Genomic DNA, 57671 nt, shown 5'->3' on the forward strand with positions numbered 1-57671 from the left:
ACACCGTGACGCTGCGGGCGAGCGCGGTCACGCCGGCGAAGGGCGCCCGGGTCTGGCTGGTCCTGCTGCCGGAGACCGGGCCGGTCGTGCGCGTGATGCTCGGCGAGCTCACCGACGGCGTGCACGACTACACCGCGAGGACGCCGGCCTGCGCGACCGGCTGCACGGTCGGCTCGATCGAGATGGACACGCCGGTCACCACCGGGTACCGCGTCGACGTCACGCTCCTGTCGATCACGGACGGATCCGGGCCGGTCGAGGCCGGCCTGACCGCGCAGGGCCGGTGGCGCACGGTCCAGGGCTCGCTGCTCGGCGTGCCCGGCCTGACCGCCACCGCCACCGGCCTTCAGCTGCTCTACAACGACCGAACCCGCCCCGACCTGCGCCTCGTCCCTGTCTCCACCGCGATCCCGCTGCCGGTCGTGTCCCGCGGCGAGCCCAAGGCGCTGCCGTCCGCCACCGGGATGACGCCGGTCGCGCGCGTCGCCACCATCCCGGTCGGACCGGGCGGGAACAGCACCCTCGTCGACCTGGAGTACGCGGACCTCGCCGCCTACGACGCCGCGCTCGCGGCGGAGCCGCAGGTGTGGCTGACCGCGGACGCGCCCGCCTCGGTGATCGACGCGCTCACCGCCAACGGGCTGACCGTGCTGCGCGAGTCCACGATCGCGGGCCGGCATCAGGTGCTGGCCGGGCAGGGGCCCGCGCTCGCGATCCGGTTCCACCTGCTCACCGCCGCCGGCGCGGTGCTGCTCGGCGTGGGCGCGCTGTTCGTGCTCGGCGCGGACCGGCCCCGGCGCGTGCGGCAGTTGCGCGCGCTGCGGGTGCAGGGACTGCGCGCCGGTCCGGCCTGGCGGAGTCAGCTGGCCGCGCAGCTCGCGGTCATCCTGGCCGGCGCCGTGCTCGGCGTGGGCGCGGGCGCGCTGGCCTGGTGGACCGCCCGCGGCGCGATCACGTACTACGTGGACGGCTGGGACCTGCTGGCGCCACCGGCGTGGCCCGGGGTGGCGGCCGTGCTCGGGCCGCTGGCCGCGCTGGTGCTGTTGTCGCTGGTCGCGGCCGGTTCGGCGGTGTCCCTGCGGCGCACGGTGGAGGAGCGATGACCAACCTTCGCGGGTACGGGTGTGCGGCATCGCCGAAGGGCCGGTTCCGGGCCGGTGCGGCCTTCGCCGGCGGGAGACCGGCGGCTCGGCGATGCCCGGGAGCGCCGGATCCGGCGGAGCGGAGCGTCGGTCACGGAGCGGGCGGTCCGTGCCGCCGGGACGTACCCACTGATGATGGTGATCGTGACGGGGTGAGCGTGTGAACGGGATCGCGGTCGTGTGCCGGCGGGTGGTGCACATCTACCGGGTCGAGGGGAACGACGTGGTCGCGCTCTCCGGCGTCGATCTGGACATCGCGCCCGGCAGCACGGTCGCGCTGGTAGGGCCGTCCGGATCCGGCAAGTCCACGTTGATCGCGCTGCTCGCCGGCCTGATGCGGCCGTCCGCCGGGCGCGTGCAGGTCGGCCTGGTCGACCTCGGCAAGGCGGCCGACACGGAGCTGGCCCGGCTGCGCGGCACCGACATCGGCGTGGTGCTGCAGGGCGCCGCCCGGAACCTGCTGCCGCACGCCACGCTGGTCGCGAACATGTGGCTGGCCCAGCGCCGCGCCGCCAAGGTCCGGCCGGCCGACACCGAGCCGGCCGAGCGGATCCTCGGCCTGGTCGGGCTGGGCGGGTTCGGCGAGGCCCGGGTCGGTGAACTGCCACCGGGCGCCCAGCAGCGGGCCGCGCTCGCGGTCGGCATGGCCGCGTCCCCCGGACTGCTGCTGGTGGACGAGCCCACGTCCCGCCTGGACCGGTCCGCGCGCGACGAGGTGCTGGACGCGCTGGAGACCGTCAACCGCGAGCGCGGCACCACGATCGTCGTGGTCACGCACGATCCCGAGGTCGGCGCGCGGCTCGGGCGCGCGATCACCATCCGGGACGGGCGGGTCGGCGCGGAGGGACGCGACGGCCAGGAGTTCGCCGTGGTCGCCGGCGACGGGACCGTGCAGCTGCCGCCCGCGATGCTGGAGAACTATCCGCCCGGCACGCTGCTCGCGGTCGAGAACGTGGACGGGCAGGTCGTGATGGTCTCCGCCACCCACGAACCTGTCGGGGACGGCACACCGTGAAGGGTGCGCTGTCCGGGCAGCCGTGCACGTTCGCGTGCGAGACTAGACAACCATGAGCGACCCACGGATCACCTCGTCGATCTTCACCCGCGGCGCGGTCGACCTCGGCGCGCTGCGGGGCACCCCGCAGCCGTCCGCCGCGCCTGCGCCCGCGGCGCGCCCCGCAGCGCCGGCGGCCCCCGCCACCTCGTCCTCCGCCACCTCGTTCTCCGTCATTGACGTGACCGACGCGAGCTTCCGCGCCGACGTGCTCGAGCGGTCCATGACCACGCCGGTCATCCTCGACTTCTGGGCCGAGTGGTGCCAGCCCTGCAAGCAGCTCTCCCCGGTGCTCGAGCGGCTCGCCGAGGAGGGCGGCGGCAGCTGGATCCTCGGCAAGGTCGACGTGGACGCCAACCCCGGGCTCGCCCAGGCGTTCCAGATCCAGAGCATCCCGATGGTCGCGGCCGTGGTCGGCGGCCAGCCCGTGCAGGGCTTCGCCGGCGCGCTCCCCGAGGCCCAGGTCCGGCAGTACATCGACGCGGTCCTCAAGGCCGCCGGCGTCGAGGCGCCGCAGCACGAGGACCCGCGCCTCGCCGACGCGGACGACGCGCTGATGGACGGCGACCTGGACGCGGCCGAGGCCGCGTACAAGAAGATCCTCGGTGAGTCCCCGGCCGACCAGGCCGCCGAGTCCGGGCTGGCCCAGGTCGCGCTGTTCCGCCGGGTCGACGGCATCGACGCCGGCGCCACGCTCTCGGTCGCGGCCGGCGCACCCGACGACCTGCCGGCCCAGCTGCTCGCCGCGGACGTCGAGGTGCTCAGCGGCAACGCCACCGAGGCGTACAACCGACTGATCAAACTGATCCGCCGCGTGTTCGGCGACGACCGGGAAAAGGTGCGCCGCCACCTGCTCTCGCTCTTCGCGATCGCCGGCCCGGACGACCCGGCCGTCGCAGGCGCCCGCCGCGCCCTCGCGAACGCGCTCTTCTGAGCGGACGCCGCCATGCGCCGGATCGCCGTCCTCGACGCACCCTCCAATCTCGGTCTGCGCCCGCCGACCGAGACCTCGGTGCCGGGCTGTGCGAAGGCGCCGGGCGCGCTGCGGGACGCGGGGCTGCTCCGCCGGCTCCGCGCCCGCGACGCCGGCTGCCTCACCCCGCCGCGGTACGACCCCGGTGACTGGCGGCCCGGCGACGGCGTCTGCCACGCGCCCGAGATCGCGTCGTACTCGGTACGGCTCGCGGACCGGATCGGCGCGATCATCGACAAGGGCGAGTTCCCGATCGTGCTCGGCGGCGACTGCTCCGTCTCGATCGGCTCCGCGCTCGCCATGCGGCGGCTCGGCGAATCCGTCGGCGGCCACGTCGGCCTGGTCTTCGTGGACGGCCACTCCGACTTCCGGCACCCCGGCAACGCGTCCTACGTCGGCGCGGCCGCCGGTGAGGGCCTCGCGCTGATCACCGGGCGCGGGCAGTCGGACCTGACCGCGCTGGAGGGCCGCCGGCCCTACTACCGGGACATCGACGTGGTCGTCGTCGGCATCCGCGCCAACGACGAATATCGCCTGGACCTGCAGGCCGCGGGCATCGTCACCCGGCCGGTGCCGGCGCTGCGCGCGGAGGGCGCGCCACGCTCGGCACAGTGGGCGCTGGACCAGATCTCCGACTGCGCCGGCTTCTGGGTGCACATCGACGTGGACGTGCTCGACCCGGCCGTGATGCCGGCCGTGGACGCGCCGGAGCCGGGCGGGATCGCGTTCACGGAGCTGGAGGCGCTGCTCGAACACCTGGTGGGCACGCCCCACTGCCTGGGCATGGAGATCACGGTCTTCGACCCGGACTACGACGCGGACGGGTCGTACGCGGCGGAGATAGTAGCCATGATCGGCGAGGGGATCGAGGCGGCCGAGCGGCTGCTGGCGACGCCGCGGGCGGCCGAGTCCTCTGTGGAGGACGAGCCGGAGGCGGAGCCCGCGCCGGTGGCGGCGCCGATCTCGACGTACGAGGCACTGGTGGCGCGGGCGTCGGGGATACCGGTCGGTTCCGGGCCGGCGGCCGTGCCGGTCGATGCCGTGCCGGTCGATGCTGAGCCGGTCGACGGGGAGACGGCGTCGGTGGCGGGGGAGGGCGTCGCGGAGGTGGCGTCGTCCGACGAGGGCGAGGCTTCGGCGCCTTCTGCGCAGGGCGCTGTTCCTTTCGCGCGGGGCGGGTCTGCGCTGTCGGCGTGGGGCGAGTCTGTTCGTGCTGATGGCGGGTTCGTGTCCGGGCGTGGCGATGGATCCGCGTCCTCCGGGCGTGGCGGTGGAGTTGCCTCTTCCGGGCGTGGCGGTGGAGCTGCCGCCTCCGGGCGTGGCGGTGCCGTGCCGGTGCAGGGTGGCGGTCCGGCGCGGGCGGACGGCGGAGGCGTGCCGGTGCCGTCGCAGGCGGATGGCGGGCGGCAGGACGAGCCGCAGCAGCCCGTGGTGTCGAACACGACAAGAGAAGCGCCGGCCCGGCGCGAGGCGCAGTCGCGCAGGCCGACGCCGACGTCCATCGCCGAGGCTGCGGCCGCCGCGAAGGCCCGGTTCGCGGCCGCGGCGACGGCGGCCAACGTCCCCGCGCCGGCCCCGAAGCCCGGCGACGAGGATCCTGACCTGCCGCACCCGGTCAGCGGCCCGGCGGGCGGCGTGATCCCGTCCCCGCTCACGATCGGCGGCCAGCATGTCGACGCGACGCGCCGGTCCGCCACCCGGGCCGGTGGGAACAAAACCGATAAATCACCATCAGGTCGTACGGATCCGCCCGCCCGACGTAGCGGCTGGGACCTCGACGACCTGACCAGCCGCTCCGGCCTGCTCTCCCCGCGCCGCCCGGCCGCCGGAGACACACCCGACTCGCCTCGTCCCGGCGGGCTGCGTCGTCGGTCTGCGGACGACGACCCGCCGCCCGCCGAGCCCGCTTCCAGTGCCAGCCTGACCAGCCCCGACGTGGTACGCCCCGGCGGCCTCCGCCGCCGCCCCCCGAAACAGGCCGGCCCGCAGCGCCGCGCTTCCTCAGGCGGCGCGGCCACCTCCGGCCCTTCGGCACCCGGCTCCTCGGCAGCGGAGTTCTCGGCGCCGGACTTCCCGGCAGCAGGCTCCTCGGCGCCCGATGTCCCGGCCCCCGACGCCGAGGACCCGGCTCCGGCCTCGCCCGCAACGCCGTTGACCGCTGTGTCCGATGCGGGCGACATATCGGATTTGCAGGCCGCAAACGGATCGGCTGCTGCTGCGGCGCCCGAGGCGGGTGATGGTCCCGTGCCTGACGCCCCCGCGCTCGCGGCCCCCGCGCTCGACGCTGCCACCTCCGACGAAGAGCTCGCCCAGAGCGACGATCGGCCTTCCAGTGCCGAGTCGATTGCCGTGGACGAGCCGACTGCGGCGGAGGAGCCGACAGCTTCAGGGAGGCCGTCCGTCGCGCACGAGCCGACCACGTCGGAGAAGCAGATTGCCGCAGAGGTGCCGATTGTCGCGGAGGCGTTGGCTGTTGCAGGGGACCTGGCTGCTGTGGACGGGCCGGATGCTTCGGTGGAGCTGACTGCGGCGGACGGGCCGGTCGTCGCAGGGGCGTTGGCTGCCGCAAGGGAACCGACTGATGCGGATGAGCCGGATGCTTCGGTGGAGCTGACTGCGGCGGACGGGCCGGTCGTCGCAGGGGCGTTGGCTGCCGCAGAGGAGCCGGCTGCTGTGGATGGGCCGGATGCGGTGGAGGAATTGACTGCCGCGGACGAGCCGGTCGTCGCGGGGGCGTTGGCTGTTGCAGGGGACTCGGCTGCTGTGGACGGGCCGGATGCTTCGGTGGAGCTGACTGCGGCGGACGAGCCGGTCGCTGCAGGGGCGTTGGCTGCCGCAGAGGAGCCGGCTGCTGTGGATGGGCCGGATGCTTCGGGGGAACTGACTGCCGCGGACGATCCGGTGGTCGCGGAGGAGTCTGCGGCAACTGAGGAACCGGCTGCTGCGGACGAGCCGGTTGCCGCAGAGGAACCGGCCGTGGAGGAACCGATCGCTGCGGGGGAGCCGGCTGCCGGCGTCGAGACCGCGGACGAGCTTGTGGTCGAGGACCAGCAGGCGGCCGGAGAAGCGCACGTCTCGGAGGGCGCTGCTCACGACGCTGCCGCTGTTCCCGCGGAGGCCGATCCATCAGGTCTTGCCGGAAGCGCGTCCGCTGTGGACTCTGTGGAGGCCGGGACACCGGAACAGGGCGGCGACCCGGACGAGAGCGAAGCCGCCCCGGCCGAGCCTGACGATCAGACCGCCACCGCCGATGATCAGGTCAGCGAATCCGTCGCGGACGACGCCGATGACGCTCCGGTCGTGGATGAGCCACCCATCGAGAGCCCGGATTCCAGCGCACCCGTCACGGACGGCGAACCGGCGAAGCCGACGGAGACCGATCGCGACGGCAGCGACCTTGTGCCCGATGTCGAGGTGACGCCCGCGGCAGAAGTAGATCATGATGCCGGCCAGGCAGAACCGGCCGCGATCGACGAAAACTCCGCGGAGGAGAGGAACACCGCCGCACACGAGGCCGAGAGCCACACGATCCTTGAGAACCACGCGATCGTCGATGGCCACGCGATTGGCGAGGCCGGCGAAGAGGCGGTGCACGCGGGCGGCGAGACCAAGGAGAGCGGCGATGCAGCCGATCTTCGGGATGACGCCGCAGCGGGCGTTCTCACGGATGCCGACCTTGAAGAGGACGCCGACCTCGAAGAGGACGCCGACGTTGAAGAGAACGCCGACGTTGAAGCGGAGCCCGACCCTGAAGAGGGGGCCGACGTTGACGAGCGTGCCGATGCCGGCCGGTCCGAACCTGACGTGAGCGACGACGCCGCGCCGGGCTCCGAGAGCGGACCCGACGGCGCGTTCCTGCTGCCCGGCGAGTCCTCGATCGATGACGAGGCGACCGGCGAGCCGGTGCCGCCCACGGTCCTGGGGCGTCTGCGGCGGCTGATCGGGTCCTATCCGGCGCCGGTCGGACAACCTCCGCCCGGAGGCCCCGGAGCCCCCGGCCGCCTCCGGCGCGCCACTCCCGACAGCGGCGACGCCAGCTGACCCTCGGGTGTGCCGCAGCGAGCCCGCAGCCACCAGGCGGCGACCGCCTCCGCGACCATATGCCCCGGCACCCCGGCACCCCGGCACCCCGGCACCCCGGCACCCCGGCAGTCAAGCGGCCCGGCAACCAAAGCGCCCCGGCCCGGCAGGAACAGATCTCCCGCCGGGCCGGGGCGGTGCTCCGGAACTACAGCGCCGTGAAGAAGGACTTCACGACCGGGACCGCGGCACCCACGCCCGCCCCGCCGTCCTCGACGAACGCGGCCACCGCGATGTCGCCGCGCCAGCCGATGAACCAGCCGTGGGTCTTGTCCAGGTTGGCGTCGTCGTACTCGGCGGTGCCGGTCTTGCCGTAGACCGGGTCGCCGGGGACGGACTTCAGGTCGGCGGCGGTACCGGCCGTGACGACCTCGCGCATCAGGGACTTCAGCGCGGCCACGGACGTGTCCTTGAGCGGTGCCACCGGCGCGGGGGATCCGGTCGGGGCCGGGTCGAGGATGAGCTTCGGGCCGACGAACGAGCCGCGGGCGACCGCGGCGGTGGCGGCGGCCATGGCGAGCGGGCTGACCACGGTCTGGCCCTGGCCGAACGCGGCCGCGGCGAGCTCGGCGCCGGGCGCGCCGGGCGAGGTCTTGCCGGTGAACGCCTCGGCGCCGACGTCCCAGGCACCGCCGATGCCGAGCTGCGCGCCGGCCGAGGCGAGGCCGGCGGCGCCGAGCTTGACGGACAGCGCCGCGAACGCGGTGTTGCAGGAGCGGGCGAAGTCGGTGTGGAACGGGACCGTGCCGAGCTGCATGTCGTGCGCGTTGTTGAACGTGCGGCCGTCGACCGTGAACGTCTTGGGGCAGTCGACCGGGCTGTCCACGCCCACGATGTTCGCGTCGAGCAGTCCGAGCGCGGTGACCATCTTGTACGTCGACCCCGGCGGCACGTGCGCGTTGAACGCCAGGTTCTCCGCACCGCCGTTCGGGCCGTTGGCCACCGCCACGACGGAGCCGTCCGAGATCTTGATGGCGACCAGCGCGGTGCGCAGCGTCTGCGTACCCACGGCGGCGTCCGCGGCGTTCTGGATCTTCGGGTCGAGCGTGGTCTTGACCGGCGTGCCCGCGGCCGGTTCGGCCCGCCACACCTCGGCCTCGGTGGGCTCGCCGATCGGCTCGGCCTGGGTGATCACGACGGAGGTGCCGGGCGTGCCGCGCAGCTGCTTGTCGTAGCGCTCCTGGAGTCCGCCGTGGCCGGTCTCGTCGCCGATCTCGAAGACGCCCGGGTTGTCGTCCATGTCCTCCTTGGTGACCTCGCCGACCGTGCCGAGCAGCGCGCGGGCGAAGACGCGGGTGGGCGCCAGGAACCGGGTGTCGATGCGGGTCTGCAGGCCGGGGAGGTTCTCCACCTTCGCCCGGATCTTCTCGTAGTCCTCGTCCCGGAGCGTGGCCACGACGACCTCGTTGTCCGGTTCGGCGGCCTCGACCTCGGCCTTGAGGCCGCTCAGGTCCACGCCGAACTGCTTCATCTCGGCGCTGAGCGTGGCGACCGTCTTGTCCAGGTCGGTGGCGAGCTTCGGGTGCAGGCCGATCACGGTCACCTTGCGGTCCGCGAAGATCGGCGTGCCGGTCGCGTCCAGGATGCCCGCGCGCGTACCGCTGAGGCGTTTGACCTGGAGTTCGTCGCCCTCCTTCAGCTGGGGGTGGACTACGGCGGGTTCCCAGACCACGCGCCACGCGTCGTCGCCCTTGGTGAGTTTGACCGGTGTCTGGTACGCCCACACGCCCCCGCCCGGCAGGGTCCAGGAGACCTTGACGTCGGCGGTGGCGAGCGTGTCGTTCTCGGCCGGTTCGGGGGCGGACAGCTCCGGCGGCGTGTCCTTCAGCTCGCCGGAGAGCGCCTGGATGGCGGTGACCACGTCCGCCGCGGGCATGGTCTGTCCGGCCGCGGAGACGACGCCGACGCCCTCCAGGTTGCCGGACCGCCAGCCGGCCAGGAACGCGTTCAGGGTGGTGCCGGGACCGTCGGAGCCGGAACACGCGGTGAGGGACGCGCTCGCGAGGAGCAGCATCGTGACGGCGGTGGCGCGGTGCCTCAGCATGGTTACCTTCCAGCAGGCCGTAATCGATGCCGGAGACGGTAGCGGAGACATGTATACAAACGGGGGACGACCGTACCCCCGAATGGGTTTGAAGGTGTGAGCAGCGGAAATTCGTGAGTGACCTGGGATAAAACGGGTCGATCCTGCCTGTATTGCGGTTCTGTGACATGACGGCGCAGCGGATGAGCCGGTCGGAGGGCCTAGGCTCAGGGCGAGAAAAAACCCACAGCGTGGTGGGGCGAGGGGAGCTGCACCGATGGACCGGCGCCAGGTGACCGGCGGGGACGACAACACCGATGACCAGCGGGCCGTGCGCGCCGCGGGGTCGGAGGCGATCGAGTCGGGGGTGAGCGCCCGCGAGGTGGAGGATTCCGAGCTCGAGGAACCCCTGCCCAATGCGGAACGGCTGGTCGCGCAGGCGGTCGCGCTGGCCGCCGAAGATCATGACACGGCGAGCCTGGTGGACCGCTTCTGGCGGTTCGCGGCCGACGAGGAGCTGGTCGGCTACACGCCGAAGGCGCTGCTCGACGCCGCGCTGAAGCATCGCGAGCTGGCCGCGCAACGCGTGCCCGGCGAGACGAAGCTGCGCATCGAGGAGCTGTCCGAGCAGGGCCGCACCGTGATCCAGGTGATCACGGACGACATGCCGTTCCTGGTCAACTCGGTGACCGCGCTGCTCGAGGGTTACCACCTCGACATACACCTGCTGGCCCACCCGCTGCTCGTGGTACGCCGCGAGCCGCTGGGCGCGTTGACCGAGGTGGCGGCCGAGGTCGAGCCGGACGAGGGCATCGACGGCGACCTGGTCGAGAGCTGGATGCGCATCGACGTCGACCCGGTGCGCGACACGGTCACCCGCGACAAGCTGCACAGCGAGCTGCTGCGCGTGCTGACCGACGTGCGCGACGCGGTGGAGGACTGGCCCCGCATGGTGCAGCGCGCGCTGGATCTCGCGGGCGAGCTGACCGCGGTGCGGGACACGGCCGACCGCCCGCCGTTCCCGGAGAAGGACCTGGACGACTCGATCGAGCTGCTGACCTGGCTGGCGGAGGAGCACTTCACGTTCCTCGGCTACCGGGAGTACGAGCTGGTCGACGGCGACGGCGGCGACAAGATCCTCAAGGCCACGATGGGCAGCGGGCTGGGCATCCTGCGCGCGGACCAGCAGGCGCCGCGCGTGCTGTCCTCGCTGACCCCGGAGGCGTACGCGAAGGTGCTGGAGAAGCGCCTCCTGATCATCACGAAGGCGAATTCGCGGGCCACCGTGCACCGCTCCGCCTACCTGGACTACATCGGCATCAAGACGTTCGACGCGAACGGCGAGGTGATCGGCGAGCGGCGCTTCCTGGGACTGCTGGCCACGGACGCGTACCGGACGACCGTGACCGAGCTGCCCGTGGTCAAGCGCAAGGTGGCGGAGGTGCTGGAGCGTTCCGGCCTGTCCGCGCGCAGCCACTCCGGCAAGGATCTGATGGCGATCCTGGAGCAGTACCCGCGCGACGAGCTGTTCCAGATCAAGGTGGACGACCTCTACCACGCGGTGATCGGCGTGCTGCGCATGGCGGGCCGCCGCCAGCTGCGCCTGTTCCTGCGCCGGGACGGCTACGGCCGGTTCATCTCCTGCCTGATCTACCTGCCGCGGGACCGGTTCACCACGGTCAACCGCCTGCGCATGCAGGAGATCCTGCTCCGCGAGCTGAACGGCGTGGGCGTCGACTACACCACCCGGGTCAGCGAGTCGATGCTGGCCCGCGTGCACATCATGGTGCGCACCGACCCGGCGAACCCGCCCGGCGTCGTCAACGCGGACGCGCTCGCCGAGGATCTGGCCTACGCCACCCGCCTGTGGGACGACGACTTCCGGCTGATGCTGGACCGCAAGCTCGGCGACGGGCAGGCGAAACGCCTCTTCCAGCGGTACGTGGACGCGCTCCCGGAGAGCTACAAGGACGAGTACGACCCGCACGAGTCGGTGCAGGACCTCGCCAAGCTGGAGCTGCTCGAAGAGGCCGGCCAGCTGGAGATGCACCTGTTCCCGAAGGATGACGAGGTCCGCTTCAAGGTCTTCCGGTACGGCGAGCCGATGGTCCTCTCCGACGTGCTCCCGGTGCTGCACTCGCTGGGCGTGCGGGCGATAGACGAGCGCCCGTTCGAGATCGCGCTCGAACCCGCGTCGATCTTCCTCTACGACTTCGGCCTCCAGCTGCCCGCCTCGCACCGGGAGTTGCAGGAGGTCCGGCCGCACGTGGAGAACGCGTTCGCGGCCGCCTGGCGCGGCGAGACCGAGGTGGACGGCCTCAACGAGCTGGTGCTGCGCGCCGGTCTCACCTGGCGGCAGGTCGTGGTGCTCCGGTCGTACGCGAAGTACCTGCGACAGGCCGGCGCGGTCTACTCGCAGGAGTACATGGAGTCCACGTTCGTGCAGTACCCGGCGATCGCCACCGCGCTGGTCCGGCTCTTCGAGACCCGCTTCTCGCCGTGGCTGCAGCTGGGCGAGGCCGAGCGGGCCACGCGCGCGGACGGCCTGGTCACCGAGATCACCGAGCGGCTGGACGAGGTGAGCAGCCTCGACCAGGACCGGATCATGCGGTCCTTCCTGACCATGGTCCAGGCCACGCTGCGCACCAGCTTCTACCAGCGCGGGTCGGACAACCGGCCGAAGTCGTACGTGGCGTTCAAGCTGGACCCGCAGGCCATCCCGGACCTGCCCGCGCCCCGCCCGATGTACGAGATCTTCGTCTACTCGCCGCGGTTCGAGGGTGTGCACCTGCGCTTCGGCGCGGTCGCCCGCGGTGGCCTGCGCTGGTCCGACCGGCGTGAGGACTTCCGTACCGAGATCCTCGGCCTGGTCAAGGCACAGATGGTGAAGAACGCCGTGATCGTGCCGGTCGGCGCGAAGGGCGGCTTCGTCCTCAAGCAGGCGCCCGCCTCGGCCGACCGCGATGCCTTCCTCGCCGAGGGCGTCGCCTGCTACCGGCAGTTCATCTCCGCGCTGCTCGACGTCACGGACAACATCTCCGGCGGCAAGATCGTCCCGCCGCGCGAGGTGGTCCGGCACGACGGCGACGATCCTTATCTCGTGGTCGCCGCGGACAAGGGCACGGCCACGTTCTCCGACATCGCCAACGAGATCTCGGTCGGCGCGGACTTCTGGCTCGGCGACGCGTTCGCGTCCGGCGGCTCGGCCGGTTACGACCACAAGAAGATGGGCATCACCGCGCGCGGCGCCTGGGAGTCGGTCAGGAAGCACTTCCGCGACCTGGGCCTGGACACGCAGACCCAGGACTTCACCGTGGTCGGCGTGGGCGACATGTCCGGCGACGTGTTCGGCAACGGCATGCTGCTCTCCGAGCACATCCGGCTGGTGGCCGCGTTCGACCACCGGCACATCTTCATCGACCCGTCACCGGTCGCGGCCACGTCCTACCTGGAGCGCCGCCGCCTGTTCGACCTGCCGCGCTCCTCGTGGGCCGACTACGACGCGTCGCTGATCTCCACCGGCGGCGGCGTCTACCCGCGCACCGTCAAGTCCATCCCGGTCTCCGCGGAGGCCCGTCGCGCGCTCGGCATCCCGAGCACGATCGACGGCCCGGTCGCGATGAGCCCGCAGGAGCTGATGCGCGCGATCCTGGCCGCGCAGGTCGACCTGTTCTTCAACGGCGGCATCGGCACGTACGTGAAGGCGGCCACCGAGACGCACGGCGACGTCGGCGACAAGGCCAACGACGCCATCCGGCTCAACGGCGGCCAGCTGCGCGTGCGCGTGGTCGGCGAGGGCGGCAACCTGGGCCTGACCCAGCGCGGCCGGATCGAGTTCGCGCTCAAGGGCGGCAAGATCGGCACCGACTTCATCGACAACTCGGCCGGCGTCGACTGCTCCGACCACGAGGTCAACATCAAGATCCTGCTCGGCGGCGTGGTCGCGGACGGGGAACTGACCGTCGCGGACCGGGACACGCTGCTCGCCGAGATGACCGACGAGGTCGCCGCGCTCGTGCTGCGCGACAACTACGAGCAGGCCGGCGCGCTCGGCACCGCCTGCGCGCAGTCCAGGTCGCTGCTGCCCGTGCACCGCCGCATGATCGACGACCTGGTGCAGGCCGGCCACCTCGACCGCGAGCTGGAGGCGCTGCCGAGCGACGCGGAGCTGGACACCCGCGAGCACGGCCTGTCCGCGCCCGAGTTCGCGGTGCTGTTCGCCTACACCAAGATCGTGCTGGAGAAGGAGCTCGAGGACGACCCGATCTCCGACGAGCCCTGGACTGCGGACGTCCTGACCAACTACTTCCCGACCGCGCTGCGCGAGCGCTACGCCGACCGGATGCCGGGCCACCGCCTGCGCCGCGAGATCGTGACGACCGCGCTGGTCAACGAGGTGGTCAACCGCGGCGGCACGTCGTTCGTCTACCGCGCCATGGACGAGTCCGGCGCCTCCGCGGCCGACGTCATCCGCGCCTACACGGTCGTCCGCGACGTCTTCGGACTGCGCGACCTGTGGGCCGCGATCGAGGCCCAGGACAACCGGATCTCCACCCAGGCACAGATCCTCGTCTACCTGGAGGGCCGCCGGCTCATCGACCGTGCGGTCCGCTGGATCGTCGGCAACCGGCGCTCCCCGCTGGACGTACCCGGCGAGACCGCGCGCCTCCGCGCCGGCATCGCCGCCCTGCTCCCGCGCCTGGAACGCCAGCTCCAGGGCTCCGAACGCGCCGCCTTCGAGTCCCACGTCGCCGGCATGGCCGAGGAGGGTGTCCCGCGCGAGCTGGGCATCTGGGCAACGCGCCTGGTCTACAGCTTCGGTCTCCTCGACATCGTCGAGACCGCGTCCGTGACCGGCCGCGACGTCAACGAGGTCGCCGAGGTCTACTTCGTCATCTCCGACCGCCTCCGCGTCGACGCGCTGCTCTCCAAGATCTCCGCCCTCCCGCGCAACGACCGCTGGCAGACCCTCGCCCGCATGGCGCTCCGCTACGACCTCTACGCCGCGCTCGCCGCACTCACCGCCGAGGTCCTGCAAAGCTCCGCCGACTCCGACGCGGCCGCCGAGGACCGGGTCAACGCCTGGGAACAGGACAACGCCTCCGCCCTCACCCGCGCCCGCCGCTCCATGACCGACTTCGACGAGTCCCACGGCGACCTGGCCGCCCTCTCGGTCCTGCTCCGCCAAATCCGTACCCTGGTCAAAACCTCAGCCTCCGGCTGACATCCACACCGCCACGGGGGTACGCGCGTCCCGCGCGCCTGCCCCCGTGGCGGCTCCGCCGATCCGGCGGCCGGACGGCTCAGTGGAGCGGCCACTCCCGCGCCCCCTCACGCCGCGTCCCGCGCCGCCGGTCTCCGCGTCCCGCACCGCCGGGGCGCCGGACGGCCGGCGTGCCGCACGACCCGTCGCGCGCCCGTGGCCCCTGCCGTGTCCACTCAGGTCAGCATGCCGACGATCGTCAGCCCGAGCGTCGCCACGGCGACGAAAGCGACTCCGCCGGCCGCGAGAATCCCCCGTCACCGACGTCCTTCTCAGTGGCGGTGTGAATGGCGTTTCGGTGGGGTCCGGCGCGGCCGAGAATGCGACCGGAGAAGCGCCCGGCACGTCGTGACCGACTGGTTCGGGCCGTCGTCGTCCCGGGCCGGAACCGCCTCGTTCCGGCCGTCCGTCCTCCCCATGGTGCGTGATCACCCGGTGCGGTCGCGGTGATGCGTCGCTCGGACCGGGCGGGACGGGGCCGGCTTCGCACCTCATGATCGGCCCGGGAGCGACGGAGACTATCGTCGCTTTTCTGTGGTCTCCGTCAGCCTCGCTTGCATCGTCCCGGCGGTGCCGGAAAGCTGATTTCCTCCACACTTCCGTCACCTACCCGAGCCTCGGCAAGGAGCGCCACATGCTGGACAAGCGCCTCTATCACCACCTGGTGGCGTGGCTCGGGCAGTGGCCGCCGCGGCAGACGATGGCGGTCGTGGGGTCGGAGCGGCGCACCCTGCCGGGCTGGGACGGCAAGATCCACCCGTTTCTCGGCGTGGGCTCGCCGGGGACCGGCACCGTGCTGTCCGCGGCGCTCCCGCGGGTGCCGGGACTGCGCGCGCTCGCCGACCTTCCCACCGAGGACCTGCTCGCGAAGGTCCCGGCCGCGGTCGGCACGCCGGACCGCCAGGCCTTCCTCGGTGTCTTCCGCTGGACCACGGATCCGGCCCCGCTCCCGGACGCCGGCGAGTGGATCTCGGTCGACGATCCGGTGGTGCCGGGCTGGCTGCGTGTCTTCGCCCCCGAGGTGCTGATCCACCGCGATCCGGAGTCCGGGGCGTACCTGGCCGGCGTCGGCATCAAGCGCCACGACAAGCACGGCAACGAGATCTCCGTGGGTACGGAGCCGGAAGCCCGCGGCAAGGGTCTGGCCCGCCGTCTGGTGGCCCAGGCCGCGCGCCGCATTCTGGACGAGGGCGCCGTCCCCACCTACCTGCACGACGTCACCAACATCGGCTCCTCCAAGGTCGCCGACAGCGCCGGCTTCCCGAACCGTGGCTGGTCCTTCTACGGCCTGGAGGACTGACCGAGGCCGACGATCATCGAGTGCCGCGAAGAAGGCGTGAACGTTGCTGTGCGAGGTCTTCTTCGCGGCACTCAATGATCTTTTTGAGCGGGCGGCCTTGCAGCGGGTAGCTCCAGACCCTTGCTCATCGTGCTTTGTCGTGAATTTCGGTCATGGCGAGAGTGGTGACCGCCGGGCCGTGGCGGCCAGGCAGACAGGCGTGGCGAGAGCCGCGAACGCCGGGCCGAGGGCGGAGCCGGGCGGGCCTGAGGCCGGACGAGCGGTGTCACGAGGTTCGGGTGCGGGGCGAGAATCGCGCTCGGCCGGCGGGTTCAGGTGGCCAGGCACGGAACGCGTCGACCGCGCCCGACCCGCCCTGGCCCAGATGGCCGGCGGATCGGGCGCGGAACGCGTACCCGCGGAGGGTTTCAGGGTTTGAGCAGCTCTGCTGCGGCCTGTGCCAGCGGCTGCGTCGCGCCGTGCGTGCGGATGACGGCCCGCACACCCGCCGGATCCCAGGAGAGCGACGGCCACCCCAGCTCCACGATCACCGTCGGATGGGACGCGGCCAGCGTCTCGGCGAGCGCGCGGCTGGCGGGGGAGCGGTGGATGTGGCGGCCGGCCAGGATGATCGGGCGGCCGGCGGCCTGGTCGCACAGCGACTGGGCGGTGACCTCGGCGGCCGCGACGTGCAGCAGTTCCGCGTCGGGAAGGAACGGGCCGAGACCCCACGGCACCCGGCCCTCGGCCAGGTTGGACGCGGAGCCCAACTGGACCATCAGCGGCGCGCTCAGGTCCAGGCCGGAGAGCGAGCCGGTCAGCGTGACGGCGCGGCGCGCGACCGACAACGGCAGGGAAGGGTCGACCGGGCCGGCGGCGGCGGGCTGGGCGGTCCAGGCGGCGAGCGCGGCGTTCGTGGCGGCGGCCTCGGCGAGGCGGTCGGGGTCGAGCCGGCCGTCGCCGATCGCGGTGACGATCTCGGTGACGACCTCTTCGACCAGGTCCGCGTCGACGTCCGCGCCGATGCAGAGCAGGTCGGCCCCGGCCGCGAGCGCGCGGACCGCGGCGGGGGCTATACCGCCGGCGGCGACGGCGGCGCCCTTCATCTCCAGCGCGTCCGTGATCACGCAGCCGGTGAAGCCGAACTCGCCGCGCAGCAGGTCGCGCAGCACGGCGGCGCTGAACGTGGCCGGGTCGTCGCCGGTCAGGACCGGTACTCGGATGTGCGCGGTCATCACGGTGCGGGCGCCCGCGCCGATCGCGGCCTCGAACGGCGGTAGTTCGCGCGCGCGGAGCACGTCGAGCGGTACGTCCACCGTGGGCAGTTCGGTGTGCGAGTCCGCCACCGTGTCGCCGTGGCCGGGGAAGTGCTTGGCGCAGGCGGCGACGCGCGCCTCCTGCAGGCCGGCGACCGCGGCGGCGGTGTGCGCGGAGACCAGCGCCGGGTCCGCGCCGAACGAGCGGGTGCCGATCACCGGGTTGTCGTCGGCGGAGTTCACGTCGACGCTGGGCGCGAGGTTGACGTTGATGCCGAGCGCGGCCAGGTCCAGCCCGATCGACCGGTAGACGGCGCGGGTCGCCTCGACGTCGCCGGCGGCGCCGAGCGCGGCGGGCCCGGGGTACGGGCTGCCGGTCGCGTGCGCGAGCCGGGTGACGTCGCCGCCCTCCTCGTCGATGGCCAGCAGCACGGACGGGCGGATCTCCCGCAGCGAGGCGGTGAGCGCCGCCAGTTGCGCGGGCGTGTCCACGTTGTAGCCGAACAGCGTGAATCCGGCGAGACCCTCCGCGGTCAGGCTCTTCGCCCACTCCGGCGCGACCGGGCCGCGGAACGCCGCCAGCAGGGTCCCCAGCGCCAGACGTCGCAGACCGGGATCGATGGTGGCCATGATTCTCCCCATTGTCAGCCGGAGATAGCGGCTTCCTGACCGTACGTGGGACCAGGGTGTCAGGGTGTCACAGCTACGCTACGGCTTATCTCAGTCAAGGCTTGACACAGTAATTGGAAAGTTTCCTAAATACTAGGGGGACGCATGGCCGCCACGCCGAGGCCCGGCACTCCGCGCCTGCTCCGGGCCTTGAACGACCGGGCGGCGCTGGAATTGCTGCTCTCCCGCGGCCCGCTCACCCGGGCGCAGCTCGGCGAGATGACCGGCCTCAGCAAGGTCACCGCGTCCCAGTTGGTGGAACGGCTGGAAGAGCGAGGCCTGGTCACCCGCGTCGGCGAACAGGCCGGCGGCCGGGGCCCGAACGCGCAGTTGTACGCGGTCACGCCCGGCAGCGCGCACGTGATCGGCGTCGACTTCGGCCCGGACCGGGTGGTGGCCGCGTGCGCGGACATCACCGGCTCCGTGATCGGCCGCGTCGAACTGTCCACCAAGGACACCGACGACCCGGTCGGCGTGGTGCACGCCGCGGTCGTCCAGGCCGCCTCCAGCGCGCACGCGGAGATGGGCACGGTCCGACGCGTCGTGCTCGGCACGCCCGGCCTGGTCGAGCCGGACACCGGCGACATCCGGTTCGCCTGGGACCTGCCCCGCTGGCGGCACGGACTGCGCGGCACCCTCGGCGAGGATCTGCACCTGCCGATCGCGTTCGCCAACGACGTGAACCTGGCCGCGATCGCGGAGGCCCACCTCGGCGCGGCCCGCGGCGTCGACGATTTCCTGCTGCTGTGGGCCGGTCGCGGCGTCGGCCTCGCGGTGGTGCTCGGCGGCCGGCTGCACCAGGGCAGCGCCGGCGCGGCCGGGGAGATCGGCTACCTGCCGGTACCGGGCGCGCCGATCCCGCGCGACGCCAGCAAACGCAACGTCAAGGGCCCGTTCCAGCAGCTCGCGGGCGCGGAGGCGGTCCGGGTGATCGGCCGCGAGCACGGCTTCCGGGGCGCTTCCGCGGCCGAGGTCGTCCGGGCCGCCGTGGCCGCCGGCACCAAGGGCGGCCCGTTCCTGGACGAGCTGGCCGGCCGCCTCGCGCTCGGCGTGGCCAGCGCCGCGATCGTGCTGGACCCGCCGATGGTGGTGCTGGCCGGCGAGGTCGGCCAGGCCGGCGGCAGCGCACTCGCGGAACGGGTGCAGCACGAGGTCGCCGCCACCACGCTGGTCGCGCCGAAGGTGGTCGTCACCGAGGTCACGGAGGAGCCGGTGCTCCAGGGCGCGCTCCGTACCGCACTGGACGCGGTCCGTGACGAGGTCTTCGGTGGCACGGTCTAGCCGCGATTCGCGAAGATCAAGATCTTGATCTTTCCCGCCGTGGCGAAGCTCCGCTAGGCGAGGTTGCTCGACCGCGGGTACGCGTCGGACGGGTCGGTCAGCACGTTGACCAGGTAGGGCACGCCGGCGGCGAACGCCCGTTCCAGCGCCGGCCCCAGGTCGCCCGCCTTCGCCACGGTCTCGCCCGCGCCGCCGAGCGCGCGCACCACCTCGTCGTACCGCAGCTCTGGCTGCAGGTCGGCCGCCACGTCGTACCCGTACATCGCGCGCATCGGGTGTTTCTCCAGGCCCCAGATGCCGTTGTTGCCGACCACGATCACCACGGGCAGGCGCTGCCGGGCCAGCGACTCCGCGTCCATCAGTGAGAACCCGGCGGCGCCGTCGCCCATCAGCACGCAGATCTGCCGGTCGGGGTAGGTGACGCGCGCGCCCATCGCATAGCCCATGCCGGTGCCGAGACACCCGTACGGTCCCGGGTCCAGCCAGGTGCCGGGCTGCGCCGGTTCGAGGTAGCGGCCCGCGTACGACACGAAGTCCCCGCCGTCGCCGATCGTGATCGCGTCCGGCGCCAGCACCTTCCGCAGCTCGCCGTAGACGCGCGCCGGCTTGATCGGGTCGCTCTCCGCCGCCATCTCGCCCGCGTGCTTCGCGGCCGCCGCGTCCTCCGCCTCGCGCAACGCACCGACCCAGTCGTCGTGTCGTGCGCCCCCGGAGGCGAACCCGGTCAGGATCGCCCGCAGATCCCCGGCCGGTGACACGGCCGGCGTGACGTGCGTGGCCCGCTGCGACGGCGCGTCCACCACGTGCACGACCCGGGCGGACCCGAAGTCGCCGAACCCGAGCCGGAAGTCCAGCGGCGTGCCGATCACCACGACCACGTCCGCACCCTTGAGCGCGACGCGCCGCGCCTTGGAGAACGCGAGCCGGTGGCCCGGCGGCAGTGCGCCCCGCCCCATGCCGTTCGTGAACACCGGCACGTCCAGCGCTTCGGCGGCGGCCCGGAGCGCGTCGACCGCGTCCCCGGCCCAGACGTCCGACCCCGCGATGATCACGGGTTTCCCGGCGTCCGCGATCAGCGTGGCCGCGCGCGAGACGTCGTCCGGATCGGGCTCGAGCACGCCGGCCGGCTCATAGACGAACGACGCGGACGCCGAGGAGAAGACCACCTCCAGCGGCAGGTCCAGGAACGCCGGCCCCCGGTGCGGCGTCAGCGAGGCCCGCAGCGCCGCCCCGATCGCGGCCGGGATGTCCGCGGGGCCGGAGACCGTCGCCGCATGCTTCGTCACCGACGCCACGATCGGCACGTGGTCGATCTCCTGCAGCGACCCCGACCCCCACCGGAACGCCGGTGCCCGCCCGCCCAGCACCAGCACCGGCGACGCGTTGAAGAACGCGCTGGTCAGCCCGGACACGCCGTTCGTGACGCCGGGTCCGGCGGTGAGCACGGCGAGGCCGGGCGTGCGGCGCAGCTTCGCCACCGCCTCGGCCGCGAACACCGCGGACTGCTCGTGCCGGACGTCGTAGATCGGGAACCCGGCCCGGTGCGCCGCGTCGTAGAGCGGGAAGACATGGCCGCCGGAGAGCGTGAACATTTCCGTGACGCCGTACGCCCGCAGTGCGGCCAGCGCCAGATCACCGCCGTGCCCCTCGATCGTCTCCGTCATGTGACGCACGTTACCCCGAGGTAACGTCGCTCAGGAACCGGTGAACCGAGGTTTCTCCTTGGCCACGAAGGCCTCCATCCCGATCGTCTGGTCCGCGGTGGCGAACAGCGACGCGAACAGCTGGCTCTCCCAGGCCAGCCCGGACGCGAGGTCCATCTCCAGCCCGCCGTCGATCGCCTGCTTCGCCGCGCGCAGCGCCTGCGCGGGCCCGTCCCGGTACGCCGACACCAGCTCGACCGCGACCTCGTACACGGACGCGGCCGGCACCACGCGGTCCGCCAGCCCGATCCGCAGCGCCTCGTCCGCGTCCACCATCCGGCCGGTGAAGATCAGATCCTTCGCGCGTGCCGGTCCGATCAGCCGGGCCAGGCGCTGGGTGCCGCCCGCGCCCGGGATGACGCCGAGCTTGATCTCCGGCTGGCCGAGTTTCGCGTCGTCCGCGACCACCCGCCAGTCGCAGGCCAGTGCCAGCTCGCAGCCGCCGCCCAGCGCGTACCCGGTGATCGCGGCGACGACCGGCTTCGGGATGCGCGCCACCGTGTCGAACGCGCTGGACAGCGCGCCGGCCCGTGCGCTCATCCGCGCGTAGTCCATGCCGGCCATCTCCTTGATGTCCGCGCCGGCCGCGAACACGCGCTCGCCGCCGTAGACGACGACCGCGCGCACCTCGTCGTCCGTGCCGGCCGCCGTCGCGGCCGCGCGCAGCTCCTCCTGGACCTGGATGTTCAGCGCGTTCATCTTCGGCCGGTCCAGCCGGATCGTCCCGATCCCGTCCTTGATCTCCAAACGCACGAATTCGCCCATGTGACCGTCCCTCCGTCGGGTACCGATCAGACTACGTAAAGGAGTTTCGGGTAAACATGGAGTCATGGTCACGTACTACCGGGACGCGGCGGTCGAGGTCACCTCGGACCGGCTGGCGCTCGGCGGCCGCGTCTACCCGCTCGCCGCGCTGGACCAGGTCTGGCACCGGCGCGGCGCCCGGCAGTGGGGTGGCGTGGTCAGCCGCGGCGCGTTCGGCATCGTGATGATCGGCCCGCTGGTCACCGCCACGTTCGGCCTGCTGATCGCGATGCTGCTGCACACGTCGATCGCGGTCACCGCCGCGATCGTGGCCGGGTCCGTGCTGATCGGCCTGGCCGGCGTGCCCGTCGCGGACCTGCTGCTGGACCGCGTCGACCGCACCTACGACCGCGGCTCGCACGAGCTGGAGCTGTGGGCGCTGATCGAGGGACAGCAGGTCCTCCTCCTGCACAGCGCGGACGCGCGCCGCTTCAACCAGATCTACCGGGCGCTGCAACGCGCGGTCGAGGGCAGCGCGGTCCGCGGCTAGCCGGTCTCCTCCACCGCCCGCTGCAATGCGCGGTAGATCTGGCCGAACCGGAGCCCGTCGTGCGTCCGCAACAGCAGCACCTGCTCGCCGACCACCTGCGCCCACAGCTCGTGCTGCGCCACACCGCGGTCGTTGATCCGGTCCAGCACGGTCAGCGGCACCTCCAGCAGCGGTGCGAGCGCGATCGCCAGGACCACGCCGGCCACCACGCCGAGGATCAGCACGCCCACGTGCAGCTCGCCGTCGACCTGGATGAACGGCAGGCCGATCAGGCAGAGCGCGAGCAGCACACCGGGGAGCGTGAGCGCGGTGACGATCAGCCAGCGGACCAGCCGCCGGGCCGCGCCGCGCGAGGTCATCGAGGTCTTCTTGTGCCAGACGTACTCCAGTTGCGAGATCGGGTACGCGGCCGCGTCCACCCGGAGCTGGGCGGAGGTCACCTCGACGCTGTCGTCCCGGTAATAGACGGTCACGCCTATAAGGGAACCCCATTGGCATACCGACCGGAAAGTCTCGCAAACCCCCATCATGAAGTCGTCGGATCGCGCACCATTCTCATGAACGCGCTTTTCAGGCGGGGGGTGGAGAGGGCATGAGACGCACGGCTGTGAGCCCGACCGGCATCGAGCGAACATTCGCCGATCACGAGATCATCGTGACGAAAACGGACATGAAGGGCCTGCTCACGTACGCCAACGACGTGTTCCTGAGGCTCTCCGTCTTCGACGAGGACGAGGTGATCGGGAAGCCGCACAACATCATCCGCCACCCCGAGATGCCGCGCGTCGTGTTCAAGCTGCTCTGGGACACGCTCCGCGAGGGCCGGGAGATCTTCGCCTATGTGGTGAACATGGCGTCCGACGGCGCGGAGTACTGGGTGCTCGCGCACGTCACGCCGTCCCGGGACGCGTCCGGCAGGATCGTCGGCTACCACTCGTCGCGCCGCCGCCCGGACCGCGCGGCCGTCACCGCGATCAAGGAGCTCTACGCCCGGCTCCGCGCCGAGGAACGCCGGCACCGCAGCCCGTCCGAGGGCCTGGACGCGTCGTACCGGATGCTGCAGGACGAGCTGGCCGCGCGCGGGCGCACCTACGAACAGTTCGTCTTCGACCTCACGCTCGGGGCGAGCGCCCAGCCCGGCACGGCCCCGAACGCGCGCCCGATCCCGGTCACGCGGGACAACCGCCCCAACACCGGCCCGCCACTCCCGGCCGCCGGACCCGCGAACGCCGGGCGGATCACCACGAACGCCAGGAACAGGAAGCCCGTCAAGGTCGTGAAGAACGTGACGTCCGGTAGGAAGGCGTGAGGCGCCGGAGCAAGGCCGACGCGCCCGCCGACAGTGCGGCCCTGACCACCATCGCGGAAGTCTGCGACCGCGCCGCCGCCGGTGACCTGGAGGCCCGGGTCCCGCAGCTCGGCGACGACCCGCGGGCCGAGGCCGCCCGCCAGGCCGTGAACCGGCTGCTCGACACGACGGACGCGTTCGTCCGCGAGTCCGGCGCCGCGCTCACCGCGTCCGCCGAGAGCCGCTTCCACCGCCGGTTCCTGCCGCGCGGCATGCGCGGCTCGTTCGAGCAGGCCGCCACCACGATCAACGCGGCCAGCGACAACATGAAGGACGGCGTGGACGCGGTCGACGCCGCCAAGCTCGGCCGCCTGGAGCTCGCCGACCAGCTGGAATCCGCCGTCCTCACCGTCTCCGAGCAGGTCGCGACCGCGGCCACCGAGATGGGCGCGACCGCGAACAACCTGTCCACGTTCGCCCGGGACGCGGTCCGCGACGCCGAGCAGGGCCTCGGCTCGGTCAGCTCGCTGCGCGACGCGTCCGATCAGATCCGCCAGGCCGTCGACCTGATCACGCAGATCGCGTCGCAGACCCGGCTGCTCGCGCTGAACGCGACGATCGAGGCCGCGCGCGCCGGCGAGGCCGGCCGCGGCTTCAGCGTGGTAGCGAACGAGGTCAAGACGCTCGCCACCGAGACCGCCAGCTCCAGCGAGAGCATCATCAACCAGGTCTCCACGGTCCAGGCCGCCGCCGTCGGCGCGATCACGGTCCTGGAACGCGTCACCGGCAACATCCGCGAGATGAGCGGCCTGGTCGAAGGCATCGCGACCGCCGTCGACGGCACCCACGAATCCGGCTCCGCCGGCCTCTCCCAACTCGCCGAGGTGCTCCGCTCCGAGGTCAGCCGCTTCGTCACGCTCGTCCGCGAGTCCTGAAAGACCACATTCAAGATCCCGCCACGGTACGGCCGGAGCTCCCCGACGCCCCCTCCGTGCCCGACACTCCGCGCGTCGGCGTCGCACCTCGCCGGCCCCGGCGCCGCGCCGCGGTCCCCGCACACACAACGTTGCGCGACGCTCCCGCGCGCTCAACGTTGGACGTAGCTGTTCTCGCGTGCACAACATTGCGCCGCGTCTTCGTGCGCTCAACGTTGGACGTAGCTGTTCCCGCGCACACAACATTGCGCCGCGTTTTCGTGCGCTCAACGTTGGTCGCGGTTGTTCTCGTGCGCTCAAAGTCGCGTGGCGCCTCGGTGCGGCTCAACGGTGGCTGGAGTCGTTCTCGCGCGCTCAATGTTGCGCGTTGCTTCCGCGCGCTCAACGTTGGTCAGAGTCGGTCGCGAGCGCTCAACCTTGGCTGCGGTTCCCGCGCGCTCAATCTTGATCGCGTGTCCGCCGGGCGCCACCCGGCGGCCGGGGTCAGGGGGCGGCGGCGTAGAGCGCGTCGATGTCGGCGCGCATGGGGAGGGAGTTGCTGGCGCCGAGGCGGCGAACGCAGGCGGCGCCGGCCGCGGCGGCCCAGCGGACCGCGTCAGGGAGCGGGCGGCCCTCGCCCCAGGCCACGGCGAGTGCGCCGGTGAACGCGTCGCCGGCCGCGGTCGAGTCGACGGTCTCCACCGGGTAGGCGGGGACGCGCAGGTCGGTGCCGTCGCGGTCGACGAACCAGGCGCCCTCGGAGCCGAGCGTCAGCACGGCGCGGGCCACGTGGTCCAGGAGCGCGCGCGGCTCGTCCCGGGTCCGGCCGGTGATCACGGCGGCCTCACCCTCGTTCACCACCAGCAGGTCGACCGCGTCCAGCAGCGCGCGGGGGAGCGTCTGGGCCGGTGCCGCGTTCAGGATCACCCGGGTCCCGGCCGCGTGTGCCGCGATCGCCGCCTCCGTGACCGTGGCGACCGGGATCTCCAGCTGGCAGACGAGCACGTCCGCGTCGCGTACCGCCGACAGTTCTTGATCTGTGAGGGTCGTGAACGCGGCGTTCGCGCCCGGCGTCGCGATGATCGAGTTCTCACCCTTGGTGTCGACCATGATGACGGCGACGCCGGAGGTGCCGTAGACGATCCGCACCCGGGACGCGTCGACGCCGGACGCGCCGAGGCGCGCCTTCAACGTCACGCCGAACGCGTCCGACCCGATCGCGCCCAGGAAGACCGTCTCCGCGCCGGCCCGCGCGGCCGCGATCGCCTGGTTGGCGCCCTTGCCGCCCGGCATCTGCAGGAACTCGGTGCCGAGCACGGTCTCGCCGGGCTGCGGCAGCCGCGGCGCGATGCCGACCAGGTCCATGTTCGCGCTGCCGGCCACGACCACACGCGTCATGCGGATGCCTCCACGATTTTCAGGCCGACACTGCGTTCAGGCCGGCACTGCGTTGATGCTGGCACAGTGGTCAGGCCGGCACAGTGGTCAGGCCGGCACAGGTTTCAGGCCGGCACAGGGTTCAGGCAGGACAGCGTTCTGGGCGCGCAGGGGTTCGGGCGCCGCGCGGGGTCCAGGACGGGGTTCGGGGCGCTGCGCGGGGTCCGGGCGCGGGTCAGGCCGCGCGGGCCGTGTATCGCCCGGCCGTGCGGTCGACCACCAGCGGCAGCCCGAAGGCCTTCGACAGGTTGTCGCCGGTGATCACGTCGGGGAGCAGGCCCTGGGCCACGACCGAGCCCTCGCGCAGCAGCAGCGCGTGGGTGAAGCCCGGCGGTATCTCCTCGACGTGGTGCGTGACCAGCACGGTCGCGGGCGCGTCCGGGTCCAGCGCGAGCGTGGAGAGCCGGCCGACCAGATCCTCGCGCGCGCCCAGGTCCAGCCCGGCGGCCGGCTCGTCGAGCAGCAGCATCTCCGGGTCGGTCATCAGCGCGCGGGAGATCAGCACCCGCTTGCGCTCGCCCTCGGAGAGCGTGCCGAACGTGCGGTCCGCCAGGTGACCGACGCCGAACTGGTGCAGCAGCGCCCGGCCGCGCGACTCGTCCTGCTTCTCGTAGCTCTCCCGCCACCGGCCCACGACGGACCAGGCCGCGGTGAGCACGGCGTCGACCACGCGCTCCTCGCCCGGGATCTGCTGCGCCAGGTGCGCGGTCGAGATGCCGATGCGGGTGCGCAGCTCGTTGACGTCGGTGCGGCCGAGCCGCTCGCCGAGCACGTCGACCGTGCCCGTGGTCGGGTGCAGCCGGCCCGAGGCCAGGTTGAGCAGCGTGGTCTTCCCGGCGCCGTTCGGGCCCAGCACCACCCACCGTTCGTCCAGCTCGACCTGCCAGGTCACGTCCCGCAACAGGTGCGCACCGGAACGTACGACGCTGGCCGATTCCAGGGCGATCACGAGATCCTCAGACACGCTCCCCATCCAACCACGAGACCTGCTGGTCTCCCGCCGAGGGAACCCGTGAACCCGTGGCGTGGTGGGTGGCAACGATCACGCCGCCGGGGGTCAGCCGTGATCCGGCAGCACGTTCGTGGGCCGCTCGGCGTACTGGCGGGGCTTTTGTTGCTGTTCGCCGTTATCGCCCCGGTGGTGATGGGCGCGGCCGCCGACCGCGGACGAGCGCGTCACCATCCCACTCTTTCTCGACGGCGGCAGCATGGGACTGCCCGAGGACTCCTGGTGCCGGTACGGGTTCACCTACGTGATCTTCGACGGCTATCGGGCCGCCAAGCCCCCGCGTCGCACTCGAGCCGCCTGTGGGGCAGGGACGAGCTGGACACGGTGTCCGCGCATCTGCCGGCCCGCAGGCGTGCGCGCGGCGCGGTGCGGCCTCCGGCGGAGCGCGGGCCTTAGGCTGCCCGCGTGACGACGAGGGGAGACGGATGCCACCGGTGATCGAGATCGCGGGGCTCCGCAAGGGGTACCGCAGGTTGCGCGGAGGGGTGCACCGCGCGCTGGACGGGTTCGACATGGTGGTGGAGCCCGGCCAGGTGCACGGCTTCCTCGGGCCGAACGGGTCCGGCAAGACCACCACGCTGCGGGCGCTGCTCGGGCTGGTCCGGGCGGACGCGGGCGAGATGCGCATCCTCGGGCAGCCCTCGCCGTCCGCGCTGCCGCAGGTGATCGGCCGGGTCGGCGCGATCGTGGAGAGTCCGCAGTTCTTCGGCAACATCAGCGGGCGCCGGATGCTCACGCTGCTGGCGACCGCGGGCGGCGTGCCCACGGCGCGCGTCGAGGAGGTGCTGGCGCAGGTCGGCCTGCGGGACCGCGGCAAGGACATCGTCAAGACCTACTCGCTCGGCATGAAGCAGCGGCTCGCGGTCGCGTCCGCGCTGCTCAAGGCGCCGGAGCTGCTGATCCTGGACGAGCCGGCGAACGGGCTGGACCCGGCCGGCATCCGCGAGATGCGTGACCTGGTCCGGCTGCTGGCGTCGCAGGGGGTCACGGTGCTGGTCTCCAGCCACATCCTCGCGGAGATCCAGCTCATCTGTGACTCGGTCACGATCATCTCGCGCGGCCGGCGGGTCCTGGCCGGGCCGGTGAGCGGCGTGCTGGCCAGCTTCGACTCCGGCGACTTCCGGATCCGGGTCGACGACCTGCCCCGCGCCGCGGACGTGCTGCGGGCCGACGGCGTGCAGGTCACCACCGGGCCGGACCACCTGGTCGCGCACCGGGTCGCCGCACCGGCCCGGCTGACCGAGCTGCTCGGCGGCAAGGGCCTGTGGATTTCCGAGCTGGCGCCGCTCACGCCGGACCTGGAGAGCGTCTTCCTGCAGCTCACCGCGACCGCGCCCCAGCCGGGCGCGGCGAAACAGGTGGACGACGCCGTGCTGCCGGCGGGCCCGCCGCCCGCGCCGAACGAGTTCGCCCCGGAGGTTCCCCGATGATCCGGAATCTGCTCCGGGCCGAGCTGATGCGCCTGTTCGGGCGCCGGTTCGTGCAGATCATGACCGTGCTGCTGCTCGGCGCGTGCGTGATCGCGGTGCTGAGCACGGTGGCCAGCTCGCACACGCCGACCGACGCGGAGCTGCGCCAGGCGGCCGGTGACGCGGCCGCCCAGTTCACGGACATGCAGCGCTACTACGAGACGTGCGTGGCCGCGCAGGGGCCGCAGGGCGAGTGCCCGCGGCCGGATCCGGCGCAGTACCGGATGGAGAACTACCTGACCGGCGTGTTCGTGTTCGCGAACGAGATCACCGGCCTGTTCTACTTCGTGGCGGTCTTCCTGGCGCTGTTCGGCTTCCTGGTCGGCGCGTCGTTCATCGGCGCGGAGATGACGTCCGGCGGCCTGACGAACCTGCTGCTCTGGCAGCCGCAACGGCCGGTCGTGCTGGGCGCGAAGCTGCTCACCGCGGTCGTGTCCGTGGGCGCGCTCGCCGTGCTGGTGATCGCGGGCTACCTCGGCGCGTTCTGGGGCGTGGCGTCGGTCAGCGGGCTCGCCGGCGACCTGTCCGGTCCGTTCTGGCCGGACCTGTTCGCGGTGGTCGCGCGCGCGATCGCGTTCGTCCTCGGGTTCACCGTGCTCGGGTTCTCGATCGCGGTGATCGGCCGGCACACGGCGGCGGCGCTGGGCACGGTCGCGGCGTACGCGGTGCTGTGGGAGGTGGGCCTGCGGATCGTGCTGGACACGGTCGACGCGGTGCGCCCGGACCGGTGGATGTTCAGCACGTACCTGGTCGCGTTCCTGGACGGGTCGATCGAGTTCTACGACGGCTGGTCGAACTGCGGGATGTACGCGGACTGTGCCAGCACGTACACCGTGACGTGGGTGCACGGCGCGCTGGCCGGCGGCGTGGTCGTGCTGGTGGCCGCCGCGAGCGCATTCGTGCTGACACAGCGGCGGGACATGGCCTGAAACGTCGAATGCGGACGGGGCTCGGCGCGGTCGCGTCGGGCCTCGCCTCATATGTCCGGTTATAAACCTTAAAGACGTGCGTAGGACGCAGGATCAACCGTTCGGCTATAACTCTGGGTCATTGCACGATTCCATGCTGTTAGGTCTGGGGAAAGCGACATGATCCTCCAGTAGCCCTTTTCGGGGCACTTTGGAAGGAGATGTCTTAAATGCGTAGTGTGAAGCGTTCCGTTGCCCTTGCCATCGTCGCGATCGCAGCCGGTGGCGCCGTCAGCCTCGGGGCGGCCGGAGCCGCCCAGGCCGCCCCGCACAGCGGCCAGGCCGTGAGCATCAGCCACAAGGCCGGCTGGGACGACCACAAGGACTGGAAGAACAAGGGCAAGGGCAAGGGCTGGGACCGCGACCGGGACCACGACAACAACTGGGGCGACGGCCACGGCAACGGCTGGGGCAATGGCCACGGCAACGGCTGGGGCAACGGTCACGGCAACGGCTGGAACAAGCACGTGAAGTGGTCCTACGCCGGGTCGTACCACAGCTGGAAGATCTGCGAGAAGGTCGGCCGCGCGGGTGAGCTCACCAACCGCTGGAACGACTCGAAGTGCGTCGGCAACGGCTGGGGCGGCGGCGCGAAGCTGTTCGTGAAGAAGTACCGCTGGGGCTGGTGATCGATCGGCCGGGCGCGATCGCTCTCAGTCGCGCCCGGCCGTTCTCCCGTGCCGATCGGGCAGGGAGGAACGGGCGTCAGGCCTCGTCGTTCTCGTTGCGGCGGGCCTCGTCCTCGCGGCGGCGCAGGTCGTCCTCCCAGCGCTCGAACAGCTCACGGTCACGCCTGGCCTTGTCCGCGTCGAGCGTGCGCAGGAAGTCGGGATCGTCGTCCGGTGCGGGCGGGCGCGGGGGTGCCGTGTCCGACCCCGCGCCGGGCCGGTCCCGGCCGGCGATGAACCACAGGACCGGGCCGACCACCGGGAGCAGGATGATCACCGCGGCCCAGAGCAGCCGGGGCAGGCTGCGGATCTCGCCGGGTTCCGCCGAGAGGCAGCTGATCAGGGCCACGACCGCCATCGCGATCTGCAGCAGGAAGACGAGCGCGAACAGACGAGCCATCTCGCAATGATGCCGCGCGGACGGGCGGATCGGCAGTCGGCGACATCAGAGGATCATCAAGACGGTGCCGAGCATCGCATATCCGACCGTCAGAATTGCGCAAAGTAGTAGCGCGTGGCCGTTCAGTGAGGTCCGGCCGTGCTTCAGCGCGCCGACCCGCTGCCACACCACGAGGAGCGCGATCACGCACGCGGTGGCCGCGGCGATCACGCACGCGAGCGCGATCGGCCAGGGCGCGTCGCCGGTGAGCGCGAGACGCGCGAAGAGCAGCGTGACCGCGGCGAACGACATCGCGGTCCGCCGCCACGCCAGCCCGGTCCGGATGATCGGCACCCCGGGCCCGTGCACGGGCTGGGTCACGGAGCGGCCCGGCGGAGCGACGTCACCGGGCGGCTCGGCACGTCAGACGTGATCGTGCGGCCCGGCCGGCCCGGCGACAAGAGGCAGCCCGCGTCAACGGGCAGCCCGCGTCAACGGGTGGCCCGGCGTCAACGGGTGGCCTGGCGTCAACGGGTGGCCTGGTAGAGCAGGACCGCGGCCAGGGCCAGCGCGCCGAGCGTCACGCCCGCGGCCAGCAGTGCCGGGAAGTGGGACGGCGGCAGATCCTGGTCCAGACGCATCGCCCGTTCGGTGCGGGTCCAGTGGCGCACGGAGTGGAACGCGACCGCGCCGCCGAGCAGGAGCAGCACCACCGCGATCGTCTCGCGCAGGTGGGTCAGCGGCATCCGGGGCAGGAACTGGAACGCGGCCAGGCCGCCCGCGACCAGCGCCAGGCCGGTGCGGATCCAGGCCAGGAACGTGCGCTCGTTGGCCAGGGAGAAACGGTAGTCCGGCGTCGAGCCGACCCGGCGGACGTCGCCCGGGTCGAACCAGCTCTTCCACAGCGCGCGCACGACACCGACCCTAACCGGCTCGCGGAGGTGCGGTCGCTGTGATGGGCTGGTCATCATGACCACATCCGATCTTGACGCTCGCGCGCTGCTCGCCACCTACGATGCCCAGTTGCGCGCGCACATGCCCGATCCGCTGCCGGACGGCGCGACCGTGGAGCGCGACGGGCCGCTGCTGCGCCTGCGGGGCCTGGACGAGGGCGGCTTCCTCACCTACACCGATCTGGGCGGGCTCGACGGCGCGGAGCTGGACGCGCTGATCGCGCGCCAGACCGCGTACTTCACCGAGCGCGGCCAGAGCGTGGAGTGGAAGCTGCACGGCCACGACCTCCCGGCGGATCTGGCGGACCGGCTGACCGCGGCCGGGTTCGTGCCGGAGGAGACCGAGACCGTGATCGTCGGCGCGGTGGCACCGCTCGCGGCCGCGATCCCGGTGGTTCCCGAGGGGGTGCGCCTGCGCGAGGTGACGTCGCGCGACGAGCTGGACCGGATCGCCCGGCTCGGCGAGGCGATCTACCCGGCCACGTCGCGGACCTGGTGGGCGGACGGCATGGAGCGGGAGATCGCGGCGGACCCGCAGTCGGTCACGATCGTGATCGCGGAGACCGACGACGACGCCCGCACGCTGGTCTGTGCCGGCTGGATCCGCTACATCGCCGGCACCGCGTTCGGCACGCTGTGGGGCGGCGGCACGCTGCCCGAGTACCGGCGGCGCGGCATCTACAAGGCGCTGGTCGCCTACCGGGCGCGCCTCGCGGACCAGCGCGGCTTCACGCTGCTCCAGGTCGACGCGTCCGACGAGAGCCGCCCGATCCTGGAGCGCCTCGGCTTCACGCCGCTGACCACCACGACGCCGTTCGTCTTCCGGCCCTAGAAGGTCAAACGCTCCACAGCGCGCGTACGGCCGCGCGCACGCACTCGTCCCGGAGGCGGCCGCAGACGCAGAGATGGTCGTCCGGCCGTTTCCGGCGATGGTGGCCGAACGCGGTCACGTCGCCGAGGAACCAGCGTCCCGCCGTGGGTGTCGCCACCCGCGTTGCGGTGATTTGAGATGACATATCACGACCCCTCCCGCCTGCTCGACTGTAGCGTTTTTCGGGTGCGCCCGGGTGAGGTGTGTCACTCTCCGTGGCCATTTCGTGGAATCTACCAGTGGGTAACATAGGCCGTGGCCAAGTCCACACGCACGGTGGTTGACCTGGCCGAGACGGCCGGGCAAGCCTGGACGAGCCCCGGCTGCACCCAGGACTTGGTCCGGACGAGAATTCATGCGTCGGGCGAGAACCGTTTAACAGGAGGGTCGTCGAAGCGCGATGAACATTGTGGTACTGGTCAAGCAGGTGCCGGACTCCGGCGCCGAACGGTCTCTGCGTGCTGACGACAACACCGTGGACCGCGGTGCGGCGAGCAACGTCATCAACGAGATGGACGAGTACGCCATCGAGGAGGCGCTGAAGATCACCGAGGCGCACGGCGGCGAGGTCACGGTGCTCACCATGGGCCCGGCCGGCGCGTCCGACTCGATCCGCAAGGCGCTCTCCATGGGCCCGGCCAAGGCCGTGCACATCGTCGACGACGCGCTGCGCGGGTCCTGTGCCGTGTCCACCTCCAAGGTGATCGCGGCCGCGCTCGGCGGGCTGAACGCGGACATCATCCTCTGCGGTTCCGAGTCCACGGACGGTCGCGTGCAGGTGCTCCCGCACATGCTCGCGGAGCGGCTCGGCGTCGCGGCGCTCACCGGCGCGCGCAAACTCACGGTCGACGGCAGCACGCTGACCATCGAACGGCAGACCGACGAGGGGTACGAGGTGGTCACCGCCTCCACACCGGCCGTCGTCTCGGTGTGGGACACGATCAACGAGCCGCGGTACCCGTCCTTCAAGGGCATCATGGCCGCGAAGAAGAAGCCGGTGGACACGAAGTCCCTGGCCGACCTGGGCGTGGACGCCTCCGAGGTCGGCTTCGCGGGCGCCACCAGCACCGTCCTCGACCACGCGCAGCGCCCGCCGCGCTCGGCCGGTCAGAAGGTCGTCGACGAGGGTGACGGCGGCGTGAAGCTGGTCGAGTACCTCGCCACCGAGAAGTTCGTCTGAGAAGGGGCTGCACAGACATGGCAGAAGTACTCGTCGTCGTCGAGGCCGCGGCCTCGGGCGTGAAGAAGGTCACCCTGGAACTGCTCACGCTCGCGCGTGAGATCGGCACCCCGGCCGCGGTCGTGCTCGGCGGCCCCGGCGCGGCCGAGGCGCTCACCGCCCGGCTCGCGGAGTACGGCGCGGAGAAGATCTACGCGGCCGAGAGCGAGGAGATCGACGGCTACCTGGTCGCTCCGAAGGCGACGGTCGTGGCCGAGCTGGTCAAGCGTGTCTCTCCGGCGGCCGTGCTGCTCGCCTCCACCCAGGAGGGCAAGGAGATCGCGGCCCGGCTCGCGATCAAGCTGGACAACGGCGTGCTCACGGACGCGGTCGGCCTGGACGCGGACGGCACGGCCACCCAGGTCGCGTTCGCCGGCGCCACCATCGTGAAGTCCAAGGTCACGCGCGGTCTGCCGATCGTGGCGCTCCGGCCGAACTCGCTGACCCCGGTGCCGGCCCCGGCGTCCCCGTCCGTCGAGTCGCTCACGGTCACCGCGACCGAGTCCGACAAGCTGGCGAAGGTCGTGGAGCGCGTCGCGGAGCAGAAGGGCGCGCGCCCGGAGCTTTCCGAGGCGTCCGTGGTCGTCTCCGGCGGCCGCGGCGTGGCCAGCGCGGACAACTTCAAGCTGGTCGAGGAGCTGGCCGACCTGCTCGGCGGCGCGGTCGGCGCGTCCCGCGCGGCGGTCGACTCCGGCTTCTACCCGCACCAGTTCCAGGTCGGGCAGACCGGTAAGACGGTGTCGCCGCAGCTCTACATCGCGCTCGGCATCTCCGGCGCGATCCAGCACCGGGCCGGCATGCAGACCTCGAAGACGATCGTCGCGGTGAACAAGGACACCGAGGCGCCGATCTTCGAGCTGGCCGACTACGGCGTGGTGGGCGACCTGAACAAGGTCGTGCCGCAGGCCGCGGACGAGATCCGCAAGCGCAGGTAACACACCGACGTAAGGGGCCGGGCAGGCTGTGCCCGGCCCCTTACGCGTCCGCAGCACCCGGGGTGAGGGCTCTCCTGCGGATCATCCGAGGCCTGAGCTTCTGGTCGTCGCTCCGCTCCTCCGGCTCGGCGCCTTGGTTCCGACCTGTAGATGGCGGTTTCGGGCGGACGAAGAGCATGCCCACCCTCAATCATCATCTGCGGTCGGCGGCGCCTCACGTCGTACCGTGGCGGGATTGTGGGTTTTGGTGGGGTTTGAGTGGGGGTGCTCAGACTGTGGTCAGGGCCGATGGAGCGAACGGTAAGGACCGGTAGGCTTAGGGGTGATGGCCTACCTGGATCACGCCGCGACCACGCCGATGCTCAGCGAGGCGCTCGAGGCATATGTCGCCACCGCCCGAGAGGTCGGCAACGCATCGTCGTTGCATGCCGCCGGGCGACACGCACGTCAGCGCGTCGAGGAGTCCCGGGAACGGATCGGGGCCGCGCTCGGCGCGCGTCCCTCCGAGGTGATCTTCACCAGCGGCGGCACCGAGAGCGACAACCTCGCGGTCAAGGGCACGTTCTGGGCCCGGCGCGCCAAGGACGGCGCCCGCAACCGCGTCGTGGCCAGCGGCGTCGAGCACCACGCGGTCATGGACGCGGTCGACTGGCTGGTCGCGCACGAGGGCGCCACCGCGGGCTGGCTGGACGCGGACGAGACCGGCCTGATCACGCCGGCCACGCTCGCGGCCGAGCTGGACGCGCATGCGGACCGGGTCGCCGTGGTCACCGTGATGTGGGCCAACAACGAGGTCGGCACGCTGCAGCCGGTCGCGGAGCTGGCCGCGCTCGCGGCCGCGCACGGCATCCCGTTCCACACCGACGCGGTCCAGGCCGTCGGGCAGGTCCCGGTCGACTTCGCCGCCAGCGGCGCGTCCGCGCTCACGGTCACCGGCCACAAGGTCGGCGGCCCGGTCGGCGTCGGCGCGCTGCTGCTCGGCCGCGACGTGGCGGTCACGCCGCTGCTGCACGGCGGCGGCCAGGAGCGCGACGTGCGTTCCGGCACCCTCGACGCGGCCGGCATCGTCGCGTTCGCGGTCGCGGTCGAAACCGCGGTCAAGAACCAGCAGGAGTACGCGGCCCGCGTCGGCGGACTGCGCGACCGGCTCGTCGACGGCGTCCTCGCCGTGGTGCCGGACGCGATCCTGAACGGTTCCGCCGCGCACCGCCTGCCCGGGAACGCGCACTTCTCGTTCCCCGGCTGCCAGGGCGACGCGCTCCTGCTGCTGCTGGACGCGCAGGGCATCGACTGCTCCACCGGCTCCGCCTGCTCGGCCGGCGTGGCCCAGCCGTCGCACGTGCTGGTCGCCATGGGGGCGGACGACGACCGCGCGCGCTCGTCGCTGCGGTTCACGCTCGGGCACACCTCCACGGCCGCCGACGTCGACGCGCTGATCACCGCGCTGCCCGCCGCGGTCGAACGCGCGCGCCGGGCCGGCGTCATCAAGTCCGTGCTGGGCTGAAACCCGCTTTCCGCGCGGCGTACCGTTGATCTGAGCTTCATCCGGGGAGGGTGTTTCACGTGCGTGTTCTCGCGGCGATGTCCGGCGGTGTCGACTCGGCGGTGGCGGCGGCGCGCGCCGTCGAAGCCGGCCACGACGTCACCGGCGTCCACCTGGCGCTCTCCCGCAACCCGCAGACGTTCCGGACCGGCGCGCGCGGCTGCTGCACGATCGAGGACTCGCGCGACGCCCAGCGGGCCGCCGACGTGCTCGGTATTCCGTACTACGTGTGGGACATGGCCGAGCGCTTCCACGCGGACGTGGTCGACGACTTCGTGGCGGAGTACGCGGCCGGCCGCACGCCCAACCCCTGCCTGCGCTGCAACGAGAAGATCAAGTTCGCGGCCGTGCTGGACCGGGCGATCGCACTCGGCTTCGACGCGGTCGTCACCGGCCATCACGCCCGCCTCGGCGCGGACGGCCTGCTCCGGCGCAGCGTCGACCTGCCGAAGGACCAGTCCTATGTGCTGGCCGTGCTCAACCGTGCGCAACTGGACCACTCCGTCTTCCCGCTCGGCGACTCGACCAAGGCCGAGGTACGGGCCGAGGCCGCCCGCCGCGGCCTGGGCGTCGCGGAGAAGCCGGACTCGCACGACATCTGCTTCATCGCGGACGGCGACACCCGCGGGTTCCTGGAGTCGCGGCTCGGCTCCGCACCCGGCGACATCGTGGACTCGTCCACCGGCGAGGTGGTGGGCGCGCACGGCGGCGCCTACGCCTACACGGTCGGGCAGCGCAAGGGGCTCGGGCTGACCGTGCCGGCGGCGGACGGGCGGCCGCGCTACGTGCTGTCGATCACCCCGAAGACGAACACGGTGACGGTGGGGCCGGCGGCCGCGCTGGAGGTGTCCACGGTGCACGCGGGGAAGCCGGTGTGGACCGGGCTCCCGGCGGACTTCGCGGGGGAGCTGGACTGCGTGGTGCAGCTGCGGGCACACGGCGAGACGTATCCGGCGCGGGTGACCGTGGCGGACGGCGAGCTGGTGGCGTCGCTGAGCACGCCGGCGCGCGGGGTGGCGGCCGGGCAGGCGCTGGTGGTGTACCGGCCGGAGGCGGACGGGGACGTCGTGCTGGGGTCGGGGACGATCACGCACACGTGAGCGGGCCCGTCTGTGGCGGGGCGGCCGGGTGATGCCGGCCTGCGCTCTGTGCGCTGCGGGCCGGGTGCTGCGGGCCGGGTGCTGCGGGCCCGAAATTTCGCCATAAAGCTGGTCGCAGAGTCGGCCGGGCGCGCCCTCTCGTCGTACCCGCGAACGGGGTTGATCTTTTGTGCTCTGCGCGTGGGGTGACCGATCGTGCTCAGTAGAGTCGGCGGCATGAGCGAACCAGCGGCCTGGCCGTGGCCCGAAGGCGCGTCGACCGGGATCGGATCGCTGCCCGGGACCGACGTCGCCGAGGCCCAGCGGATGATCCTCGGGGAACTGCCCGACTTCCCGCACCTGCCGGAGCTGCCCGCGCGCGGGCCGGGCGCGGACCTGATCGGTCGCGGCGCCGGCTTCCTGGTCGAGCTGCCCGTCGAGCTGTACGCCGGGCGCTGGCGCGTCGCCGCCCGGCCCGGCAAGGATCTGCGGCGCACCCGTGACCTGCTGGATCGCGACGTCGACCAGCTCACCGAGCAGGCGGCCGAATTCACCGGGCCGGTGAAGGTGCAGGCGGCCGGCCCATGGACGCTCGCGGCGAGCATCGAGCTGCCGATCGGCGGGCGGCTGCTGCGCGATCACGGCGCGGTCCGGGACCTGGCCGCCTCGCTCGCGGAAGGGCTCGCGCTGCACGTCCGCGACATCGCGACCCGGCTCCCCGGCGCCACCGTCGTGCTGCAGCTGGACGAGCCGTCCATGCCGGCCGCGCTCGCCGCGCGCGTGCCGACCGAGAGCGGGCTGGGCACCTACCGTGCGGTGCAGCCGGCGCTCGCCGCCGAGCTGCTGCGACTCGTCGTGGACGCGGTCGGCGTGCCGGTGATCGTGCACTGCTGCGCGCCGGACGTGCCGCTCGACGTGGTGCGCGACTCCGGCGCGGCCGGCGTCGCGCTCGACCTGTCCCTGGTCACGAAGCTGGACCCGCTCGGCGAGGCGATCGATGCGGGCCTGGGCCTGCTCGCGGGCGCCGGGCCGACGCTCCCGCAGGCGCGCACGGTCACGTCCGCCGCGGTCGCGGACCGGGTCCGCAAGGTGTGGCGTGACCTGGGCTTCCCGGCCACGCAGCTGGCACGGCAGGTCGTGATCACGCCGGCCTGCGGGCTCGCGGGCGCGACCCCGGCGTTCGCGCGCGAGGCGCTGGCGGCGTGCCGGGACGCGGGCCGGCGGCTGCACGAGGCGGCGGACGTCCGATGAGCGCTCCGCACACGGTGACCGAGCTGGACGGGGCCGAGGCGGGCGCGGACCTGCTGTGGGCGCTGGCGGTCAGCAACTACGGGCACTTCACGTCCATGCAGGTGCGCGACGGTGCGGTCCAGGGGCTCGACCATCACCTGGAACGGCTGGACCGGCAGTCCCGGGAGCTGTTCGGGCGCGGCCTGCCCGCGGACCGGGTGCGCGAGCACGTGCGGCACGCGCTCGCCGGCGTGCCGGACGCGTCCGTGCGCGTGGCCGTCTACTCCGGCGAGGGGCGGCGGCCGTCCGCGGTCGCGCCCGCGGAGCTGCACGTGGTGGTCACGGCCGGTCCGCCGGTCGCGGCGGAGGAGTCGCGGGTGCGCGTGTGCACGGTCGCGTACGAGCGGGATCTGCCGGCGGTGAAGCACGTGGCGACGTTCGGGCTGACGTACCACTGGCGGCGGGCGCAGGGCCTGGGCTTCGACGACGCGCTGTTCGTGGACCGGAACGGCCTGGTCAGCGAGGGCACGGTCTGGAACGTCGGCTTCTTCGACGGCACCGGCGTGGTGTGGCCGGAGGCGGCGATGCTGCCCGGCGTGTCCATGCGGGTGCTCCAGGACGGGCTCGACCTGCGCGGCGTGCCGTGGTCGGTGCGGCCGGTGCCGGTGTCCGAGGCAGGACGGTTCCCGTTCGCGTTCTCGTCCAACTCGATCAACCCGGTGCGGCCGCTGGCGGCGATCGACGCGGTGACGTTCGCGCCGGACCCGGCCGTGGCGGAGCTGCTCTCGTCCGCGTACCGGGCCACTCCCGCACGGACGGTATGACCCGGAAATGACGGCTGTCGGGGACGGCGACAGGGGCCCGAGAATCCTTCCATAGATGTCTGCTTATCTATGGAGGAGCCATGGAGTCAGCTGTCCTCGTTCACGCCCGGCAGGGTCTCGCACGCGTGCTGACGCTCTTCGCGCTGGTCGCAGCGCTGATCGTCGGGCCCGCGATCGTGGCACCGACGTTCACGTCCGCGGCCGAGGCGACCGTCTACTCGTCGTGCACGATCAGCGGATGCACCGCGGCACGGACCGCGCGGTCGGGCTGGTCGGACCGGGGCTTCCCGACCGGCCGAGGCTGGTACACGTGGGGGAGCCAGTACAACTTCGCCGGCGGGCAGTTCTACAACCGGGAGGGGCAGCTGCCGTCCGGGGCGACGTATTACGAGTACGACGTCTATCCGCGGGCGAACGGCGCCGCACGCGACGCGCACCGCATCGTGATCAACCGGAGCAGCGGCGTGACCTGGTACAGCCCGAACCACTACACCGATTTCTATCGGCTGTAGGCGTTCTTTCACCGGGCCCTGTGGGGCGGCAGGGGCCTGCCACCCCACAGGATCGGATCACGCGGGTACGGACGGGAGGTTCGCGATCGCGGCCGCGAGCTGCGCGTCCGTGGGTGCGTGGTCGGTCATCTCGCCGGCCAGGTAGGCGCCGTAGGCGGCCAGGTCCAAGTGGCCGTGCCCGCAGAGCGCGGTGAGGATGACCTTCGGCTCACCCGACTCCTTGCAGCGCAGCGCCTCGTCGATGCAGGCCGCGAGCGCGTGCGTCGGCTCCGGCGCCGGGACGATGCCCTCGGCGCGCGCGAACCGGACGCCGGCCGCGAAACACTCGCTCTGCGCGATCGCGACCGCCTCGATCAGGCCCAGCGCGTAGACGTGCGAGATGAGCGGCGACATGCCGTGGTAGCGCAGGCCGCCCGCGTGGATCGGGTCCGGGATGAAGTCGTGGCCGAGCGTGTGCATCTTCATCAGCGGCGTCATGCCCGCGGTGTCGCCGAAGTCGTACGCGTAGACGCCCTTCGTCAGCGACGGGCAGCTGGCCGGCTCGACCGCGCGGATCGTCACGTCCAGATTCCCGGCCAGCTTCTCGCGCAGGAACGGGAACGTGAGCCCGCCGAAGTTCGAGCCGCCGCCGGTGCAGCCGACGATCACGTCCGGCGTGACGCCGATCTTTGCGAACTGGAGCAGCGCCTCCTCGCCGATCACGGTCTGGTGCAGCAGCACGTGGTTGAGGACGCTGCCGAGCGCGTAGTTCGTGTCCGCGTGCTGCGCGGCGACCTCGACCGCCTCGGAGATGGCGATGCCGAGCGAGCCCGGACTCGCCGGGTCCCGCTCCAGGACCGCGCGTCCGGCCGCGGTCAGCGGCGACGGGGACGGGTGGATCACGCCCCCGAACGTCTCGATCATGATTTTGCGGTACGGCTTCTGGTCGTACGAGGCCCGGACCTGCCACACCTCACACTCCAGCCCGAACTGCGCCGCCGCGAAACTGAGCGCGGTGCCCCACTGCCCCGCACCGGTCTCCGTGGTCAGGCGCCGGATGCCGGCCGCGGCGTTGTAGTAGGCCTGCGGGACCGCGGTGTTGGGCTTGTGCGAGCCGGCGGGGGAGACGCCCTCGTACTTGTAGTAGATCTTCGCCGGCGTGCCGAGCGCCCTCTCCAGGCGGCGGGCCCGGTACAGCGGCGACGGCCGCCACAGGCGGTAGACGTCGAGCACGTCCTCCGGGATGTCGACGTAGCGCGCGTCCGTGACCTCCTGCTCGATCAGCGCCATCGGGAACAGCGGCGCGAGATCGTCCGGCCCGACCGGCGCCAGCGTGCCCGGGTGCAGGACCGGTGGAGGCGGGGAGGGCAGGTCCGCGACGAGGTTGTACCAGCGTCGCGGCATCTCGGACTCGTCGAGCAGCACCTTGGTGACGTTCTGATCGGTCACGTCTGTCGCACCTGCTTAGGACTCGTGGCACCGGCCGTCCGCACGGGTGCACCCTGCCCGCGACGCTAACCCCGCCGGTTCGTGCGCGGGGTCGTGCGCCGTCGCGACCGGCCGGACGATCATCCGTTTGGGATGGACGGTGCGCCCCGGTCCCGTCCCTGCCGGTTGGCCGGTGTCTTCAGTCCTGCCTACTCGTCGGCGGGGGCGCCCGGCTTGTGGCGCACGTACACGCCCTCGCCCTGATAGCCGACGAGCAGATTCTCGGCCTTGAGCATGTTGATGACGGTGTTGAGCGTGCCGTACGAAATCTCGTACTGTTCTATGAGCAATCGGGTGGACGGCATCTTGTGGCCCGGGGGCAACTCGCCGCTGAGAATCTGTGCCCGGATGGCCAGGCGCACCCGGTCCTTCTTCGAAACCCCCATGGTTTCCTTCTCCTTCTCTTCTCGGCTCGCGACGCCAAGTAGATCAGGGCAGCGAAAACTACGTCTACCAAGTCGATTAGGTTGACATGGTCGATCTAATCGATTACGTGGTCTTGAGCTGCGGCTATGGAAAGGGTGCTTCGACGATTCCCTATGACTCGCGGCGCCGAGTCGCTGAGGAGCGCCCTGGGCGGGTGGCTTGCCTGTGTGCGGCGGGCCGCGGGTGGCGGGCTGCGGGTGGCGTAGTGACGCACTGCCTGCGGCCTTCTCTGTCGGCACCGGGCTCCGGTGCGGTGGCGGCGCGGACCTGGTGGCGGTGCGGACCTGGAGGCCGCGTGGGCGGCTGAAGGCCACGCGGGCTGAAGGATATGTGGGCTGTGCGGGTTGAATGCCGTGCGGTTTCGAAGAGCACGTGGATCTGGTGACCGTGTTGACCCGGTGACCCGGTGGCCGTCACCTCGGCGAACGACTGGTTCGGCGTGCCGGTCACCGGCGCGAACCTGGACATCCGATGCTTTCGGGTCGCGATGGCCGAATCTTCGATGTAATCCCTTGGTGACCGTCGACCGTGGACTGACCTACGTCGCCGTAAATGCATAATCGACATAGTCGAGTAGGTGGCCTAAGCTGAGGGTCGCCTCTTCTCGGCTCGCAACCTCGGAGAGGCCTGAGCCCCGGCGTCCTCTCCTCCGAGCGGCGCGACGCCGGGGCTCCCCGTGCTGGGGCGGCGCAGACGTAGGGCACGGAGTACGTGTGTCGCAAGGTGGTGTGGTTGTGCCGCCCTGGAGATTTGTGAAGCGACCGGCGATGCCGACCAGTCACTGCGGTGCCGAACGGAGCCGGTCGATCACACATCCCCGCATCGGCACGCCCGTCGAGCGACCCGGGGCCACCCACGGCTCGTGCATTGCCCGTGGCTCTCGCCCTGCCGCGCCCCTGCGCTGTGTGCTGCCCGGGGCGGGTGCGACCGATCGGTGAAGGTGCGACGGACTTCCGTGCGGGGGCGGACCGGACGAGTGCGTACCGGTGAGGGTTGGTGGGGTTGTGGGCGGTCGGCCGCTCCGGTGGGCGTGCGGCGAGGGGTCAGCGCCGGGTGGGGTGGCGGCGGCCGTTCTTGTCGGTGCCGTGGTGGGTGGACTTGGTGCGCTTGCGGGTGGTGCGGTTCGGGAGACGGGTGCGGGGTGTGTTCAGCGCGACGACCACGCCGGTCGGGTCGGTGGTGAGGGGCTGGACCAGGGCGTCGCGGCCGTCCGGGGCGGGGCGGGTGGGGGCGACGAGGGACAGGCGGCAGATCTCGACCAGCGCGTCGGCGCGACGCTCTGCCGCGGCCGGGGTGTCCTCGGGGGCGTGCGGGGCGATGGGCGTGTGCCGGGTGGCGGGAGACGGGGCGCCGTAGCGGTGGAGCGCGGCCTCCAGGACGGCGGCGGACCGGGCGTCGAGCACGCCGGTCAGCCGCACGGCGTCGCCGTCGGCGGCGGGGGTGACGGACAGGCGCCGGGTGGTGCGGGCGGTGGGCGCGGTGGCGGCCTCGCGGCGGCGGGCGGTCTCGCGGGCGGCGGCGCCGGGCGGATCGAGGAGGTCCAGCACGTGGTCGCTGGAGCGGGCGAGCCGGACCGCGTCGAGCCGGTCGGCCTCGGCGATCAGCATGGTCTCGGCGGCGTCGGCGCGGGTGGCGTCGATCGTGTCCGGCAGGTCGTGGACGGTGCGGGCGATCGCGCCGGCCTGCTCCGCGTTGACCCGGCCGGTGCGCAGCGCGGCGGCGAGTCTCGGGCGGGTGCACACCTGCCGGGCGCGCTTCGCGAGACGACGGGCCGCGGGGACGGTGAGGTGGAGCTCTTCGGCCAGCCAGGCGCTCGTACCCGCGCGCCTCTTGATCTTGGTTAAAGATCGAATGTCGGCCTGCTGAATAAGGTGGAGCAGGAGCGCGGTCACGGCCTGCTGGGCGGCGTGGGCCTCGGCCAGGGCGGCGAGCACGTCATCGTCCGGCATGGACCAGGGCTGGCCGTCTGTGCAGCTCATCGCCGCGGCGCGGAGGTTGCGCACGGCGTCGAGCAGGGAGGCGGGCTGCGGATCGGCCGGGTTGGTGGGGGTGTGTGTCATGGGGACCATGGTCGTACTGGTGTGTGAATGATCGCAATAAAGTTGATCGATTGGTTTGTTGAGAGTTCGGGGTGCCGGTCGTTCGAAAATGTCGGTCCCGATCGTTACCGTGCAGGGGACGGCGCGAGGACCGGACGGGGGCGGCGCGATGGTGGCTGATGCGGTGCGAGACGGCGGAATCGTGCCTGAGATCGATGCGGAGGCCGAGGTCACCGCCGCGCAGGTGGCGGCCGCGGGTCCGCCGCCCACGGCCGAGGCGAGCCGGCGGCACGCCGAGCTGAGCACCGAGCTGACCGATCATCAGTACCGCTACTACGTGCTGGACTCGCCCACGATCCCGGACGGCGAGTTCGACACGCTGCTGCGCGAGCTGGAGGCGATCGAGCAGCAGTTCCCCGCGCTCCGGACGCCGGATTCGCCCACCCAGCGGGTCGGCGGCACGTTCTCGACGCTGTTCACGCCGGTGCAGCACGCGGAGCGGATGTTGTCGCTCGACAACGTGTTCAGCAAGGAGCAGCTCGCGGCCTGGGTCGATCGGGTCACGCGGGACGCGGGCGGTCCGGTGCGGTTCATCTGTGAGCTGAAGGTGGACGGTCTCGCGATCAATCTGACGTATGAGAAGGGGCGGCTGGTCCGGGCCGCGACCCGCGGTGACGGATACACGGGTGAGGACGTCACGGCCAACGTGCGCACCATCCGCGCGATCCCGGAGCGGCTCGCCGGCGACGACGTGCCGGATCTGGTGGAGGTCCGCGGTGAGATCTACTTCCCGGTCGAGGAGTTCGCGGGGCTGAACGCGAGCCTGGTCGAGCAGGGCAAAGCGCCGTTCGCGAATCCGCGCAGTGCGGCGTCCGGCAGCCTCCGGCAGAAGGATCCGCGGGTCACGGCGTCCCGGCCGTTGCGCATGGTCGTGCACGGCATCGGCGCGCGCGCCGGTTTCCGGCCGGAGAGCCAGTCCGCGGCGTACGCACAGCTGGCTGCCTGGGGTCTGCCGACCAGCGACCGCTGGCGCCTGGTCGACGGTGCCGGCGAGATAGACGCCTTCATCGATGAGTACGCGAGGCGGAAGCGCCACTCGGTCGAGCACGAGATCGACGGCGTGGTGGTGAAGGCGGACGCGGTCGCGATCCAGGGACGGCTCGGCGCGACCAGCCGGGCGCCGCGGTGGGCGATCGCGTTCAAGTACCCGCCGGAGGAGGTGACCACGGTCCTGCGCGACATCCAGGTGAACGTGGGCCGCACCGGCCGGGTCACCCCGTTCGCCGTGATGGAGCCGGTCCTGGTCGCGGGCTCGACCGTGACGCTGGCGACGCTGCACAACGCGCGCGAGGTCGTGCACAAGGGCGTCCTGATCGGCGACACCGTGGTGCTGCGCAAGGCCGGCGACGTGATCCCCGAGGTGCTCGGCCCGGTGCTGGAGAAGCGCCCGGCGGACGCGCGCGCGTTCGTCATGCCGGCCCGGTGCCCGTCCTGCGACGCGGAGCTGGCGCCGGCGAAGGAGTCGGACATCGACATCCGCTGCCCGAACAGCCGGAACTGCCTGGCGCAGCGGCACGCGCGGCTGGTGCACCTGGCTCATCGCGATGTGCTGGAGATCGAGGCGCTCGGCAGCAAGGCCGCGTTCGCGCTGGTCGACGACGGCGTCATCTTCGACGAGGGCGACCTGTTCGCGCTCGACGAGGGGAAGCTGCTGACGTCGCCGTTCTTCGTGAACAAGGACGGCTCGCTCGGCAGCAACGCGCACAAGCTGCTGGAGAACCTCGTCGAGGCGCGGCAGCGTCCGTTGTGGCGGCTGCTGGTCGCGCTCTCGATCCGGCACGTCGGGCCGAAGGCGTCGAAGGCGCTGGCGCGCGAGCTCGGGTCGATCGAGGCCATCGCGGAGGCGGAGGTGGAGCGGCTGGTCGCGGTCGAGGGCGTCGGGAAGACGATCGCGGAGAGCCTGGCCGAGTGGTTCCGGGTCGACTGGCACCGGGAGATCGTCGAGAAGTGGCGCGCGTCCAGTGTGGTGCTGGAGGAGGAGCGCGATCTCGACGCGCCCGAGCCGCTGAAGGGGATCACCGCGGTGGTGACCGGCACGTTGGCCGGCTTCACCCGGGACGGCGCGAAGGAGGCGGTCGAGTCCCGGGGCGGCAAGGTGAGCGGCTCGGTGTCGAAGAAGACGCACTTCGTGGTGGTGGGCGAGAACCCGGGCAGCAAGGCGGACAGGGCGCGCGAGCTGAAGGTGCCGGTGCTCGACGAGGCCGGCTTCGAGGTGCTGCTCGCGGACGGACCCGATGCGGCACGTGCGGCGGCCGTGAATCGCGAGGAGGATTCGGAGAGCTGACGATGATCCGCTGGACACATGATTGTCCATGCAACAGAGAGTCGTCGCGCGTAAACAAAGGGTAATTGCGGGTGCTTGTGACGTATATCAAGTTAGTCACGGCTACGCCCGTTTCATGCCTCGGTGCCCCCGCCGACCTATCGTGAAGCGGTCGACGCAGGGCCTGTCTGTCGACTGAGGCCTACAACACGGGGGAGGTCTCGTGGAGCCCGCATCGCTGCGGAACCTGGTGCCGCCGGATCGCGCGGTGCCGTTCCTGGGCTTCGTGTGGGCCGTGATCCTGGGCGCGGCCACCGCGTCGGCGGGGGCGCTGCTCGCGCTCCCCGGCCAGGTGACCGCGCTGCCGATCTCGTTCTGGGTCATGGCCGTGCTGGCCGTGCTGATCGACGCGCGCCCGTTCACGCCCTCCGGGCGGCGGCTCGGCGCGGCGATCCTTGCTTCGGTCTGCCTCACCTTCGCGATCATGCTGGGCTGGGGGCTCGGCCCGGCGATCGTCGTGCAGGCCGCGGCCGTCGCGGTCTCCGGCGCGCGCATGCGCAGCAGCATCTGGCGCACCGGCTTCAACATCGCCCAGCACGCGCTCGCGCTGGCCGCGGCCGCCGCGGTGCTCGCGGCAGGGCCCGAGCTGGCGTTCCGGGCCGGCGGCAATCCCTCGTGGACCGACGTGCTTGCGGTCGTGGCAGCCGGCGCGGCCTGGTTCGCGGTCACCTACGGCACCGTCACCACCGCGGTCTGGCTGCGGTTCGGCGGCCGGTGGCCGGTCATGTTCGTCAGCGGCCTCGGCTTCGAGGTGCTTTCGGCCGGCTCGCTGCTGTTCCTGAGCCCGTTGCTGGTCGTCGCCGCGCACCTCAGCGCCGCGCTGATCCCGCTCATCCTGCTGCCGCTCTACGCGGTCTACCGGATGGCGCGGCTCTCCACCGCGCACGAGAAGATCTCCCGGCTCGACCCGCTCACCGGGCTCGCCAACCGCAAGGCGCTGCTCGCCGAGGTTGCGGACCAGGCGGCCGCGCACGCGGAACGGGCCGCCCGCGGCGGGCCCGACCGGCACATGGCGCTGCTCCTGCTGGACCTCGACCGGTTCAAGCGGGTCAACGACGCGCTCGGCCACGCGGTCGGCGACCGGCTGCTCACCGAGGTCGCCAAGCGGCTCGCCACGGTCGTGGAGGCGCCGGCCGTGCTCGCCCGGCTCGGCGGCGACGAGTTCGCGGTGCTCGCGCCGCGGCTCGCGGACGTCGCGGCCGCGCGCCGGACCGCCGCCGTGATCGCCGAGGCGCTGGACGAGCCGGTGCTGCTGGACGGCCTGCCGCTCGACATCGGAGGGTCGATCGGCGTCGCGATCTACCCCGAGCACGGCACCGACTTCGAGACGTTGATGCGGCACGCGGACGTCGCCATGTACGAGGCGAAGCAGCGCGGCGATGCGGTCTCGGTCTACGCGCCGGAGGCCGACCACAACTCGCCCGAGCGGCTCAGCCTGCTCGGCGACCTGCGCACCGCGCTCGAGGTGACCGGCGGCGTCGCGGCCTACCTGCAGCGCGACGCGGACTCCGAGGTCACGGACGTGCCGCAGCTGCCGGGCGCCGGAGAGATCCGCATGTACTACCAGCCGCAGGTCGCGATCGACACCGGCGAGGTCGTCGGCGTCGAGGCGCTGCTGCGCTGGCGGCACCCGGAGCGCGGCATGGTGCACCCGGAGGAGCTGATCAAGGCGGCCGAGCACACCGCGGTGATGCGGCTGCTCACCCGCCGGGTGATCGACGACGTGATCGAGCAGCTCGCGAGGTGGCGGGACGAGGGCCTGCCGATGCGGGCCGCGCTCAACGTCAGCGTCCGGGACCTGCACACCGGCGACATCGTCGACCAGATCGAGGACCGGCTCGCGCGGTACGGCCTGCCCGCGGACCGGCTGCAGCTGGAGATCACCGAGAGCGCGCTGATGGCCGACCCGCGCCGGGTCCTGGTCACGCTTTCCCGGCTCGCACGGCTCGGCATCGCGATCGCGCTCGACGACTTCGGCACCGGCTACTCGTCCATGCAGCACCTGCGCCGGCTGCCGCTCTCCGAGGTGAAGATCGACCGCTCGTTCGTGCTCGGCATGGTCGAGGACGGCGACGACGCGGCGATCGTCAAGTCCATGATCGAGCTCGCCGGCGCGCTCGGCCTGCGCGTCGTTGCCGAGGGCGTCGAGGACGAGCGCACCTGGCGGATGCTGCGCGCCGCCGGCTGCCACGTCGCGCAGGGCTGGTTCTACGGCCGCCCGATGCCGGCCGAGGAGTTCGGCGTCTGGCTCTCCCGCTACCGCCCGCCGGTCCTGCACGACGCGCGCCCGGAGGACCGACCGCTCAACGACGCGCGCACCGACGTCCACCCGGAGGAGAAGCCGGCCGAGCCCGGCTCGTTCCCCCGCCGCAACGGCCGGCGGACGAACCGGCGCGCCGAGGGCGGTGTGCCGGAGAGCCGCGGCGAGAGCACGCTGGAAGGCCTGGACGACGATTCCGCACCGGCGGCGCGCGGCATCCGGGGAGTCGCTCGGGCCGGTGCCGAGGGTGACAAATAGACTCGCACAGGTCACCGACCCGTGCGACGCTGCGCGCAAGCCCGGCCTGCCCAGCTGCGCGGCGCGACGCCGGTCACAGGTCAATCGAAGAGCGAACTACCAAGGGGGCAATCCCATGGCCGCCATCTCCCGCGAGGAGGTCGCGCACCTGGCGCGCCTGTCGCGGCTTGCCGTGACGGAGCAGGAGCTGGACGTTTTCGCCGGTCAGCTCGACGTGATCCTGCAGTCGGTCGCCCGGATCGGCGACGTCGCCGCTACGGACATTCCGCCGACGTCGCACTCGGTGCCGCTGACCAACGTCTTCCGGGACGACGTCGTGGTCCCCGGGCTGTCGCAGGAAGGCGCGCTCTCCGGCGCCCCCGACGCCGAGGACGGGCGATTCCGCGTCCCGCGCATCCTGGATGAGGAGGCCTGAGCCCGATGTCGGATCTCACCCGGCTGACCGCGGCCGAACTGGCCGCCACGATCGCCGCCGGCGACGTCTCCGCGGTCGAGGTGGCCCAGGCGCACCTGGACCGGATCGCCGCCGTGGACGAGCGCGTGCACGCGTTCCTGCACGTCGACACGGAGGGCGCGCTCGCCGCCGCCCGTGACGTGGACACGCGGCGTGCCGCGGGCGAGGAGCTCGGCCCGCTGGCCGGCGTCCCGATCGCGGTCAAGGACGTGCTCGCCACCAAGGGCGTTCCGACCACCGCCGCCTCCAGGATCCTGGAGGGGTGGCGGCCGCCGTACGACGCCACGATCGTCGAGCGGCTGCGCGCCGCCGGCACCGTGATGCTCGGCAAGACCAACATGGACGAGTTCGCGATGGGCTCGTCCACGGAATACTCCGCCTACGGCGCCACGAACAACCCGTGGGACCTCGGGCGCATCCCGGGCGGCTCCGGCGGCGGCAGCGCGGCCGCGATCGCGGCCTACGAGGCCCCGCTCGCGATCGGCACGGACACCGGCGGCTCGATCCGCCAGCCTGGCGCCGTCACCGGCACGGTCGGCGCGAAGCCCACCTACGGCGGCACCTCGCGGTACGGGCTGATCGCGTTCTCCTCGTCGCTCGACACGCCCGGCCCGTGCGCCCGGAACGTGCAGGACGCGGCGCTGCTGCACTCGGTCATCGCCGGCCACGACCCGCGCGACTCCACGTCCATCCCGCAGGCCGTGCCGGACGTGGTCGCGGCCGCACGGCTCGGCGCGAACGGCGACCTGACCGGCGTCAAGGTCGGCCTGGTCAGCGAGTTCAACGGTGAGGGCGCGGAGCCGGGCGTGATGGCCGCGTTCCGGGACGCGGTCGAGGCGCTGACCAAGCTGGGCGCGGAGGTCGTCGAGATCTCCTGCCCGCACTTCCAGTACGCGCTGCCCGCCTACTACCTGATCGCGCCGAGCGAGGCCTCGTCGAACCTGGCCCGGTTCGACGGCGTCCGGTTCGGGCTGCGCACCGGCGACGACGGCAAGCACTCGCTGGAGGAGGTCATGTCGCTGACCCGCGAGGCCGGTTTCGGCCCCGAGGTCAAGCGCCGGATCATCCTGGGCACGTACGCGTTGTCGTCCGGCTACTACGACGCCTACTACGGCCAGGCACAGAAGGTGCGCACGCTCATCACGCGCGACTTCACGTCCGCCTTTGAGCAGGTCGACGTGCTGGTCTCGCCGACCACGCCGTTCGTGGCGTTCCCGTTCGGCTCGCGGACCAGCGATCCGTACCAGATGTACCTGGCCGACCTGTTCACGATCCCGACGAACCTGTACGGCGGACCGGCCATCTCGGTGCCGTGCGGCCTCTCCGAGGGACTGCCGGTCGGTCTGCAGATCATGGCCCCGACGATGGCCGACGACCGGATGTACCGGGTCGCGGCCGCGCTGGAGTCCACGGTCGGTGTGCTGACCCCGCCGGCGCTGTAACGCTGAAGACACGGCGGGAGCCGGAACAGGCTCCCGCCGTACCCCCGCTGCTTTGTTTGGTTTTGAAATGAAGAACCCGGGAGAGTTCATGACCACGACCGTGCTGCCGCCGTACGACGATGTCGTCGCGCGCTACGAGCCGGTGATCGGCCTGGAGACGCACGTCGAGCTCGGGACGAAGACGAAGATGTTCTGCGGGTGCCCGACCGAGTTCGGCGCGGAGCCCAACACGCAGGTCTGCCCGGTCTGCCTCGGTCTGCCCGGCGCACTGCCGGTGCCGAACCGCGCCGCGATCGAGGCGACGATCCGGATCGGGCTCGCGCTCAACTGCTCGATCGCGGAGTGGTGCCGGTTCGCCCGGAAGAACTACTTCTACCCGGACATGCCGAAGAACTTCCAGACCAGCCAGTACGACGAGCCGCTCTGCGTCGACGGCTACCTCGACGTCGAGGTCGACGGCGAGATGGTGCGCGTCGAGATCGAGCGCGTGCACCTGGAGGAGGACACCGGCAAGACGCTGCACGTCGGCGGCGCGACCGGGCGCATCCACGGCGCCACCGAGTCGCTCGTGGACTACAACCGGGCCGGCATCCCGCTCGTCGAGATCGTCACCAAGCCGATCCCGGGCACCGGGGCGAAGGCGCCGCTGGTCGCGCGCGCCTACGTGACCGAGCTGCGCGACGTGATCCGCTCGCTGAACGTCTCGGACGTGCGCATGGAGCAGGGCTCGATGCGCTGCGACGTGAACACCTCGCTCACCCCGGCCGGCCAGACCGAGTGGGGCACCCGCACCGAGACCAAGAACGTGAACTCGCTGCGGTCCGTCGAGCGCGCGGTCCGCGCCGAGATGATCCGCCAGGCGTCGCTGCTCGACGTCGGCACCCGGATCTTCCAGGAGACCCGCCACTTCCAGGAGGACACCGGCGACACGCGCGCCGGACGGTCCAAGGAGGAGGCGACCGACTACCGGTACTTCCCGGAGCCGGACCTGGTGCCGATGGCGCCGGACGCGGCCTGGGTCGCCGAGCTCAAGGCCGCGCTGCCGGAGGCGCCGCGCCTGCACCGCAAGCGGCTGCAGGAGCAGTGGGACCTCACGGACCAGGACATGCAGTCCGTGGTCAACGCGGGCGCGGTCGAGCTGATCGAGGCCACGATCGCGGCCGGCGCGACCGCCGCGGGCGCGCGCAAGTGGTGGCTGGGCGAGCTGGCCCGGCGCGCGAACGAGGAGGGCATCGAGCTCTCCACGGTCGGCGCCACGCCGGCCCAGGTCGCGGAGCTGCAGCAGCTGGTCGACGAGGGCAAGCTCAACGACAAGCTGGCCCGCGCGGTCCTGGAGGGCGTGGTCGCGGGCGAGGGCTCGCCGCGCGAGATCATGACCGCGCGCGGGCTCGAGGTCGTCTCCGACACGGGCGCGCTCACCGCGGCCGTGGACGACGCGATCGCGGCGAACCCGGACGTGGCCGCCAAGATCCGTGACGGCAAGGTCGCGGCGGCGGGCGCGCTGGTCGGTGCGGTCATGAAGACCACGCGCGGCCAGGCCGACGCGAAGACGGTCCGCGAGCTGATCCTCTCGCGCCTCGGCGTCGAGGGCTGAGGTAGAGCCGCAGGCAAACGGCCCGGCCGGGTTTCTCCGGCCGGGCCGAAACCATTCAAGACCATCTGAGGGTACGAAGGAGAGCCCGCCCCACCTGGGCCGGCGCGAGCTGCTCACACCATGTCGATGCGGGTCACCACGGCATCGCCCGGCCCATCTCGTCCGCGGCCCGCCGCAGCAGCTCCACGTCCCCCATCGGCCCGACGCCGTCGGCGAACACCACCACGTTCCGCTCGTCCATCGCCCCCGCCGGCCCGGTCAGCTCAGGAACCGACCCGCCGGCCCGCTCCACCAGCACGATCCCGACCGCGGCTACCGGCTCGACGAGCGCGCGCAGCACCGGATGCGTCGCCGTGCGATACCTGCCCACCAGCGCCCCCACGAACGCGGTGAACTCCGGCAGGTCGATGTCGTACTCGTCGCCTATCTCCGGCCCGAGACCGGTCGGCACCCCGGCGATCGGCGCCACCGCCTCGACCTGACGGGCGAACAGCCGCGCCACCGCGGTCGCCGGATTCCACAACTCCACGGCGCCGGCCTGGAAATATTGGCTCACCACCGCATTGTGCGGCAGCCGCGCGAACCGACCGATCAGGACAGTGTGGTCGGTTCCGTCAGGAACGCCTCGACCCGTTCCGCCGGCGCCGGCCGCGACAGCCGGAAGCCCTGCCCGCGCGGCAGCCCGGCCCGGACCGCCTCGCGCACCTGCTCCGTCGTCTCCAGCCGCTCCGCCACGATCTCCAGGCCGAGCCGCCGCCCCAGCCCGACGATCACGTCGATCAGCGGTTGCCCGCCCGACTCCGCGTCGACCGGGCGGGAGATCAGCTCACCGTCCACCTTGAGCATGTCGACCGGCATGCGGCGCAGCTGGGCCAGCGACGCCTGCCCGGCCCCGAAGTCGTCGATCGCGGTCCGTACCCCCAGGGCACGCAGTTTGGCGAACTGGGTGACCACGGCCGGCATGTCGTCCGGGATCCGGTCCTCCGCGACCTCCATGACCAGCCGTTCCGGCGCGATGCCGTGCGCGTTCAGCATCGCGGCGACGCGGTGCACGAAGTCCGGCACGGCCAGCTCGCGCGGCGACACGTTGACCGTGAGCGTGAGCGCGGGGTGCGCCGGCGTCCACTCCGCGAGCCGGCGCAGCGCGGTGGAGAGCACCCAGGTGCCGATCTCCGGCATCACGCCCAGCGCCTCCGCGACCGGGATCAGCTCGCCCGGGTGGACCGTGCCGAGCGTGGGGTTGCGCCAGCGCAGCAACGCCTCGACCCCGGCCGTGGCGCGCTCGGGCAGCGCGAGGATCGGCTGGTAGACCAGGTCCAGCTCGCCGCGGTCGGTGACGCCGACGATCTCCCGCTCGATGTCCATCCGGCGGACGAGCTGCTCCTCCAGGTACGAGTCGTACCACTCGATCCGGTCCGGCCCCTGCTGGCGGGCGCGGCGCCGGGCCAGGTCCGCGCGGCGCAGCACCTCGTCGATGCTGGTCGCGGACGCGCCGACCTCGGCCAGGCCGACGCTCACGTGCAGGTCGATGAGCGTGCCGGGCAGCTGGTACGGCGCGGTCAGCACGGTCAGCAGCCGGGTCCCCAGCGCGTACGCCAGCACCGGCCCCTGCACGGTCAGCACCGCGAACTCGCCGCCGCCGAGCCGCCCCGGCAGATCGTCCGGCGTGAGCAGCGACCGCATCCGCCGCCCGGCCTCGACCAGCAGTGCGTCCGCGGTCTCGCGCCCGCGCTGGTCGCTGAGGTCCGCGATGCCGAGCAGTTCGACGACGAGCAGCGCGCCGGTGTGGCCGGGGACGGCCCGCTGCGCCGCGAGCGTCCGCATGATCTCGCGCCGGTTCGGCAGCCCGGTGAGCTGGTCCGTGTACGCGATCTCGTGCAGTTTCCGTTCCAGGTGCTTGCGGTCGCCGATGTCCCGCACGTGCACGACCAGCGCGCTCACCTCGGGGACGTCCCGCTGGTCGCTGATCGTGGACTCGGTGTCGCGCCACGCGCCGTACCCGTCGCGCAGTTTTGCCGTGATCAACGGCGGTCGTTCCGCGGGCGTGCCCTCGGCGGCCAGCACCTCGCGGAGCACGGAGACCGCGTCCGCGCGATCGTCCGGGTGCAGCAGGCCGGCGAACGAGCGCCCGACCACCTCCGCGTCGGAGAGCCCGAAGAGACGGGCCGCGGCCGGGGACTGCCAGCGCACGATCAGGTCGGTGCCGATCATGAGCGTGAGGTCGTTGGCGCCGGAGACCAGCGACCGGAACTGCGCCTCCTGCGTGGCGAGCCGCCGGCTGTACCGGCGGATGTCCAGCACGGCCAGGATCTCCCGGAGCACCACGCACGGGATGATCGACAGTCCGAGCAGGATGGACCGGGCGTCGAAGCTGTGGCCGGCGAGCACGTGGTAGACCGCGCTGCCGAGCGCTATCAGCATCGGCACCGCGAGCACCGGGTATCCGGTCAGGACGGACTCGGGGGTGCCGGGCGGGGCCGGCGTCGGCTCCTGCGCGGTGCGGCGCGCGCCCGCGGCCGCGATCAACGGCCCGGCGGAGACGAACAGCGCGGAGCCGAGCAGCACGTACGGATTTCCCTCGTACGCGTAGTGCACGATCCCGCCGAGGCCGATCAGCGCGAACGTGGCCCCGCCGCCGCAGAGCCACGCGGCGGGACGGTAGGTGGTGACCCGCAGCGCGGTGATCACGATGACCGAGAGCGCGGCGGCGGACAGCAGCGTGGTGGCCAGCGCGGCCGGGGGCATCGACGCCCCGCCGGGTATCAGGTACGCCGCGAACGCCAGGCTGGTGCCCACGCCCGCGCCGTCGACCGCGCGCCGCAGCCGGGCCGGCACGGTCGTGGCCGCGCCCGGCAGCAGGATGATCCCGGACAGGTAGACCATCGCGGACCCGACCAGCCCGGCCATCGCGACCGTCGGCCGGACGTCCGGCCCTGTGGCCAGCACGCCGAGCACGGTGAGCCCGGCCGCGATCGCGCCCATGCCGAGCAGCCCGGCGCCGCGGCACGGCCCGAACGTGCGGGTGGCCGCGTGGAGGCTCAGCGCCCGCCGGATCAGCGCGCTCGCCGCCTGTGCGGTGACCAGCACGATCGCCCCGCCGGCCGCGACGGGCGCGGACAGCAGCCCGGTCAGGCCGGCGACGAGCAGCAGCGCGCCGGCCGCGGGCAGAATGATTGACGTGGGCACCGGGTGGTCCTGTCGCCGAGGGAAACGCGAAAGGGTGGATCCGCCGCGCCTCGGCACGGCCGCACCTATCCATCAGCAACGATTGTTGCGTCGGTGAGTTACGGCACAGTAGCCGGGGCGGCCCCCAACCTACCGCGTTGGCGCAGGCCGGTGCGCGTCACCCGCCCGCGACCGACGGAATGATCTGAATCTCTGCGCCGTCCGGGACCGGCGTCTCCAGACCGCTCATCCGCCGGCACTCCTCGCCGTCGACGTAGAGATTCACGTACCGCCGGAGACCGCCCTGCTCGTCGCGCAGCCGCTTGGCCAGGCGCGGCCACCGGTCCGCGATCTCGGCGAGCACGTCCCGGACCGTGCCGGGCGCGGCCACCGAGAGCCTGGCCTCGTCGCCGGCGTCGGCCCGGAGCACGCCGGGCAGCAGGATCACCGCGCCCATCAGATCACCGCCGCCCGCACGCAGAGCACCGCGGGCAGGTGCGCGGCCACGGTCTCCCAGCTGTCGCCCTCGTCCAGGCTGGCGAAGACCTCGCCGGACTTCGCGCCGAAGTAGACGCCGGCCGGGTCGCCGCCGTCCACGCACATCGCGTCGCGCAGCACGGACGGGTAGAACGGCGTGGCCGGCAGCCCGTTCTCCAGCGCCTCCCAGGAACTGCCCGCGTCGCGGGACCGGTAGACGCGGCACCGGTGGTCCGCCGGGTAGCGGTCCATGTCCGCGATCATCGGGAAGTTCCAGATCGTGCCCGGCCGCGACGGGTGCGCCACGATCGGGAATCCGAAGTCGCCGGGCAGCGGCTCCGCGATCGACTCCCAGCTGGCCGCGCCGTCGTCGGACCGGTAGACGCCGTGGTGCACCTGCGCGTAGAACCGGTCCGGGTCCGCGCCGTCGCGTGCCACCTTGTGGACGCACTGCCCGTACTCCGGGAACGGGTCCGGCACGTGCACGGCCTTGATGCCGGCGTTGCCCGGCGCCCAGTTCGTGCCGCCGTCCGTGGTCCGGTAGACGCCGCCGGTCGACATCGCCACCACCATGCGCGCGTCGTCGCGCGGGTCGGGCAGGATCGTGTGGATCGCCTGACCGCCGCCGCCCGGCTCCCAGGTCGTCCGGTGCGGGTGGTCCCACAGGCCGCGGACCAGCGAGAACGAGCGGCCGCCGTCGTCGGAGCGGAACAGCGCGGACGGCTGCGTGCCCGCGTAGACCACCTCCGGCCGGTCGGCCGGGCCGGGCGTGAGCTGCCAGACGTTCTCCACCGCGGCGCCGGTGTCATCCGGGAACGTGATCGCCGGGTCGTCCGGCTCCTCCCAGGTCTTGCCGAGGTCAGAGCTGATCGCCACGCTCGGTCCCCAGTGGGCGGAGGACGCGCCGACCAGGATCCGCGGGGTGCCGCCGCGCGTGTCGATCGCCACCGCGTACACCGACTTCACGTTGAACTGCAACGGCTGCACGTCCCAGCCGCCGCCGTCGTGGGTCGCGAGGAACAACCCCTTCTCCGTGCCGATCGCCAGCAGTCGTGTCATGTCGAAACCTCGATTTCCAAGCCGGATAAGTCCTGCTCATGACCGTTCCCGGGTCAGTATGCCCCCGATCGGGCGAGTTAGGCCGCACCCGGCGCACCCGGCCGGGTGACGGCGGTGGGAGGATGCGGGGGTGAGCAGCAGGTCCACCGTGATCCGGTACCGCCAGTCCGGCCCCCTCGCCATCGCCGCCGGCCTTGCGACCGTCGGCGCGCTGGGGATGCCGGCCGCGAACCTCTGGCTCGCGCCTGTCGTGCTCGTCCCGCTGTCCGTCGCGGTCTGGGCCGCCCGGTCCGGCACCGACGCGGGCCCCACCGGCCTGCGCGTGCGCGCACTGCTCGGCTCCCGGCACATACCGTGGGCGGACGTGGCCGAGATCGCGCCCGGCGAGCGAGGCCGCGTGTTCGCGCTGCTCACCGACGGCACCGTGATCCGCCTGACCGGGGTGACCGCCCGCGCGCTCCCCGACCTGCTCAAGGCCGGGCAGCAGACGCTCGCCGCCGACTCCGAAATCCCGAAATAGCTCATAATTCGGGCTTGGCGGTCATATCGTCCGAGGCATGCGCCCGAAGCTCGCCGCTGCCCTGCTGGCCTTTCTCGCGATCCTGACCGGTACCGCCGCGCCGGCCCACGCCGCCGCCCGCCGCGAGCCCGTCGTCCTGATCCACGGCTACAACAGCACGCCCGCCACCTGGAACAAGCTGGTCGGACGCCTCAAGGCAGCCGGTTACGACGCCGCCGACATCCACCCGTTCGGCTACAACTACCGCGTCTCCAACGTCACCACGGCCGCGCTGCTCGACTCCTACATCTCGAAGATCGGCGCCGACCGCGTCGACATCGTGGCGCACTCCATGGGCGCGCTGGTCGCGCGCTACTACGTGAAGAATCTCGGCGGCGCCGCCCACGTCGACGACCTGATCTCGCTCGCGGGCCCCCACCACGGCACCCGCGTCCTCACGATCTGCTCCTTCGACCCCTCCTGTCGCGAAATGCTCCCGGGCTCCGCCTTCCTCCGCGCCCTCAACGCCGGCGACGAGACCCCCGGCGCGCTCGGCTGGCGCACCTTTTATTCGAAATGCGACCTCCTCGTCCTCCCCTACACCAGCGCTCTCCTCGACGGCGCCGAGAACACCGACGCCGGCTGCCTCGGCCACACCGAGTTCCGCCTAGTCGACAGCATCGGTGAGCAGGTCATCAAGGCCCTGAAGGACTAACGGTCACCACAGTGGATCACCGGGGCGGCCCGGGGACAGATGGTCTGCCGGAAACGCGCGTCCCGGGCGGCACAGGCTTCGGATCAAGAACTGCGAGCAGATCAAAACCTTGCTTTCC

46 protein-coding genes and 1 pseudogene (1 of these 47 only partly in view) are annotated in these 57671 nt (G+C 72.2%); 28 read left to right on the forward strand and 19 right to left on the reverse strand.

The features are described from left to right. The 4 genes and pseudogenes from OP04_RS53310 to OP04_RS14780 form a co-directional block, all read left to right on the forward strand. Window positions 1–1103 carry the final stretch of an FtsX-like permease family protein gene (locus OP04_RS53310; RefSeq protein WP_157239828.1) on the forward strand. It extends 1876 nt beyond the left edge of the window, so 1103 of the gene's 2979 nt are visible here — the last part of the coding sequence; its start codon lies off the left edge, out of view; it ends in the stop codon at window positions 1101–1103. 199 nt (window positions 1104–1302) lie between these two features. After that, window positions 1303–2157, forward strand: coding sequence for an ABC transporter ATP-binding protein (locus OP04_RS14770; protein ID WP_033340235.1), 855 nt, complete (start codon window positions 1303–1305; stop codon window positions 2155–2157). Between the two features lie 52 nt (window positions 2158–2209). Next, complete coding sequence (locus tag OP04_RS14775; RefSeq protein WP_033340236.1) at window positions 2210–3130, forward strand: tetratricopeptide repeat protein; 921 nt, start codon at window positions 2210–2212, stop codon at window positions 3128–3130. A gap of 12 nt (window positions 3131–3142) precedes the next feature. Beyond that, window positions 3143–4019: pseudogene (locus OP04_RS14780) on the forward strand (arginase family protein); the annotation flags it as partial. A 3378-nt stretch (window positions 4020–7397) separates the two neighbouring features. Here the strand turns inward: OP04_RS14780 and OP04_RS14785 are convergent. Beyond that, entirely contained in the window at window positions 7398–9293 is a 1896-nt protein-coding gene (locus tag OP04_RS14785; RefSeq protein ID WP_033340237.1) for a penicillin-binding transpeptidase domain-containing protein, read from the reverse strand. Between the two features lie 256 nt (window positions 9294–9549). Here OP04_RS14785 and OP04_RS14790 point away from each other — a divergent pair, with 256 nt between their 5' ends. Together OP04_RS14790 and OP04_RS14795 are read left to right on the forward strand one after the other, a co-directional pair. Then, window positions 9550–14496, forward strand: a complete 4947-nt coding sequence (locus OP04_RS14790) for an NAD-glutamate dehydrogenase (RefSeq protein ID WP_033340238.1) — start codon at window positions 9550–9552, stop codon at window positions 14494–14496. 673 nt (window positions 14497–15169) lie between these two features. After that, entirely contained in the window at window positions 15170–15835 is a 666-nt protein-coding gene (locus OP04_RS14795; protein WP_033340239.1) for a GNAT family N-acetyltransferase, read from the forward strand. Window positions 15836–16242: 407 nt separating this feature from the next. Here OP04_RS14795 and OP04_RS14800 read toward each other — a convergent pair whose 3' ends face one another. After that, window positions 16243–17700, reverse strand: coding sequence for a glycoside hydrolase family 3 protein (locus OP04_RS14800; protein ID WP_033340240.1), 1458 nt, complete (start codon window positions 17698–17700; stop codon window positions 16243–16245). Window positions 17701–17844: 144 nt separating this feature from the next. Here OP04_RS14800 and OP04_RS14805 point away from each other — a divergent pair, with 144 nt between their 5' ends. Then, a complete protein-coding gene (locus OP04_RS14805) occupies window positions 17845–19020 on the forward strand; it encodes an ROK family transcriptional regulator (RefSeq protein WP_033340241.1) in 1176 nt (391 codons plus the stop codon). Window positions 19021–19073: 53 nt separating this feature from the next. Here OP04_RS14805 and OP04_RS14810 read toward each other — a convergent pair whose 3' ends face one another. Next, window positions 19074–20684, reverse strand: a complete 1611-nt coding sequence (locus tag OP04_RS14810) for an acetolactate synthase (protein ID WP_033340242.1) — start codon at window positions 20682–20684, stop codon at window positions 19074–19076. A 30-nt stretch (window positions 20685–20714) separates the two neighbouring features. Next, complete coding sequence (locus OP04_RS14815) at window positions 20715–21488, reverse strand: enoyl-CoA hydratase/isomerase family protein (protein ID WP_033340243.1); 774 nt, start codon at window positions 21486–21488, stop codon at window positions 20715–20717. A gap of 64 nt (window positions 21489–21552) precedes the next feature. Here OP04_RS14815 and OP04_RS14820 point away from each other — a divergent pair, with 64 nt between their 5' ends. Further along, window positions 21553–22017: a DUF6232 family protein gene (locus OP04_RS14820; protein WP_033340244.1), complete on the forward strand. Its 465-nt coding sequence runs from the start codon at window positions 21553–21555 to the stop codon at window positions 22015–22017. On the opposite strand, the gene OP04_RS14825 is transcribed toward OP04_RS14820, so the two are convergent. Continuing rightward, on the reverse strand, window positions 22014–22490 hold the full coding sequence (locus OP04_RS14825) for a DUF6232 family protein (protein ID WP_033340245.1): 477 nt from the start codon (window positions 22488–22490) through the stop codon (window positions 22014–22016). The two genes, OP04_RS14820 and OP04_RS14825, sit on opposite strands and share 4 nt — an antisense overlap. Before the next feature lie 119 nt (window positions 22491–22609). Between OP04_RS14825 and OP04_RS14830 the strand changes: the two genes are divergently transcribed. Continuing rightward, complete coding sequence (locus OP04_RS14830; protein WP_085066476.1) at window positions 22610–23326, forward strand: PAS domain-containing protein; 717 nt, start codon at window positions 22610–22612, stop codon at window positions 23324–23326. After that, entirely contained in the window at window positions 23323–24240 is a 918-nt protein-coding gene (locus OP04_RS14835) for a methyl-accepting chemotaxis protein (protein ID WP_033340246.1), read from the forward strand. Before OP04_RS14830 ends, OP04_RS14835 begins: the two co-directional genes overlap by 4 nt. Before the next feature lie 483 nt (window positions 24241–24723). Here OP04_RS14835 and OP04_RS14840 read toward each other — a convergent pair whose 3' ends face one another. The 3 genes from OP04_RS14840 to OP04_RS53315 all read right to left on the reverse strand — a co-directional run bounded on the left by OP04_RS14840 (window position 24724) and on the right by OP04_RS53315 (window position 26905). After that, on the reverse strand, window positions 24724–25623 hold the full coding sequence (locus tag OP04_RS14840; RefSeq protein WP_157239830.1) for a ribokinase: 900 nt from the start codon (window positions 25621–25623) through the stop codon (window positions 24724–24726). 208 nt (window positions 25624–25831) lie between these two features. Then, complete coding sequence (locus OP04_RS14845) at window positions 25832–26629, reverse strand: ABC transporter ATP-binding protein (RefSeq protein WP_033340248.1); 798 nt, start codon at window positions 26627–26629, stop codon at window positions 25832–25834. 84 nt (window positions 26630–26713) lie between these two features. Then, window positions 26714–26905 carry a hypothetical protein gene (locus tag OP04_RS53315; RefSeq protein WP_157239832.1) on the reverse strand — a complete coding sequence of 64 codons (192 nt, stop codon included), beginning with the start codon at window positions 26903–26905 and terminating at the stop codon, window positions 26714–26716. Window positions 26906–27090: 185 nt separating this feature from the next. Between OP04_RS53315 and OP04_RS14850 the strand changes: the two genes are divergently transcribed. The 3 genes from OP04_RS14850 (at window position 27091) to OP04_RS53320 (ending at window position 29731) form a co-directional block, all read left to right on the forward strand. Next, window positions 27091–28095, forward strand: coding sequence for an ATP-binding cassette domain-containing protein (locus OP04_RS14850; RefSeq protein WP_033340249.1), 1005 nt, complete (start codon window positions 27091–27093; stop codon window positions 28093–28095). Further along, window positions 28092–29063, forward strand: coding sequence for an ABC transporter permease subunit (locus tag OP04_RS14855; RefSeq protein ID WP_033340250.1), 972 nt, complete (start codon window positions 28092–28094; stop codon window positions 29061–29063). Before OP04_RS14850 ends, OP04_RS14855 begins: the two co-directional genes overlap by 4 nt. Window positions 29064–29272: 209 nt before the next feature. Further along, window positions 29273–29731 (forward strand): hypothetical protein, encoded by a 459-nt coding sequence (locus OP04_RS53320; RefSeq protein WP_157239834.1) that lies wholly within the window; start codon window positions 29273–29275, stop codon window positions 29729–29731. A gap of 76 nt (window positions 29732–29807) precedes the next feature. Here the strand turns inward: OP04_RS53320 and OP04_RS14865 are convergent, their stop codons facing one another. From OP04_RS14865 to OP04_RS14875, 3 genes are all read right to left on the reverse strand, one after another. Further along, window positions 29808–30170 (reverse strand): PLD nuclease N-terminal domain-containing protein, encoded by a 363-nt coding sequence (locus OP04_RS14865; RefSeq protein WP_033340252.1) that lies wholly within the window; start codon window positions 30168–30170, stop codon window positions 29808–29810. Window positions 30171–30215: 45 nt separating this feature from the next. Continuing rightward, complete coding sequence (locus tag OP04_RS14870) at window positions 30216–30503, reverse strand: DUF202 domain-containing protein (RefSeq protein WP_157239836.1); 288 nt, start codon at window positions 30501–30503, stop codon at window positions 30216–30218. A gap of 173 nt (window positions 30504–30676) precedes the next feature. Continuing rightward, complete coding sequence (locus OP04_RS14875; RefSeq protein ID WP_033340297.1) at window positions 30677–31054, reverse strand: YidH family protein; 378 nt, start codon at window positions 31052–31054, stop codon at window positions 30677–30679. 64 nt (window positions 31055–31118) lie between these two features. Here OP04_RS14875 and OP04_RS14880 point away from each other — a divergent pair, with 64 nt between their 5' ends. Further along, window positions 31119–31934, forward strand: coding sequence for a GNAT family N-acetyltransferase (locus OP04_RS14880; RefSeq protein ID WP_033340254.1), 816 nt, complete (start codon window positions 31119–31121; stop codon window positions 31932–31934). A 4-nt stretch (window positions 31935–31938) separates the two neighbouring features. Here OP04_RS14880 and OP04_RS53325 read toward each other — a convergent pair whose 3' ends face one another. After that, entirely contained in the window at window positions 31939–32091 is a 153-nt protein-coding gene (locus tag OP04_RS53325; protein WP_157239840.1) for a hypothetical protein, read from the reverse strand. Window positions 32092–32373: 282 nt separating this feature from the next. Between OP04_RS53325 and OP04_RS14885 the strand changes: the two genes are divergently transcribed. The 7 genes from OP04_RS14885 (at window position 32374) to OP04_RS14915 (ending at window position 39315) form a co-directional block, all read left to right on the forward strand. Beyond that, window positions 32374–33153: an electron transfer flavoprotein subunit beta/FixA family protein gene (locus OP04_RS14885; protein ID WP_033340255.1), complete on the forward strand. Its 780-nt coding sequence runs from the start codon at window positions 32374–32376 to the stop codon at window positions 33151–33153. A 17-nt stretch (window positions 33154–33170) separates the two neighbouring features. Further along, window positions 33171–34127, forward strand: a complete 957-nt coding sequence (locus OP04_RS14890; RefSeq protein WP_033340256.1) for an electron transfer flavoprotein subunit alpha/FixB family protein — start codon at window positions 33171–33173, stop codon at window positions 34125–34127. Between the two features lie 325 nt (window positions 34128–34452). Beyond that, window positions 34453–35631, forward strand: a complete 1179-nt coding sequence (locus OP04_RS14895; RefSeq protein ID WP_033340298.1) for a cysteine desulfurase family protein — start codon at window positions 34453–34455, stop codon at window positions 35629–35631. A 59-nt stretch (window positions 35632–35690) separates the two neighbouring features. Next, window positions 35691–36770 carry a tRNA 2-thiouridine(34) synthase MnmA gene (gene mnmA, locus OP04_RS14900; RefSeq protein ID WP_033340257.1) on the forward strand — a complete coding sequence of 360 codons (1080 nt, stop codon included), beginning with the start codon at window positions 35691–35693 and terminating at the stop codon, window positions 36768–36770. 216 nt (window positions 36771–36986) lie between these two features. Then, window positions 36987–38000 carry a uroporphyrinogen decarboxylase/cobalamine-independent methonine synthase family protein gene (locus OP04_RS14905; RefSeq protein ID WP_033340258.1) on the forward strand — a complete coding sequence of 338 codons (1014 nt, stop codon included), beginning with the start codon at window positions 36987–36989 and terminating at the stop codon, window positions 37998–38000. Next, the gene (locus tag OP04_RS14910; RefSeq protein ID WP_033340259.1) at window positions 37997–38803 is read left to right on the forward strand and encodes an aminotransferase class IV; all 807 of its coding nucleotides are present in this window, start codon (window positions 37997–37999) and stop codon (window positions 38801–38803) included. Before OP04_RS14905 ends, OP04_RS14910 begins: the two co-directional genes overlap by 4 nt. 80 nt (window positions 38804–38883) lie before the next feature. Continuing rightward, complete coding sequence (locus OP04_RS14915) at window positions 38884–39315, forward strand: ribonuclease domain-containing protein (protein ID WP_033340260.1); 432 nt, start codon at window positions 38884–38886, stop codon at window positions 39313–39315. 57 nt (window positions 39316–39372) lie between these two features. Here OP04_RS14915 and OP04_RS14920 read toward each other — a convergent pair whose 3' ends face one another. The 3 genes from OP04_RS14920 to OP04_RS14930 form a co-directional block, all read right to left on the reverse strand. Beyond that, window positions 39373–40743 (reverse strand): TrpB-like pyridoxal phosphate-dependent enzyme, encoded by a 1371-nt coding sequence (locus tag OP04_RS14920; protein ID WP_033340261.1) that lies wholly within the window; start codon window positions 40741–40743, stop codon window positions 39373–39375. 188 nt (window positions 40744–40931) lie between these two features. Beyond that, the gene (locus tag OP04_RS14925) at window positions 40932–41168 is read right to left on the reverse strand and encodes a winged helix-turn-helix domain-containing protein (protein WP_033340262.1); all 237 of its coding nucleotides are present in this window, start codon (window positions 41166–41168) and stop codon (window positions 40932–40934) included. Window positions 41169–42251: 1083 nt separating this feature from the next. After that, window positions 42252–43268: a DUF222 domain-containing protein gene (locus tag OP04_RS14930; RefSeq protein WP_033340263.1), complete on the reverse strand. Its 1017-nt coding sequence runs from the start codon at window positions 43266–43268 to the stop codon at window positions 42252–42254. Between the two features lie 181 nt (window positions 43269–43449). On the opposite strand from OP04_RS14930, the gene ligA reads away from it, so the two are divergent. From ligA to gatB, 5 genes are all read left to right on the forward strand, one after another. Then, window positions 43450–45591, forward strand: coding sequence for an NAD-dependent DNA ligase LigA (ligA, locus tag OP04_RS14935; RefSeq protein ID WP_232323596.1), 2142 nt, complete (start codon window positions 43450–43452; stop codon window positions 45589–45591). 202 nt (window positions 45592–45793) lie between these two features. Continuing rightward, entirely contained in the window at window positions 45794–48148 is a 2355-nt protein-coding gene (locus OP04_RS14940; RefSeq protein ID WP_063746606.1) for a putative bifunctional diguanylate cyclase/phosphodiesterase, read from the forward strand. A 115-nt stretch (window positions 48149–48263) separates the two neighbouring features. Continuing rightward, complete coding sequence (gatC, locus tag OP04_RS14945) at window positions 48264–48563, forward strand: Asp-tRNA(Asn)/Glu-tRNA(Gln) amidotransferase subunit GatC (RefSeq protein ID WP_033340265.1); 300 nt, start codon at window positions 48264–48266, stop codon at window positions 48561–48563. A gap of 5 nt (window positions 48564–48568) precedes the next feature. Then, entirely contained in the window at window positions 48569–50044 is a 1476-nt protein-coding gene (gene gatA, locus OP04_RS14950) for an Asp-tRNA(Asn)/Glu-tRNA(Gln) amidotransferase subunit GatA (protein WP_033340266.1), read from the forward strand. A gap of 88 nt (window positions 50045–50132) precedes the next feature. Then, window positions 50133–51638 (forward strand): Asp-tRNA(Asn)/Glu-tRNA(Gln) amidotransferase subunit GatB, encoded by a 1506-nt coding sequence (gatB, locus tag OP04_RS14955; RefSeq protein ID WP_033340300.1) that lies wholly within the window; start codon window positions 50133–50135, stop codon window positions 51636–51638. 133 nt (window positions 51639–51771) lie between these two features. Here the strand turns inward: gatB and OP04_RS14960 are convergent, their stop codons facing one another. The 4 genes from OP04_RS14960 to OP04_RS14975 form a co-directional block, all read right to left on the reverse strand. Beyond that, entirely contained in the window at window positions 51772–52194 is a 423-nt protein-coding gene (locus OP04_RS14960; protein WP_157239843.1) for a DUF6086 family protein, read from the reverse strand. A gap of 35 nt (window positions 52195–52229) precedes the next feature. Beyond that, window positions 52230–54824 carry a putative bifunctional diguanylate cyclase/phosphodiesterase gene (locus tag OP04_RS14965; RefSeq protein ID WP_063746607.1) on the reverse strand — a complete coding sequence of 865 codons (2595 nt, stop codon included), beginning with the start codon at window positions 54822–54824 and terminating at the stop codon, window positions 52230–52232. A gap of 157 nt (window positions 54825–54981) precedes the next feature. After that, window positions 54982–55260 carry a ubiquitin-like small modifier protein 1 gene (locus OP04_RS14970; RefSeq protein ID WP_033340267.1) on the reverse strand — a complete coding sequence of 93 codons (279 nt, stop codon included), beginning with the start codon at window positions 55258–55260 and terminating at the stop codon, window positions 54982–54984. Then, window positions 55260–56339 carry a WD40/YVTN/BNR-like repeat-containing protein gene (locus tag OP04_RS14975; protein WP_033340268.1) on the reverse strand — a complete coding sequence of 360 codons (1080 nt, stop codon included), beginning with the start codon at window positions 56337–56339 and terminating at the stop codon, window positions 55260–55262. The genes OP04_RS14970 and OP04_RS14975 overlap by 1 nt, the downstream gene beginning before the upstream one ends. Window positions 56340–56469: 130 nt before the next feature. Here OP04_RS14975 and OP04_RS14980 point away from each other — a divergent pair, with 130 nt between their 5' ends. Together OP04_RS14980 and OP04_RS14985 are read left to right on the forward strand one after the other, a co-directional pair. Continuing rightward, window positions 56470–56859 (forward strand): PH domain-containing protein, encoded by a 390-nt coding sequence (locus tag OP04_RS14980; RefSeq protein ID WP_033340269.1) that lies wholly within the window; start codon window positions 56470–56472, stop codon window positions 56857–56859. Between the two features lie 37 nt (window positions 56860–56896). Continuing rightward, window positions 56897–57553 carry an esterase/lipase family protein gene (locus OP04_RS14985; RefSeq protein ID WP_033340270.1) on the forward strand — a complete coding sequence of 219 codons (657 nt, stop codon included), beginning with the start codon at window positions 56897–56899 and terminating at the stop codon, window positions 57551–57553. The last annotated feature ends 118 nt before the right edge of the window (window positions 57554–57671 follow it).

The sequence above is a fragment of the Catenuloplanes japonicus genome, from assembly GCF_000717135.1.
Lineage (GTDB): Bacteria > Actinomycetota > Actinomycetes > Mycobacteriales > Micromonosporaceae > Catenuloplanes > Catenuloplanes japonicus.

What these genes read in the sequence shown, in the direction of transcription:
- OP04_RS14775 (WP_033340236.1), top strand. Translation starts at nt 2,210, where the DNA reads ATGAGCGACCCACGGATCACCTCGTCGATCTTCACCCGCGGCGCGGTC.
- OP04_RS14785 (WP_033340237.1), bottom strand. Translation starts at nt 9,293, where the DNA reads ATGCTGAGGCACCGCGCCACCGCCGTCACGATGCTGCTCCTCGCGAGC.
- OP04_RS14790 (WP_033340238.1), top strand. Translation starts at nt 9,550, where the DNA reads ATGGACCGGCGCCAGGTGACCGGCGGGGACGACAACACCGATGACCAG.
- OP04_RS14795 (WP_033340239.1), top strand. Translation starts at nt 15,170, where the DNA reads ATGCTGGACAAGCGCCTCTATCACCACCTGGTGGCGTGGCTCGGGCAG.
- OP04_RS14800 (WP_033340240.1), bottom strand. Translation starts at nt 17,700, where the DNA reads ATGGCCACCATCGATCCCGGTCTGCGACGTCTGGCGCTGGGGACCCTG.
- OP04_RS14805 (WP_033340241.1), top strand. Translation starts at nt 17,845, where the DNA reads ATGGCCGCCACGCCGAGGCCCGGCACTCCGCGCCTGCTCCGGGCCTTG.
- OP04_RS14810 (WP_033340242.1), bottom strand. Translation starts at nt 20,684, where the DNA reads ATGACGGAGACGATCGAGGGGCACGGCGGTGATCTGGCGCTGGCCGCA.
- OP04_RS14815 (WP_033340243.1), bottom strand. Translation starts at nt 21,488, where the DNA reads ATGGGCGAATTCGTGCGTTTGGAGATCAAGGACGGGATCGGGACGATC.
- OP04_RS14820 (WP_033340244.1), top strand. Translation starts at nt 21,553, where the DNA reads ATGGTCACGTACTACCGGGACGCGGCGGTCGAGGTCACCTCGGACCGG.
- OP04_RS14830 (WP_085066476.1), top strand. Translation starts at nt 22,610, where the DNA reads ATGAGACGCACGGCTGTGAGCCCGACCGGCATCGAGCGAACATTCGCC.
- OP04_RS14845 (WP_033340248.1), bottom strand. Translation starts at nt 26,629, where the DNA reads ATGGGGAGCGTGTCTGAGGATCTCGTGATCGCCCTGGAATCGGCCAGC.
- OP04_RS14850 (WP_033340249.1), top strand. Translation starts at nt 27,091, where the DNA reads ATGCCACCGGTGATCGAGATCGCGGGGCTCCGCAAGGGGTACCGCAGG.
- OP04_RS14855 (WP_033340250.1), top strand. Translation starts at nt 28,092, where the DNA reads ATGATCCGGAATCTGCTCCGGGCCGAGCTGATGCGCCTGTTCGGGCGC.
- OP04_RS53320 (WP_157239834.1), top strand. Translation starts at nt 29,273, where the DNA reads ATGCGTAGTGTGAAGCGTTCCGTTGCCCTTGCCATCGTCGCGATCGCA.
- OP04_RS14865 (WP_033340252.1), bottom strand. Translation starts at nt 30,170, where the DNA reads ATGGCTCGTCTGTTCGCGCTCGTCTTCCTGCTGCAGATCGCGATGGCG.
- OP04_RS14880 (WP_033340254.1), top strand. Translation starts at nt 31,119, where the DNA reads ATGACCACATCCGATCTTGACGCTCGCGCGCTGCTCGCCACCTACGAT.
- OP04_RS14885 (WP_033340255.1), top strand. Translation starts at nt 32,374, where the DNA reads ATGAACATTGTGGTACTGGTCAAGCAGGTGCCGGACTCCGGCGCCGAA.
- OP04_RS14890 (WP_033340256.1), top strand. Translation starts at nt 33,171, where the DNA reads ATGGCAGAAGTACTCGTCGTCGTCGAGGCCGCGGCCTCGGGCGTGAAG.
- OP04_RS14895 (WP_033340298.1), top strand. Translation starts at nt 34,453, where the DNA reads ATGGCCTACCTGGATCACGCCGCGACCACGCCGATGCTCAGCGAGGCG.
- OP04_RS14905 (WP_033340258.1), top strand. Translation starts at nt 36,987, where the DNA reads ATGAGCGAACCAGCGGCCTGGCCGTGGCCCGAAGGCGCGTCGACCGGG.
- OP04_RS14910 (WP_033340259.1), top strand. Translation starts at nt 37,997, where the DNA reads ATGAGCGCTCCGCACACGGTGACCGAGCTGGACGGGGCCGAGGCGGGC.
- OP04_RS14915 (WP_033340260.1), top strand. Translation starts at nt 38,884, where the DNA reads ATGGAGTCAGCTGTCCTCGTTCACGCCCGGCAGGGTCTCGCACGCGTG.
- OP04_RS14925 (WP_033340262.1), bottom strand. Translation starts at nt 41,168, where the DNA reads ATGGGGGTTTCGAAGAAGGACCGGGTGCGCCTGGCCATCCGGGCACAG.
- OP04_RS14930 (WP_033340263.1), bottom strand. Translation starts at nt 43,268, where the DNA reads ATGACACACACCCCCACCAACCCGGCCGATCCGCAGCCCGCCTCCCTG.
- gatC (WP_033340265.1), top strand. Translation starts at nt 48,264, where the DNA reads ATGGCCGCCATCTCCCGCGAGGAGGTCGCGCACCTGGCGCGCCTGTCG.
- gatA (WP_033340266.1), top strand. Translation starts at nt 48,569, where the DNA reads ATGTCGGATCTCACCCGGCTGACCGCGGCCGAACTGGCCGCCACGATC.
- gatB (WP_033340300.1), top strand. Translation starts at nt 50,133, where the DNA reads ATGACCACGACCGTGCTGCCGCCGTACGACGATGTCGTCGCGCGCTAC.
- OP04_RS14970 (WP_033340267.1), bottom strand. Translation starts at nt 55,260, where the DNA reads ATGGGCGCGGTGATCCTGCTGCCCGGCGTGCTCCGGGCCGACGCCGGC.
- OP04_RS14975 (WP_033340268.1), bottom strand. Translation starts at nt 56,339, where the DNA reads ATGACACGACTGCTGGCGATCGGCACGGAGAAGGGGTTGTTCCTCGCG.
- OP04_RS14985 (WP_033340270.1), top strand. Translation starts at nt 56,897, where the DNA reads ATGCGCCCGAAGCTCGCCGCTGCCCTGCTGGCCTTTCTCGCGATCCTG.